The following is a 57,671-nucleotide window of genomic DNA, read 5'->3' on the forward strand; positions in this document are numbered from 1 at the left end:
CAGATTATTGAAAAATTCAGCGCATTAAAAGTGATACCGGTGATTGCGGTAGAGGAGGCGCAGGATATTATTCCGTTAGTGAAAACCTTATCGGAAAACGGTTTACCGGTGGCGGAAATCACTTTTCGCTCGGCGGCGGGTGAGGAAGCCATTCGCTTAACCCGCCAACATTTTCCCGATGTACTGATTGCCGCCGGCACGGTATTGACCCCGGCGCAGGTGGTGGCGGCCAAGAATGCCGGGGCGGATTGTATCGTCACGCCGGGCTTCAACCCGAATATTGTCAAGCTGTGTCAGCAATTAGAGTTGCCGATTACGCCGGGAGTTAATAATCCGACGGCGATTGAAGCGGCGTTGGAACTGGGTATTAATGCCGTTAAATTTTTCCCGGCGGAAGCCAGTGGCGGGGTGAAAATGATAAAAGCGCTGCTCGGTCCTTACGCGAACCTGCAAATCATGCCGACAGGCGGCATCGGCCCGGCAAATATTAAAGACTACCTTGCTATTCCTAATGTAGTGGCTTGCGGCGGTTCTTGGTTTGTAGATAAAGACTTGATTAAAGGGAAAAACTGGGCTGAAATCGGACGTCTGGTGCGGGAAGCGGTTGAACTGGTTCGTTAAACCTATTGCAAAAACAGCGAAAAAACGACCGCACTTTTGGGGCCACCGATGGAATTACCGATGGAATTTAAGTGGGTTACGTTTCAAAATCTCCGGTAAAAGTTAAATAGATCTCAATGAATGTGGCTAGTAAAGTGCGGTCGGTTTTGGCGGAGTTTCTCTCATTTTGGTAAAATAGAAATTGTCCGCTTGACGCGTATTAAAAATGAATCGGCTCTAATGTGATTTTCTGCAGTTCTGTCGGGAATAATAGTCAGAGTGTAATATTGCGACGTTTACCGGACTTTTATGCAACCAATTGTTAGGAGGCGGTATGACTCGACGGGATTATGAAAAAATCGACGGTTCTGCCTATGCCAATATTTATGCGGTCGGCGATTTGCACGGTTGCTACGAATTATTTATGCGCGAACTCGAATCGGTTAAATTCGATACCGCCCGGGATCTGGTTATTTCTGTGGGCGACCTGATTGATCGCGGTCCGCACAGCCTGTCCTGTTTGCGGTTAATTCGTAATTCCTGGTTTAAAGCGGTGAAAGGCAACCATGAATGCATGGCTATTGAGGGTTTGCTGGGGCAAGACGAGCATTATCAACGGCTATGGCTATATAACGCGGGAGACTGGGTTTTATCTTTAAATCCGACCGAACGAGCCGAAGTACTGGATTTACTTAAATTTTGTGCTGGCTTGCCGTTGGTTATCGAACTTAACGATGAGGGGTTTAAAACCGTTATCGCTCATGCTGATTATCCTTATGATCAATACCGTTTTGGTCGGTCTTTGACGCAGGAACAGGCAGTATGGGAGCGCAGACGGATTGAAATGCGTGACGAAACGGAAATCAAGGGCGCGGATGCATTCATATTTGGTCATACTCCGCTGAAACGGGTGATGCAGCTGGGCAATCGCCTGTATATTGATACCGGTGCCGTATTTTTCGGCAATCTGACGTTGCTCAGGTTGAAATAACTATGTGCAAAAACGGCGCTAAAAACGACCGCACTTGTAATTTTTTTCCTTTAAAAGAGCCGAGGGATTCATTTGTGTAAGTTGCCGTAACTTTCTGCTTGATAAGGGAAAATATTTATTACTTAAAACAAAATCGCTACCGTTTTATACAAAATGTTGATTTATAGCCGAAGATCAAAGCTTGATCTCGGCTTTTTTATTTGTTAGGGTAAAAAAGAAGTTCAAAATTCGAACGAAAAAATCAACATATTCAGGAGGTGAATAATGACGACGTCAGTAAAAATCTCTGTGAAAAATCTAACTAAAATCTTCGGGTCTCATCCTAAATCCGCTTTTAAATTATTACAAAACGGTAAAACCAAAGAGCAGATTTTCGCCGAAACCGGCTCGACCGTCGCGGTAAATAACGTATCTTTGGACATTATGGCCGGTGAAATCTTTGTGATTATGGGGTTATCCGGTTCTGGTAAATCCACGCTTATTCGTTTGCTGAACCGTTTGATTGAACCTTCCGCCGGGCATGTTTTTATCGGTGACGACGATATCGCCGAAATGTCGGAGAAAGCATTGCGCGCTGTTCGTCGCAAGCGTATCAGCATGGTATTTCAGTCTTTTGCCCTGATGCCGCATATGACTATTCTGGAAAATGTCGCTTTCGGGCTGGAACTTTCCGGCGTCAATTCAAAAAACCGCCGCCGGATGGCATTGGAAACCCTTGCCCGGGTCGGGTTGGAAGCCTACGCGGATGTTTATCCGGGCGAATTGTCCGGCGGTATGCAACAACGAGTTGGGTTGGCGCGGGCGTTGGCTAATGATCCCGAGATTCTGTTGATGGACGAGGCTTTTTCCGCGCTGGATCCTTTAATCCGAACGGAAATGCAGGACGAGTTGTTGCGTTTACAGGAAAATTCTGAGCGTACCATCGTGTTTATTTCCCATGATCTGGATGAGGCCATGCGTATCGGCAACCGCATCGCGATTATGCAGGACGGTCAGGTGATTCAGGTAGGCAGACCGGACGAAATTCTGCAAAATCCCGCCAATGATTATATCCGTTCCTTTATTCAAGGGGTTAACGTTTCTAACGTACTTTCCGCCAAGGACATCGCCAGTAAGCGTCATTTACTGAATATCGTACAGAAAAGCGAAGACGAAACACCGCACGTCGCTTTCAAATTGCTGGAACAGCATGAGCGGGATTTCGCCGTTGTGCTGGATCGTTACGGTTATTACAAGGGAATGGTATCCGTGGATTCGCTGCAACAGGCGAGAAGCAACCGACAATCGCTTTCGCAGAGTTTTATTGAGATAACCCCTCTCTCGCCGGAACAGTCGATTAGCGATATTATCAATGATGTGGCGACTACCCGCGAACCACTGCCTGTGGTGGATGATAAAGGCCATTATTACGGTGTGGTAACTAAAGTAAAAGTATTACAAACACTTAACAGGGGGACAGAGGCATGACGACAGAAAATATAAGGACAGCGGACCCCTGGGAAGCCACCCTACAGGCGTCGCAGCAGGATAACGCCTATGCCTGGTTGCAGGGCGCGGAGCCGACGCAAGATTTTAATTGGATGTATCCGTTTGATCATACGCTGGTCCCCTTCGGAGATTGGGTTGAAAGCCTGATCAACTGGTTAGTGACTCATTTAAGAAGCTTTTTTCAGTTTATCAGCGCACCCATTGATTATATCCTCAGTCTGTTTCAGACATCGCTTAATGTGTTGCCGCCGACGGTAATGATTATCCTGTTCACATTGCTGGTTTGGCAGTTTACCCATTTCAGACTGGCGCTGGCTACCTTGTTATCGATTACACTTATCGGTGCCGTGGGGGCCTGGAACGAAATGATGATCACGCTTGCCTTAGTGTTGACCTCAGTGTCTTTTTGTCTGCTGATCGGACTGCCGCTCGGTATATGGATGGCACGTTCGACACGCGCCTCGGCCATCGTTAAACCTGTTTTGGACGCCATGCAGACCACGCCGGCCTTTGTTTATTTGGTCCCGATCGTGATGCTGTTCGGCATAGGCAACGTTCCGGGGGTGGTGGTGACCATTATTTTCGCCCTGCCGCCCATTGTCCGGTTAACCATTTTGGGCATTCAGCAGGTTCCCGAAGCGCTGATTGAAGCGGCGCAGGCCTTCGGCGCAAGTAAAAAACAGTTGTTGTATAAGGTTCAGTTGCCGTTGGCCATGCCGTCTATTATGGCGGGGGTTAACCAAACCCTGATGTTGTCTTTGTCCATGGTCGTTATCGCCTCCATGATCGCGGTGGGTGGTTTGGGCCAGATGGTATTGCGCGGCATCGGCCGGTTGGATATGGGGGAAGCCGCGACCGGCGGATTGGGTATCGTGCTGATGGCGATTGTATTGGATCGCTTGACCCAGAAAATTGCGGAAAATATGCATAGTCAGCATAAGGTTCGCTGGTATGAACGCGGTATTACCGGGCTGTTTATCCGCAAAAAATAAGGAGAAACTATGGCTTATCCGATGAAATTAACGATATTGTTTTCTCTTGCCTTATTTGCAAGCAATGCCGTCCGGGCGGACGATAAGGCGATTCAGCCGTTGCAGAGCCCCCTAGCGGAAGAAACCTTCCAGACGTTGATTGTGGTTAAAGCGCTGGAAGAGCTGGGGTATCGGGTTAATCCGCCGAAAGAGGTGGATTACAATGTGGCTTTCACCTCCATTGCCAACGGCGACGCCACTTTTATGGCCGTGCATTGGTTGCCGTTACAGGCGGACAAATACGCCAATGCGGGCGGCGATAGGAAATTATACCGACAGGGGACCTTCGTTGAAGGCGCGGTGCAGGGTTATATGATCGATAAAAAAACCGCTGAAACCTACAATATTACCAACCTGGCTCAGCTGAAAGATCCCAAACTTGCCAAACTGTTCGATTCGGACGGCAACGGCAAAGCCGATTTGATCGGTTGTAGTCCCGGTTGGAGTTGCGAACATACGGTCAGTCAACATATCGACGGTTACGGCTTAAGCCGGACGGTTGAAGTTACTCAGGGCAATTATGCGGCGTTGATTGCTAACACCATTGCACAGTATCAAAACGGTAAATCCATTCTTTATTATACCTGGACACCTTACTGGGTTAGCGGTGTGCTGGTTCCGGGCAAAGATGTAGTGTGGCTGCAGGTGCCGAACCGGCCTGATCCGGGTAAAACCGTCGCCGATACCAATCTTGCGAACGGTAAAAATTACGGTTTTACCGTCAGTTCCATGCATATCGTTGCCAATAAAACCTTTACCGACGCCCACCCGGATGCGGCCAGACTGTTTGCGGTGATGCGGCTTCCGGCCGGTGACATCAGCGCGCAGAATATGGCTATGCGCAACGGACAAAATTCATCGCAGGATATTGAACGCCATGCCGAAGCCTGGATTAAATTTCACCGGGCGCAATTTGACGAATGGATTGAACAGGCAAAATCGGCTAAAAACTGACCGCACTAAGAGCATTGCATTGGCGGTTTTGAATTAAAATAGGAAAAGTTTTTAGAAGATAAAAGCCTCGTTTCTGAGGCTTTTTTGTCGGTTAATCAGGCGGCAAGCAATTCCGGCAAGCGATAAACCGCATAGCAGAAAAGTATAAAAATCATTGCGAGAATTGTTTGTTCAAATCCCTTTAATTTAAATTTGCCGTAGAATTTGCGATGGGAATATAAAAAGAGCAAAATACCCGGCACATACAGCACCACGGATAACAACAAATATTGTAAGCCGGCGGCGTAAACAATCCATAAACCGTAAATTGAAGCCATAAAGCCGGTTAATTTTATATACCAGGCGGAGTTGGTTTGTATGGCTAATTTAAATAAATAGGCACCGATTAAGAAATACGGGATCAGGATCATTGAAGTTGAGATAAGCAATAAGGTGTTATAGCTTTGTTCAAAAACAAATACCAGAATTAAACAGAATTGAACAATAAATCCGGTGAACCATAACGAATTAATCGGCGTACTGTTTTCGTTTAATTTATCCAAAATTTTCGGGAACGCACCCTTTTGGGCTCCTCGGTATGGAATTTCCGCCGAATACATTGTCCAGCTGATATAAGAAGCCAGCACGGAGACAATCAGACAGGCGGTGATAATAACTTTGCCCGTCGGTCCCATCATGGCGTCAAGCAGCGGACCCATTGACGGATTCGGCATCTCGGCGATAGTTTCGCGGGGGATAATACCGAGCGCAAGAATGGTGATGGCAACATATAACGCCAGAGCGATAAGAATACCTAAAACCGTCGCCAGCCCCACGTCAGTCCGTTTTTTTGCATGAGCGGAAAGCACGGAAGCGCCTTCTACCCCGGTGAAGACCCAAAGTGTGATAAGCATGGTGTCTTTAACCTGATCGCCTATATTGTTATTCAGTGCACTTGCTTTTACGTCGGAATTGAAAATATCCGTATCAAAGAACCAAAAACCAAGTAAGATAAAGAGTACTAAAGGAGCAACTTTTACAAAAGTCGCCACCAGATTTACCGAAGCCGCTTCTTTTATCCCGCCGGCAATCAGCGCATGCACTAACCAAACGATAATGGAGGAGCCGATAAACGAAGCAACTGTATTGCCCTGTCCGAAAATAACGGTATTTTCAGAATCGGTGAATACGCCCAAGCCTTCAAAGGCGACGGTTAAATAGCCGACGATCCCGATTGTCGCACAAAGCCAATATCCCCAAGCGGACATAAATCCCATCAAATCGCCGAAACCTTCACGAGCGTAGGTATAGATTCCGCCGTCCAGTTCGGGGCGAAGGCGAGAGATAAAGAAAAAGGATAAACCGAGGAAGATGATTCCGATCCCGGTAATCAGCCAGCCGATAGAAATTGCTTCCGCACCGGCTACGGCGGCCATATTTTGCGGCAGGCTGAAAATACCGGATCCGATCATTGAACTAAGCACTAACGCGGTAAGAGAGAGAAGTCCGATTTTTTTATTTGACATTTATTATTCCATTTATTTTATTGAATTATTTTAAATTTTTTGCCAGAGTTTCAATATATTCCACACCGATACCGCAACAGCCGCCGATAATTGAGGCGCCCTGTGCCGTCCATTTTTTTGCCCAGGCTAAATAAGCGGGCGGATCCAAATCTTTTCGGACTTCGTCTAAACCGTCATTTGCTGTTGCATCTTTAGGTTGAGGGGCAAAGGCATTTGCATAAGCGCCGGTTTGAATGTGCGTGGCGTTTAATGCGGTTAGAGTCGCCGTTGTGACTGCGAGCGCTTCACCGATCACTTCAGGTTGACAGCAGTTGAAAAGAATAGCGTCAACCCCTAAATCGACCATTTTTTCTACCGCACTTTTTACCGTTTCGCCCGAACGCAATTGCGGTTCGCAGGTCAGTTCGTCATCCGTTAAGGTAAAGGAAACCCAAAACGGGCGATCGTCTTTTGGCAACAAGGCTTTAATAGAAACCGGTTCGATGATGGTGCTTTGCGTTTCGCAAAGCCAAATATCCACATAAGGAGAAAGCCCGTCGATGAGCGGTTGAGCAATTTCGGCAAAACGTTCAGGTTGAATTAAATCGGCGCGATAAGAACCGAACATCGGCGGCAGAGAGCCGGCAATTTTAGTGGTTAAAACTCCGGAATTTTTGACCGCACTTTTTGCTAAGCGACCGGCAAGATCCGCAAGCGTTTTGCCGTCGGTATGAAACCGTTGTTCGCCGATATGAAAAGGCACAACGGCATAACTGTCGGTGGTAATCACCTCTGCGCCGTGTGCGATAAAATCTTCGTGTACCGCCTGTACTGCGCTTGGTTCTTCGTAAAGGGCGCAGGCGGACCATTCGGGTTGACGGAAAGGTGCGTTGCGACGCATTAATTCACGGCTCATTCCGCCGTCTAGAATTGTGATTGGCATATGATGTTTCCTTTGATTAGGGTCTGTTTATCTTTTATAAACAGACCCTCTATTTTGTGTAGAAATCAGGGCTTACGGGTGTTTCAAAAAATTTTATATAAAAATACCGCACTTTTATAAAAGTGCGGTATTTTTTTAGCAAATTTTTTAGATCAAAAAATTATAATTTAGATACGAATTAAACATTGAAGCGGAAGTGCATAACATCTCCGTCCTGTACGATGTAGTCTTTTCCTTCCAAACGCCATTTACCCGCATCTTTTGCACCCTGTTCGCCTTTATACTGAATGAAATCATCATAACCGATAACTTCGGCACGGATAAAACCTTTTTCAAAGTCGGTATGAATCACGGCGGCCGCTTTTGGTGCGGTAGCGCCTACGGCAACCGTCCAGGCTCGCACTTCTTTAACACCGGCGGTGAAATAGGTTTGCAGGTTTAATAGTTTGTAACCGGCACGAATAACGCGGTTTAAACCCGGTTCTTCAATTCCCAAATCCTGTAAAAATTCCACTTTTTCTTCATCGTCTAATTCGGCGATTTCAGATTCGATGGCGGCACAAACCGGCACTACAACCGCGCCTTCTTTTTCCGCAATTTCACGCACGCGATCAAGGTACGGATTGTTTTCAAAACCGTCTTCGTTCACGTTTGCGATATACATAGTCGGTTTTAAGGTTAAAAAGTTGTAGCCTTTGATAGCCTGTAATTCTTCTTTATCTAAATCGACGGAACGAATCATGCCGGCATTTTCTAATACAGGAAGCAGTTTTTCCATCACTGAAAGTTCGAATTTAGCCTCTTTATCGCCGCCTTTAGCACGTTTTTGCAAGCGTTGAATGGCACGTTCGCAGCTGTCTAAATCCGCTAAAGCCAATTCCGTATTGATGGTATCGATATCGTCAGCCGGGTTGATTTGACCCGCAACATGAACGATATCATCATTTTCAAAACAACGTACTACATGACCGATAGCATCGGTTTCGCGAATATTCGCCAGAAATTTATTTCCCAGCCCCTCGCCTTTGCTTGCGCCGGCAACCAAACCTGCGATATCCACAAATTCCATTGTGGTCGGTAGTGTGCGTTCCGGTTTGACGATTTCCGCCAATGCGTCTAAACGAGGATCAGGCATAGGTACAACGCCTGTATTCGGTTCGATAGTACAGAACGGATAGTTTGCCGCTTCAATACCTGCTTTTGTTAATGCGTTGAATAAAGTTGACTTACCTACGTTCGGCAAGCCGACAATGCCACATTTAAATCCCATTTTTTGTTCCTATTTTTTATTTGAATTTGATTCGGTATTTTTTTGATTACGCTTTAAAACCGTTTAAACGATTGGTTGCTTTGGTAATGCCGTCTTTTAACAGAATTTCCATACAACTTGCCGCTTCGTCCAAGGCTTTATCGATTGCCGACCGGTCGGTCGGCGAAGGTTTGCTCAATACGTAAGCGGAAACCAGATTTTTATCGCCCGGATGACCGATTCCGATACGCAAACGGTAAAAATTTTTATTATTTGCTAATTGCGCAATGGTATCTTTAAGCCCGTTATGTCCGCCGTGGCCGCCGCCCTGCTTGATTTTCGCCACGCCCGGCGGCAAATCCAGCTCGTCATGAATAACCAGAATTTCTTCCGGTTTAATTCGGTAAAACGTTGCTAACGCACCAACGGCTTTACCGCTTAAATTCATAAACGTGGTCGGAATGAGGAAACGGACTTCTTCACCGCCGATAACGGCTCGAGCGGTTTTTCCAAAGAATTTAGCCTCATCTTTTAAATTAAAATTAAAGCGACGAGCCAGCCTTTCCACCAGCCATTCCCCCGCATTATGACGGGTATCCGCATATTTATCGCCCGGGTTGCCAAGACCCACGATTAATTTGATTTCAGACATTATTATTCCTGCCAGTCAAAAATGGTGTGAAGTATAGCCTAAATTGCCTTTTAATTCTACTTAACCGTTGCGGTATTGACTTTGATAATCGGCAATTGGGGGATTTTTTTAGAAATTCGCGTCAAAGGGCAAGGACCAGTACGCCGGCTAAAATCAGAATGGAACCGGTAATTAATTTAATGCTGATAGGTTCACCCAAAATAACAATGCCCAGAACGATAGCGATGACGACGCTGAGCTTATCGATAGGAGCGACCCAGGATGCCGGCGCCAGTTGCAATGCCCGGTAGTAACAAAGCCAGGAAAGCCCGGTGGCGACGCCCGAAAGAATTAAAAACATAAGCGGACGAGCGGCAATATGTTGCGGTAGCTGCCATTCGTTTCGCATGGAGATAACGCCGGCGGAGACGAATAATACCACAATCGTGCGGATAAAGGTGGCTAAATTGCTATTTATTCCTTCAACGCCGAGTTTGCCCAAAATGGCGGTGAGACCGGCGAAAAATGCCGAACCGAAAGCTAGTGTTAACCAATTCATAGCGGACCTTATTTGAATTTAATGACGGATTTATGTTGAAAACATGGGAAAACTGCGGTGAAAAAACCTTGTTTTTTGTCACCGCGGTTTTCGGCTATAATAGCATAAATTTATTGAGGTAAGCCCATTTATAACGAGGTTTCCATGGCTCAAATTAACATCGAAATTACTTATGCTTTTCCGGAACATTATTATTTAAAAAAATTTACTCTGGATGAAGGCACCACGGTGCAAAGCGCCATTTTACAATCGGGAATTCTACAGCAGTTTACCGACATTGATTTGCGGGAAAATAAAATCGGCATTTTTAGCCGTCCTGTAAAATTGACGGATAGTCTCAACGATGGCGATCGTATTGAAATTTATCGTCCTTTATTAGCGGATCCGAAAGAAATCCGCCGGAAACGTGCGGCGCAACAGGCAAAAGACCAGGAAGAAAAGAAAAAAGCGGAAAAATCAGCGAATAAGGAAAATTAATATGTCACGCAAATTTTGTTTACCCGAGCATATCTCTGCCGAAGATTTTTTACGGGATTACTGGCAAAAGAAACCTTTAATCATCCGTAACGGTTTGCCTGAAATTGTAGGTATGTTTGAGCCTGAAGATATTCTTGAACTTGCACAAAACGAAGATGTGACCGCTCGCTTATTAAAACAGTTTTCGGAAGACAGCTGGACTTTCACGCCAAGCCCGCTTACTGAGCGGGATTTTACCGAATTGCCGGAAAAATGGTCGGTATTGGTTCAGAATATGGAACAATGGTCTGCGGAGTTAGGTCGGTTGTGGAATCTATTCGGTTTTATACCGCAATGGCAGCGGGACGATATTATGGTGTCTTATGCGCCGGCGGGCGGTTCGGTGGGTAAGCATTACGACGAATATGACGTGTTTTTAGTGCAAGGTTACGGACAGCGACGTTGGCAGTTAGGTAAATGGTGCGATCCGAGTACCGAATTTAAACCTAATCAGCCGATTCGTATTTTCGACGATATGGGCGAGCTGGTAGTGGACGAGGTTATGAACCCGGGAGATATTCTGTATATTCCTTCCCGTATGGCGCATTACGGCGTGGCGCAAAGCGATTGCCTGACCTTCTCGTTCGGTTTGCGTTATCCGAATCTTAGCGATTTAATGGAGCGGATTCAGCACGGCTTTTGTTATCAAAACCCGGAAATTGACCTTAACGAATTTAGTATTCCCCTGCGTTTAAATCAATCGGCACAAGCAACCGGCAAATTAAGCGAGACCGAGATTCAGGCAATGAAACGGCAATTGTTAGAGAAACTGACAAGTTCACCACAATTTGACCGTTTGTTCCGGCAAGCGGTTGCCTCTGCGGTTAGTTCACACCGTTATGAAATGCTGGTAAGCGATGAGATTTCCGAGCCTGAAGAAGTGCTTACGGCTCTTGAAAACGGCGCCAAGCTTCTGCAGGATAACAACTGTAAGCTGGTTTATACCTCAAATCCGTTGTGTATTTACGCAAACGGCGAGTGGTTAGACGAATTAAATTCCGTAGAAGCGGAAATATTAAAACGCTTGGCCGACGGCGAAGGCCTTGCTCTTACGGATTTAATGCAGTTGATTCAGCAAACGGATGAGCGGGATTTAGCCATGGATTTATTGCTGGACGGTATTTGTAACTGGCTGGATGACGGCTGGATATTATTAAATTAAGGGTAATACGAATCAGTGATGAACGAAAATATTTATTCCGTTTCGCAGCTTAACTATTCGGTGCGGCAACTGCTTGAAGGGCAGTTAGGTTTGGTATGGCTTACCGGTGAGATTTCGAATTTCAGTCAGCCCGTATCGGGGCATTGGTATCTCACTTTGAAAGATGAAAACGCACAGGTGCGTTGCGCGATGTTTCGCATGAAGAATATGCGTGTCGCCTTTCGTCCGCAAAACGGAATGCAGGTTCTGGTTCGCGCTAATGTCAGTTTATACGAACCACGGGGCGATTATCAGCTTATTATTGAGTCTATGCATCCCGCCGGCGAAGGGTTGTTGCAACAGCAATTTGAGGCGCTGAAAATAAAGCTCGCCGCCGAGGGCTTGTTTGCGCAAAATCTTAAGAAAAATTTACCGCACTTTGCGAAAACCGTCGGTATCGTCACTTCGCCAACGGGTGCAGCCTTGCAGGATATTCTGAATATTTTACAACGCAGGGATCCAAGCCTGAAAATTATTATTTACCCGACTGCAGTGCAGGGGAAAGATGCCGCCAATGAAATCGTGCAAATGATTGAACTGGCGAATTTGCGTAATGAAGCGGACGTATTGATTGTCGGGCGGGGTGGCGGTTCGTTGGAAGATCTTTGGTGTTTTAACGAAGAAACGGTGGCTCGGGCGATTTTTCGTTCAAGTATACCGGTGATTAGTGCGGTAGGCCATGAAACCGACGTGACGATCGCCGATTTTGTGGCGGATGTACGAGCGCCGACTCCATCGGCTGCGGCGGAATTAGTCAGCCGTAACCAACAGGAATTATTCCAGCAATTACAGTATAAACGTCAGCGTTTGGAAATGGCGTTAGATCGCTTATTTAATGAAAAGCAACAACATTTGCAACGTTTTTTATTGCGCTTGCAAAACCGGCATCCGAGCGCCCGGCTGCTTGCGCAACGACAACAGACCGGTCAACTGGAACATCGGTTAAATTCGGCAATTCGGCGATTGTTAGATAAAAATCACTATAAATTGACCACACTTTGCGAACGTTTAGAAAAAAATCCGTTGCCTTATCTGGTGCGGCAGCAAAACTATCACATTGTTCAACTGGCGACAAACCTTGATTTTGCCCTGAAACGGTTAGTAGTCAGCAAACAGACTTCGCTTTCAGCCCTTTGCGGCAAGTTAGACGGATTAAGCCCTCTGAAAGTATTAGCCCGCGGTTATTCCATTGCGGAAACGGAGCAAGGAGAAACCATAAGCAGTGTGAATCAAGTCGAAACCGGGGATAAAATTAAAACCCGGTTGCGCGACGGGGTAATTGTCAGTAAGGTTATTTAAATCTCATCGTCTTTCCAATTAAATTTTCAATTTAAATTCATTCATCAGTGATCGCTAAGGAAAATTGTTCCGTAGTGATCATTTGATCAATTTTAATCCTATCTAAGTCCTACGAAATTAATAAAAGTTCAGTACAAATTTAAGGAATAATGTGACTTAAATCACAAATATGAAATAATGTTTCAAAAAAATATTTTGAATATTATTTTTTATGTAACTAAATTATTTTGTTTTTTGAATTTTTAATTAGATCAATGGGTTATATTTTTGAATAAAATTTAAAATTAAAAATAAAATTTTAGAAATGTGATTTTGATCTCATTTTAAAATATTGTTTTATTTTTATAACTTGTTGAAATATAAAGAATTAATATTTTTTACCTAATTTGACATAGTGTTTCAATTCTTTTAGATTCTGCTTGAAATTTATTTCCACTGTAAATTTTTATTCCTCTGTATTTTTAATTGAAAAACACTAAGGTAGGTTAGTCATGAAAAAGACGATTATCGCATTAATTACTTCTGCATTATTTTTCTCCGGCGGCGCAAGTGCCGTAACCGTATATAGCGCCGAAGGAACTAAAGTTAATTTGGACGGACGCGCATCATTTGAATTAATTAATCGCACGGATAAACGAAGTGATCTTATTGACCGCGGATCCCGTGTGAGAATTCACGCTTATCAAGATATCGGTTCCGGCTTTACGGCGTTGGCTAATGTGGAAATTCGTTTTACGAAAGACGGTGATATCGGTAATCAAATATACACAAAACGTTTATACGGCGGATTCCAACATAAATTAGGTTCTTTAACCTTCGGTAAACAGGCGTTATTGGCGGATAGTATCGGTTATTCAAACTTTACTTATGAATTGGGTAAAATAACTATGATGCCGAAAGATGCGGACAAAGCGGTTCGTTTATTAACCGATTGGTTTTACGGTTTTCGTTTCGGTGCCGATTATGTGTTCGGTACCAGTGAAAAATACGATGATTCCGATAGAGAGCTTGCCAATAAAAATCGCGCTTATGAATTAGCTATGTTCTATAACAACAAATTCGGTGAGTTTAATGTGAAAGGTGCTGTGGCATACAGCCAACAAAAAGCGGGCACGTTGGCAAAAGACGAATATGATAAAAAAGCTATGAGTACTTCGGTTCAACTTGGTTACGGCAAAGGCGCGGTAGGTTTTGACTGGACTAAAGGTAAATCCATTGAAGGCAAAAAAGATTTCAAATTCCGTGTAGGTAATAACAAATTTGAAGAAATTAACTTATTTGAAGTCGGGGCTAAATATGCGGTTACCGATAAAAATAATGTTTATGCGGAATATTTGTGGGGTACCGGTGAAATCCAGGGACAAGATGACGGCAAATTTAAAGGTTGGTTCTTAGGTGCTGATCATCAATTTAACAAACGCGTTGTTACCTATTTAGAAGGCGGTTCCTTTAAAACTAAACGTTCGGGGGACACGCTTGAAAAAGAAAAACGTATTGCTTTAGGTTTACGAGTTTATTTCTAATTTTTAATATCTATAGAATAATAAACCGCACTAAAAAGTGCGGTTTATTTTTGAGAAATTTTATTGCGATATCGTCGCTAATATTTGTTAATAAATATATTATTAAACAGCCGGATTAAATTAACCGAGCTGTTTAATTTTTATGGAGCTAAAATTTCCGGATAATCGTGATAACCGATTTGTTCGGAAATATTTTTACCGGCAACTTGTAATAAATTTACCAACTGCGGTAATTTTTCTTCTTCAAAACGAATCGTCGGTATCGAAATAGAAAGACCGGCAATAATCCGTCCGAATCGATTATAAATCGGTGCGGCTACGCAGCGTAATCCTGGTTCCTGTTCTTCGTTATCTTCCGCATAATGCTGTTTGCGGACTTTTTCTATTTCTTCAATAAGCTGATCAATATTTTCTAATGTTTTGCTGGTGTGTTTTACGAAAGTTAAGTCAGCGAGCAATTCTCTGATTTCTTTGTTGGTTAACCCCGAAAGTAACACTTTGCCTATTGCGGTGCTATAAATCGGATTTCTTCTGCCTATTCTGGAATACATTCTCAGATTGTAACCGGAATCAATTTTATGCAAATAGATAATTTCTGTGCCGTCTAATGTACCTAAGTGTAAGGTTTCATTAGTTTGTCGGGAAATATAAGACATTTCATGATTGGCTAAACCGATAATATCCGCATATTCCAGGGCTTTTGCCCCGACTTCAAAAAGTTTTAAAGTCAGCGTATATTTTTCGGTTTCACCTTCTTGGGAAACGAAACCCAGAGTTTTCATCGTTTGTAAGAAACGGTATGTGGTGCTTTTTGACATCATTAACCGTTGAGCCAGCTCAGTAATGCCAATTTCTTTTTGCTCTGCTAAAGCTTCAATAATGCCGAAAACTTTTAGCACGGAAGATACTGCTTCGGGTTGGTTTTCTTTTTCCATGATGATTTATTACCGTGTTTGCTATTGAATAAAATCTACCATTAAATATAAAGATATGATAGCACAGAAAATATTATTTTTTTAAATTTATTTTATTAAAAATAAAAATGAAATTATGTTTTATATTTATTGCAATGTTTTTTTGTTAAGAGTATGATGGTGTTACTTTAAAGGTAAAGGTGATGTTCTTTAAGTGGTAAACACACTGTTAATACATTTTCTACATAGGAGAATTTACATGAACTTATTTGATTTAACAGGAAAAGTTGCATTAGTAACCGGTTGTAACACGGGTCTTGGTCAGGGAATGGCTTTAGGCTTAGCACAGGCAGGGTGCGATATTGTCGGCGTGAATTTAGTCGAACCTTTAGATACCAAAGAAAAAATCGAAGCCTTAGGCCGTAAATTCGTTAATATCGAAGCGAACCTGATGAAACAGGAAGGCCTTACGGACGTTGTAGAAAAAGCGGTTAGTGTTTTCGGCAAAATTGATATTTTAGTGAATAATGCCGGTATTATCCGTCGTGAAGATGCTATTGATTTTTCCGAACAAAACTGGGACGACGTGATTAATATTAACTTAAAAACGGTATTTTTCCTTTCTCAACTTGTGGCTAAACAATTTATCGCCCAAGGTCACGGCGGTAAAATTATTAATGTTGCGTCAATGCTTTCTTTCCAGGGCGGTATTCGCGTGCCTTCTTACACCGCATCAAAAAGTGCGATTATGGGTATAACCCGCGCAATGGCAAATGAATGGGCAAAATATAACATTAATGTGAATGCCGTCGCTCCGGGCTATATGGCAACGGATAACACCGCGGCATTACGCGCGGATGAAGCTCGCAGTAAAGAAATTTTAGATCGTATTCCCGCCGGTCGTTGGGGGACACCGAATGATTTGGTCGGACCTTGCGTATTCCTGGCTTCTGCAGCAGGTGATTACGTAAACGGTTATACAGTCGCAGTTGACGGCGGTTGGTTAGCACGTTAATCGAACTGAAGAATTTATTATTTAATAAGGAAATCAATATGAAAATTGCATTAATGATGGAAAATAGCCAAGCGGCGAAAAATGCCGTGGTGTTAAAAGAACTTAAAGGCGTTGTGGATCCTAAAGGTTATTCGGTATTTAATGTAGGAATGAGTGATGAAAACGATCACCACTTGACTTATATCCACTTAGGTATTATGGCAAGTATTTTACTTAACTCCAAAGCGGTGGATTTTGTGGTAACCGGCTGCGGTACGGGGCAAGGGGCGATGATGTCGCTTAATTTACACCCGGGTGTGGTATGCGGATATTGTCTTGATCCGGCGGATGCGTTTTTATTCTGCCAAATCAATAACGGTAATGCGCTTGCACTGGCTTTTGCTAAAGGTTTTGGCTGGGGCGCCGAATTAAACGTTCGCTATATGTTTGAAAAAGCCTTTACGGGTGTTCGCGGCGAGGGTTATCCGATTGAGCGTAAAGAACCGCAAGTTCGTAATGCAGGCATTTTGAACGAAGTGAAAAAAGCGGTGGCGAAAGATAACTATTTAGACACTTTACGCGCTATTGACCCTGAATTGGTGAAAACCGCAGTAAGCGGCGAACGTTTTCAGCAATGTTTCTTTGAAAATTGTCAGGATAAAGAAATTGAAGCTTTTGTGCGTGAAGTTTTAGCAAAATAGCAACCTGTATTAGACCTACTTAGTTGTTGAATTAAGTAGGTCTAATCCAATTGAGGCTTGATAATGAAAAAAATAGCGATTTTGGGCGAGTGCATGATTGAGCTGAACGGCGAACCTTTTGGCCGAATGCGTCAAACTTACGGTGGCGATAGCTTAAATACTGCAACTTATTTGGCTCGAGTTAGCCGGCGAGAGCAATTTGAAATCTCTTATGTGTCGGCATTAGGCAAAGATAAGCTGAGTTTGGGTATGTTGGCGCATTGGCGGAATGACGGCATTAACACCGATTGTGTTTTATTAGATGAAAAACATCAGCCGGGATTATACTTAATTCAGCTGGATGAAAAAGGCGAACGAACGTTTCTTTATTGGCGGAACCAATCGGCGGCTCGTTATTTACTGCAACATGAAGGTTATACCGAGGTACTGGCGAGATTGGCAACGGCGGATATGATTTATCTTAGCGGCATTTCGCTTGCAATTTTACCGGAAAATGACCGCACTTTGTTGATTCGGCAGCTCGGAAACCTGAAAAAAGCCGGGGTGAAAATCGCGTTTGACAGCAATTATCGCCCGGCATTGTGGGATAGCTTTCAACAAACACAAGCCTGTTATCAAGCCTTATTGCCCTTGGTCGATTTAGCCTTGGTAACCTTTGACGACGAACAATCCCTTTGGCGGGATGAAAATGTGCAGCAAACGATTTCCCGTTTGGTTCAATTAGGTGTCGGAACCGTTGTTGTGAAATCTGGTGAACATGGCGCCGTTTTTTATCATAACGGAGAAACTCGGCAAGTCGCGACTGAAGTTGTGCAGCGGGTTGTGGATACGACGTCAGCGGGCGATGCCTTCAACGCGGGCTTTTTAAACGGCTATTTACAGCAAAAATCTTTAGTCGATTGCTGCCGGCAAGGCAACAAATTAGCAGGCATTGTTATTCAACACAAAGGCGCTATTATTGATAAAACCGCAACTCAACATTTTATTCGGGAATTTAATTAAGGAATCATTATGGCTTATACAACAGCAGAAATTATTGAAAAACTGGGCGCTTTAAAAGTTGTTCCGGTTATTGCGTTAGATGACGCGGAAGATATTTTACCCTTAGCCGCTACCTTAGCTGAAAACGGTTTGCCGGTTGTGGAAATTACTTTCCGTTCGGCGGCGGCGGAAGAAGCCATTCGTCTATTGCGCCAAACTAACCCGGATATTTTAATCGCAGCAGGTACGGTATTAACGCCGGATCAAGTGGTTAGAGCGAAAAATGCCGGCGCGGACTGCATTGTAACTCCGGGATTTAATCCGAATATCGTGCGTTTATGTCAAGAATTGAATATCCCGATTACACCGGGCGTAAATAACCCGATGGCAATTGAAGGCGCCTTAGAACTGGGCGTTAGTGCAGTAAAATTCTTCCCGGCAGAAGCTTCGGGCGGAGTAAAAATGATTAAGGCGTTATTAGGCCCTTATCAACAATTACAAATTATGCCTACCGGCGGCATCAATGTGAACAATATTCGGGATTATTTAGCGATTCCGAATGTTGTTGCCTGCGGAGGTTCTTGGTTTGTGGAAAAATCATTAATTGCGAACAAACATTGGGATGAAATTGGCCGTTTAGTTCGCGAAGTATTGGCTTTAGTTAGATAGAGGCAGAAAATGTTTGTTTATAATCGTGAAATTCCGTTAGATGATCTTGGCGGCGGCGTGCAACGTAAAATTCTTGCATATAGTGAAAATATTATGTCCGTTGAAGTTCATTTTGAAAAAGGCGCAATAGGTTCACTGCATAGCCATTCGCATGAACAATTGACTTACGTACTATCCGGCAGTTTCGAATTCACAATCGGCGATGAAACAAAAATTGTGAACGCGGGCGACGTGCTTTATAAACAACCGAATGTGATGCACGGTTGCGTTTGTTTGGAAAAAGGCGTATTGCTCGATACATTTACACCAATGAGAAAAGATTTTATTAAATAACCGTATAGACCGTTACTCCTTAACTTCGTTGATTCTCTAGCACTACTTTTATGGTATCTTCTCGAACATAAAAGTTTTGGGACAATAGTTTACTATTGTCCCTTTTTTAGTGAAATAGACTATTCGTCGCTAATCAAGCGCATAAAATTCTGCAAAAACTCACCGCACTTTTACCCGCATTATGATAGAATCGCCGATAATTTTGTGAATCTCCGGGTGTTTTTATTGATGATGAAAAAATGTATTCGTTTTATTTTTCTATTGCTTTTAATGTTCGCAGCTGCCGGATTTTGGGGCTACAATTACATTCAAAAATTGGTCAATGAACCCGTTAATATTAAAGCGGAACAGTTACTTACTCTGGAGCGGGGGACTACCGGTAAAAAACTTTTTACCTTGCTGGAAAAGGAAAATATCATTGCCGATAATATACTTTTTCCTTTGTTATTAAAACTTCAGCCCCAATTTAATAATGTAAAGGCGGGAACTTATTCATTAGAAGGCATAAAAACTCTAGGCGATTTATTAACCTTGCTTAACAGCGGTAAAGAAGCGCAGTTCGCTTTACGTTTTACCGACGGCGAAACCTGGAAGCAGGTGAAAAAATCACTGGAAAACGCACCGCACTTGAAACATGAATTGAAAGATAAAACCGACGTTGAGGTTTTTCATCAATTTAAAGAGATGTTGCCCGAATTTGAGGTGCAAAATGCGTACAAAACCTTAGACGGCTGGATTTATCCCGATACGTATAATTACACGCCGAATTCTACGGATGTGGCTTTAGTCAAACGATCTGTCGAGCGAATGGTGAAAACGCTGGAAAAAGCATGGGCGGAACGTGATGAGGATTTGCCGTTGAATAATCCTTATGAAATGTTGATTCTTGCCTCTATTGTGGAAAAAGAAAGCGGTATTTCCGCCGAACGCGGAAAAATCGCATCGGTGTTTGTTAATCGTCTGAAAGCCAAAATGAAGTTACAAACGGATCCGACGGTAATTTACGGCATGGGTGAAAGTTATCAGGGCAATATTCGTAAAAAAGATTTGGAATCGCCGACACCTTATAATACCTATGTGATTGACGGTTTGCCGCCTACACCGATTGCAAACCCGAGTGAAGATGCGTTAAACGCAGTTGCGCATCCTGAAAGGACGGACTTTTTATATTTTGTCGCCGACGGCTCGGGCGGGCATAAGTTCAGCCGTAGTCTGATTGAACACAACAAAGCGGTGCAGGAATATTTGCTTTGGTTGCGCCGGAATAAAAACAAATAATTCAGGCTAATTCGTTATTCTTTCTTACATTGAACAAAAATATGAACGGAAAATTTATCGTATTGGAAGGTTTGGAAGGCGCGGGCAAAACTACCGCCCGCCAAGCTGTTGTCGAGCAACTTAACGCGCTGGGTATAACGGATTTGCTTTTTACCCGCGAACCCGGCGGTACGCCGCTGGCGGAAAAGCTGCGAAATTTGATTAAGTATGAAACGGAAGAACCGGTTACGGATAAAGCCGAATTGCTGATGTTATATGCGGCGCGGATTCAACTGGTGGAAAATGTGATTAAACCCGCATTAGCCCAAGGGAAATGGGTTATCGGCGATCGCCATGATCTTTCTTCTCAGGCTTATCAGGGGGGCGGGCGCCAAATCGACAGCCATTTGTTAGAGACTCTGAAAAAAACGGTACTAGGCGATTTCGAACCGGATTTTACCCTTTATTTGGATTTATCGCCGACAATAGGGTTGGCACGGGCTCGCGGACGCGGAGAATTGGATCGTATCGAGCAGCAAAATTTGGCTTTTTTTGACCGCACCCGCACACGTTATTTAGAATTGGTAAAAGATAATCCGAAAGCGGTGATCATTAATGCCGAGCAATCTATCGAACGGGTTACGGCGGATATTAAAACTGCGGTAAAAAATTGGGTAAATTCAATTTCGTCATGACAACAATAATTTATCCTTGGCTCCAATCCTATTACGAAAAAATAACCGCTGCGTTTCAGCAGGGGTATGGTCATCATGCTCTGTTGTTTCGTGCGGAGCAGGGGATAGGTGCAGACCAATTGATTCATGCCGTGGCAAACTGGCTGATGTGTCAGCATAGTTCTCCGCGACCTTGCGGAGAATGCCATAGTTGCCGATTGTTTGCCGCCGGCAACCATCCCGATGTGTATCAGCTGGCGCCTGTTGAAAACAAAGATATCGGCGTAGATCAGGTGCGCGAAATTAATGAAAAGGTTAGCCAGCGTGCGCAACAAAACGGTAATAAAGCGGTTTATGTGCAGGGTGCGGAACGTTTAACGGAAAGTGCCGCCAACGCTTTATTAAAAACGCTGGAAGAACCGCGACCAAATACTTATTTTTTATTAAATGCGGATTTATCGTCACCTTTAATGGCGACGATTTATAGTCGCTGCCAAGTGTGGCTGATTAATACGCCGTCGGAACAACAAGCGCTGAATTGGTTGCAACTACATAATTACAGTGAAATTTCCGAAATTCAGACCGCACTTCGCATTAGTTACGGTCGCCCTTTATTGGCATTGCATTGTTTGGAACAGGGGTGGCTGGAAAAACGTCGTGAATTTTTTCGCGCCTTTTGGTTGTTTTATACCCGCCGTTCTCCTCTTGAATTATTGCCGCTGTTTGATAAGGAACTGATTCTGCAACAAGTGAATTGGCTTTTGGCATTTTTATCCGATGCGCTGAAAGATAAATTAAATATAACATCCGGTTGGATTTGCCGGGATTTAATCCGCGGCATCCAACAGTTCAATGAACGACAAACCGTCGCCGGCTTATTAACCGCAACTAAAATTATGCAAAAAGTGCGGTCGGATTTAGTGCAAATTAATGCGGTAAATCAGGAATTAATTTTGCTGGACGGTTTAACCCGCTTAATTACGGAAGTTTTTGAACATTAATACGGGCGTTTTCCCGCATGAAAATAAAATTATAAATCAGGAAAGTAAATATGTTTATTGTTGACAGTCATTGTCATTTAGATTCGTTAGATTATGAAAAATTACACAGCAATGTTGATGAGGTAATTGAAAAAGCGAAAGCAAGAGGGGTGAAACATTTGCTTTCCATCGGTGTTGCTTTAAATCGTTTTCAGGCGATGAGAACGTTGTTGGCACATCGTGACGAGGTTTCTTTTTCTTGCGGCGTTCACCCATTGGATCTTGCCGGTGAAACTTTTGACCGTCAGCGTTTAGAGCGATATGCCAAAGATGAGAAAGTCATCGCAATCGGTGAAATCGGGCTGGATTATTATTATGATCAGGATCGTAAAAACGAGCAGTTAGACGCTTTTGCCCAGCAAATCGAAGTGGCGAATCAGTTAAACAAGCCGGTGATTGTTCATACCCGCGACGCCCGTGAAGATACGATTCGGTTATTACGGGAAAATCACGCGGAAAAGTGCGGCGGCGTTATTCATTGTTTTACGGAAAATCTGGAGTTTGCAAAACAAGCGCTAGATTTAGGGTTTTATATTTCCTGCTCGGGCATTGTGACCTTCAAAAATGCGGAAGAAATCCGTGATGTGGTTCGTTATGTGCCTGCGGATCGGCTGCTGGTGGAAACGGACTCTCCTTATCTTGCGCCGGTTCCTTATCGCGGCAAACAAAATCAACCGGCTTACACACGGGAAGTATGCGAATATGTGGCGGCGTTAAAAGGTGTTTCGGCGGAAGAATTCGCGTTGATTACAACGCAAAATTTTGAGCGTCTGTTTAAAATTAACGTGCTATAATCAACTCAATCTGTTGAAAAGGTGAAATCTATGCGTAAATTCATTAAATATTTTCTGCTAACGGTGGTTTTTGTATTCCATGTTGTTTTATTTGCAGGGATTAACTACGTATTCCCTCATTATGAAACCACCAAAATCACAGGCGTTGAAGTAAAACGTGTGGATAAAGACGGTCCGATAACCAAAGCTAATCCCGCCGACGGTCCGACCCGTGACGTTTATTATATTTATACTCAGCAACCGGACAAACAAAAACCGATGGTTTACCGTAACGAAGATACGCGCTGGGGATTTCCTTTCTATTTCAAATTCGGTTCCGCCGATTTACAGGCTAAAGCCTCGACCTTTGCGCAGGATCAACGGCTGGTAGAAATAAAATATTATGGCTGGCGAATTGTGATGTTTGACGAATTCCGTAATGCCGTATCAATGCGGGAAGTGACGGAAGATTCGGGCTCTCATCCGATTTTAAGTTATATTTTCTATTTTTTAGGCATAATTACTTTATTTTTCTCCATTCAATTAATTCGTGGCTGGTTTGACAGCGAAGCATAAGAATAAGGGCGCTAACGGCCTCCTGCTTTTCATTTAGGCGTCCTTAAATAAAGGTTAAGGCGCGAAGTAGAGTAAAAAAGAAAATTATGGGTTTATTTGAAGCAATATTTATTTTATTTCTGCTAATTGTGATTAGTGCGATTATTTCGTCTTCCGAGATTTCACTTGCGGGTGCAAGAAAGATTAAATTGCAAAGTTTAGCGAATGAAGGCGATACTCGTGCCGAAAAAGTACTGAAATTACAGGAACATCCGGGGCGTTTTATTACCGTGGTGCAAATCGGTCTGAATATGGTGGCGATTTTCGGCGGTATGATCGGTGAAAGTGCGCTGCGCCCTTATATTCAACAAACAATTCACCAATATACCAATGCGCCCTGGGTTGACGGCGCCGCTTCCTGCGCATCGTTTGTGGTGGTTACGGCAGCGTTTATTCTGCTGGCGGATTTAATGCCAAAACGCATTGCCATTACTTATCCGGAACAAGTGGCATTACGTACGGTAGGCGTGATGTCATTCTGTATTGTTATTTTCAAACCTTTGGTATTATTGTTCGATTCCGTGGCTAACGGTTTATTCCGTTTACTAAAAATCTCAACGGTACGACACGACAGCATGACTTCGGAAGATATTGTCGCTGTGGTGGATGCCGGTGCTGAGGCGGGCGTGTTGAAAGCGCAGGAGCATTATCTCATCGAAAATATTTTTGATATGCAGGAACGTACCGTCACCTCAACCATGACCACGAGAGAAAATATCGTCTTTTTGAACCGCACTTTTGACCGGCAGAAAGTCATGGAAACCCTAACTAAAGACAGCCATTCAAAAGTTTTGATTTGCGACAACGGCTTGGATCGTATTTTAGGTTATGTGGAATCGCATACTTTGCTTACGCTTTATTTGCGGGAAGAGCAGGTTTCCCTGACGGATCAACGTATTTTGCGCAAACCCTTGTTTATTCCCGATACTTTATCGCTTTATGAAGTACTTGAGCTTTTTAAATCTTCCGGTGAGGATTTTGCGGTAATCGTTAACGAGTACGCCTTAGTTGTGGGTATTTGTACTTTAAACGATGTCATGAGCATTGTAATGGGCGAGTTGGTATCCAGCGAAGAAGAACAAATCGTCCGCCGTGACGAAGATTCGTGGCTTATTGACGGCGCAACGCCGTTGGAAGACGTAATGCGGGCCTTGAATATTGAAAGTTTTCCCGATTGGGAAAATTATGAAACTATCAGTGGCTTTATGATGTATATGTTACGTAAAATTCCAAAGAAAACGGATTTTGTACTTTACGATAAATATAAATTTGAAATTATAGATACGGAAAATTTCAAAATTGACCAATTGATGGTGTCGATTCGTAAAGATTTGAACGAGCAAAATTAGCCTCTAACTCAAATAATAAATAAAGATAAACAAACCCTAATGATGATGGGAGCGCTTTTAGCGCTCTTGTTATTTCATTCAACAACATAAGGATTTTTCATGCCAGAACCTCGTTTTGTCCATTTGCGTGTACATAGTGATTTTTCCATGATTGACGGAATAGCCAAAGTAAAACCTTTGGTGAAAACCTGTGTGCAGGAAAATATGGTGGCAATGGCACTTACGGATTTTACTAACTTCTGCGGTTTAGTAAAGTTTTACGGTGAGGCGTTAGGTTCCGGTATCAAGCCGATTATGGGTGCCGATGTGTCGGTGAAAAGCGATCTTTGCGGTGACGAGCGTTTTGAATTGACTTTATTGGCGAAAAATAATGCAGGCTATAAAAATATTACCTTATTGCTTTCTAAAGCCTATCAACGCGGTTATGAGGATGTGCCTTATATCGATCAGGATTGGTTGGCGGAATATAACGAAGGAATTATTGTTCTTTCCGGCGGTCGCAAAGGGGATGTAGGCAAAAAATTATTAAAAACCGGTGCCGCCGATGAAGTGGAAAATGCGGTCGGCTTTTATCAAAAATATTTCCCCGATCATTATTATCTAAGCCTCAGCCGCACCGGTCATAACGAAGAAGAAACATATATTAAAGCGGCGCTTAAGTTGGCCGAAAAACATAATTTACCCGTTGTCGCCACTAATGACGTAGTATTTTTAAAATCGGAGGATTTTGAAGCCCATGAAATCAGGGTAGCGATTCACGACGGTTTTACTCTAGATGATCCGAAACGCCCGAAACTTTATAGCGACCGGCAATATTTCCGTTCCGAACAGGAAATGTGTGAGCTTTTTGCCGATATTCCTTCCGCTCTGGAAAATACTTTATTGATTGCACAGCGTTGCAATGTGACCATCCGTTTGGGCGAATATTTCTTGCCTCAGTTCCCAACCGGCGAGTTGAGTACCGAAGATTATTTGATCAAGCGCGCTAAAGACGGCTTGGAAGAGCGTTTAAAGGTACTATTCCCCGATGAAAAAGAACGTGAGGAAAAGCGTCCCGCTTATGACGAGCGTTTAGATACCGAACTGGGCGTGATTAACCAGATGGGATTCCCCGGCTACTTTTTAATCGTAATGGAATTTATTCAGTGGTCGAAGGATAATAATATTCCGGTAGGGCCGGGGCGCGGTTCCGGTGCGGGATCATTAGTCGCTTACGCACTGAAAATTACGGATTTGGATCCTCTTGAATTCGATTTGCTGTTTGAACGTTTTCTAAATCCGGAACGGGTTTCTATGCCCGACTTCGACGTGGACTTCTGTATGGATAACCGCGATAAAGTGATAGAACATGTGGCGGATATGTACGGACGCGGCGCCGTATCGCAAATTATCACCTTTGGTACCATGGCGGCAAAAGCGGTAATTCGAGATGTAGGGCGGGTCTTAGGGCATCCTTACGGCTTTGTGGATCGTATTTCAAAACTGATTCCGCCGGATCCGGGTATGACTTTAGCTAAAGCTTTTGATGCCGAACCTCAACTGCAGCAGATTTACGATAGCGATGAAGAAGTCAAAGCGCTGATTGATATGGCGCGCAAACTGGAGGGGGTCACGCGTAATGCCGGTAAACATGCCGGCGGAGTGGTGATTTCACCGACTTTAATTACCGATTTCTCTCCTCTTTATTGCGATAGTGAAGGTAAACATCCTGTTACCCATTTTGATAAAAATGACGTGGAATATGCAGGGTTGGTCAAATTCGACTTTTTAGGTTTACGTACGCTTACCATCATTAAATGGGCGCTGGATATGATTAACGCCCGTATGGATCGGGAAGGTAAGCCTCATATTGATATTAACCATATTCCGTTGGATGATCCCGAGTCTTTCAATTTATTGCTGAAATCGGAAACTACGGCGGTGTTCCAGTTGGAATCCCGCGGTATGAAAGACCTGATTAAACGTCTTCAGCCGGACTGTTTTGAGGATATTATCGCGTTGGTGGCTTTATTCCGTCCGGGACCGCTTGAATCCGGCATGGTGCGAAATTTTATCGACCGTAAACATGGACGTGAAGAAGTGGCGTACCCTGATGCACAATATCAGCACGAATGTTTGAAACCGATTTTAGAGCCGACCTACGGCGTTATCGTTTATCAAGAACAGGTTATGCAAATCGCTCAGGAACTGGCCGGCTATACGCTGGGCGGGGCGGACTTATTACGCCGTGCCATGGGTAAGAAGAAACCGGAAGAAATGGCAAAACAACGTTCCGTATTCGAAAAGGGCGCTATCGAAAAAGGCATTGACGGCGAACTTGCCATGAAGATTTTCGACTTGGTGGAAAAATTTGCCGGTTACGGTTTTAATAAATCTCACTCGGCGGCTTACGCTTTGGTTTCATATCAAACCCTATGGCTGAAAACCCATTATCCGGCGGAATTTATGGCGGCGGTAATGACTTCCGAAATGGATAACACCGATAAGATTGTCGGGTTATATGACGAATGTTTGCGCATGGGATTAACCGTTACGCCGCCGGATATCAATACCGGCAAACATCATTTCAGCGTAAATGATCACGGTGAAATCGTCTATGGTATCGGTGCGATTAAAGGCGTGGGCGAAGGTCCGATTGAAGCTCTTGTTTCAGCTCGTGAAAAAGGCGGGATTTTTAAAGATTTGTTTGATCTCTGTGCCCGCGTCGACTTGAAAAAAATTAACCGCCGTACCTTTGAAAGTCTGATTATGTCCGGCGCTTTTGATAAATTAGGACCGCACCGCGCCGCCCTTTCCAAAAATCTGGAAGATGCGCTGAAAGCTTCGGATCAGCATGCAAAAGATGAAGCGGCGGGGCAAGCCGATATGTTCGGCGTATTGACAGAAAGCCCGGAAGAGGTGGAAATCGCTTATGCGAATACGCCTCGCTGGTCGGAAAAACAAATTCTTGACGGCGAGCGGGAAACGCTGGGCTTATATTTGAGCAGCCATCCTATCAGCCGTTATTTGAAAGAATTATCCCATTACAGCCCGAATCGGTTGAAAGATTTAGTCCCGAATATTCGCGGGCAGGTCAGTACCGCCAGTGGCTTGGTGGTGGCTTCCCGTTTTGCGGTAACGAAAAAAGGTAACCGACTTGGTATCGCCACTCTTGACGACCGCTCCGGGCGCTTAGATATTACGCTATTTGCCGAAGCGTTAGAAAAATTCGGAGAGAAATTACAAAAAGACAGTGTTGTTGTGGTGTCCGGTCAGGTGAGTTTTGATGATTTCACTCAAGGTTTACGTATGTCGGTACGAGATTTAATGACCTTAGACGAAGCCCGCAGTCGTTATGCCAAGAGTTTAGCCATTAGTCTGAGTCAGCAACAAATTACGCCGCAGTTTCTCAAACGGTTTAAAAGCGTGATTGAACCTTATAGCGGCGGTACTATGCCGATTAATGTGTATTATCAAAGTCCGCAAGGCAGAGCGTTGTTAAAACTGGGCATTCAATGGTATATCAAACCGACGGACGAGCTATTAAGCGAGCTGGTGAATATGTTGGGTGAAAGTGCGGTAGAACTGGAATTTGAATAATGGAAAAAGTGCGGTCAAAAATTTCGTTTTTTTGACCGCACTTTTCTGGTTTATCTAAAGAAAAGGGTAATTAATGAATAAAATATGAAAATTTTATTTGTTATCCGCATAAATTGTTTTTTCAGACGGCTTCCGATGAAACGGTCTGTCGCCTGAAAACTGAAATACTAGTGGTTTTCCGGTATTTTATCTTCAGGCAGGATTAAGTTCAGAATCAGCGCCAATAGCGAACCTACGGTAATCCCCGAACCTAACACTTCTTTGAAAAAGTGCGGTAATTTATCAAGCAATTCCGGACGGGTTGTCACCGCTAAGCCGCATCCGATGGAAATGGCGATAATCAGCCCGTTGCGTTTACTTCGTGGGATATTATCTAACATCTGAATCCCCGCCGCGATAATCATTGCAAACATCATCAACCCGGCGCCGCCTAAAACAGGTAAAGGAATAGACACGATTAACGCCCCGAATACCGGGAATAAACCGGCTAACGCCAGTAGTACGCCGGTTAATGCAACCACATGGCGGCTTGCCACACCGGTTAACGAGATTACACCGATATTTTGTGAAAACGAGGAGAACGGAGTAGTGGACATAATCGCCGCCAATGCGGAGCCTAAACCGTCGCAAAGCACGCCGCCGCGTAAATGTTTGCCGGTGATTTCCGTTTGCGTAGCGTTACCGAGGGCTAAGAAATTACCGCTTGATTCGACAATAGTCACCAAATAAGCGATAGACATACCGATAATACCTGAAATCGGGAAGGCTAATCCGAAGTGCAGCGGTTGCGGTACGGCAAAAGTTTGCGCGTTATTCACGCCGTCAAAACTCACCCACCCTAAACAAAGCGCGACCACATAACCGGTCATCATACCGATGACGATCGCCGCCGCAGAGAAAATACCTTTTCCCCATTGCACAAGGGCAACCACAATCACTAAAACAAATGTCGCCATGAGCAGGTTTTCCGGTGTTGCATAATTTTCATCACCGACCTGACCGCCGGCAAACCAGTCAACGGCGACCGGAATTAAACTCAAACCGATCATCATTACCACAGTACCGGTTACGACAGGCGGGAAAAGTTTACGAATATAGGGCATAAAGAAACTGCCGATAATCATCACCAGAGAACCCACCAGAGAGGCGCCCATAATGCCGGCAACGCCGTATTCGCTAAAACCGATGGCTAAAGCGGCGGCAACAAAGGTAAAACTTGTTCCCATCACGCTTGGTAAACGAATTCCGATAGGTCCGATACCGCGACATTGAATAATTGTCACCACACCGGAAATTAACAACGCGGCGTTAACCAGCGTAATGGTATCTTCCGTCGGCAATTTTAATACGTTACCGATTACCAAAGGCACCGCTATAATACCGCCGAGCGCCGCCAGTAAATGTTGCGCCGCAAGTAACAGACTCAAACCGAAGGGCGGTTTGTCTTCCACCGAATAAAGTAAATTATTGTTCATAGTTAAATCTCATAGAAAAAAGTAGGCGAATTATACTTGAAAATTTTCTTTAAGCAAACGTTTGCGTTTATTTCGTACGTTAGTTAAATTTGAGATTAAAAGTGCGGTCGGATTTGAGCGAATTTTTGTTATAGCGCAGTCTGTCCGATTTTATATATGGGGATTTGGTTTTGTTTTCGGAATGTACAAGTAGGACAAAGATGATGCGGATTGGGTAGCACCGACAAAATATGTTAAGGAAGATTAGTTTTAGGTGTAGTATAAAAAGGCAGATCAATAAAATCGGGAAAAATAACATGGCAAAACAAGATTTAAAACGACATATTTTTGATTATGTGCTTACCCAATACGGTTCGGAAGCGGAATATTTGTGGAAAAGTTATCCTGATTTTGCGGTATTTCGTCATCAGGATAATCGCAAATGGTATGCCATTGTTATGAATGTGGAGAAAGAAAAGTTAGGGCTTGCCGGTAGCGGAAAAATAAATGTGATGAATGTGAAGTGCAGCCCTGAAATGCTGAGTCTGTTTTTAGCGCAAGAGGGTTTTTTACCTGCTTACCACATGAATAAATCGCATTGGCTAACCATTCGTTTAGACGGTTCAGTGGATAAAGAAACCGTTTGTTTTTTACTGAACGGCAGTTTTGATTTGACGGCGACCAAACAAGTGAAAAAGAAATTGGGTATTATGCGCTATTCAGAGTGGATTGTACCTGCCAACCCCAAATATTATGATGTAGAGAATGAGCTGCATGAGGGCAAGGAAATTTTTTGGAAGCAAAGTAATAATGTGGACGTGGACGATATCGTTTATATTTATGTGACAGAACCTACGGCGGCAATTCGTTATAAATGTTTAGTGCTGGAAGTAAATATTCCGTACAAATACCGGCATGAGGAATTACAAATTAAGCGGGTGATGAAAATTCGTTGTTTAAAAGAATATGACAGAAAGTTGTTCACCAGAGATAAAATGGCGCAATTCGGCGTTTCGGCCGTGAGAGGTCCGCGCCATATGCCTTATAGTTTAAAGCGGGAAATTGATAATTTGACAAATGATGAGGTAAGCGTTTAAAAGTGCGGTAGAAATTTTCGGAATTTTATTTTGACTTCTTTTTATTTCGACTTCTAAGGAACAATGTTTATGTCGATTTCGGCAAAATTAAAAGGTTGGCACTATGCTTTTGCCTGTTATGCAATTTGGGGAACATTCCCGATTTATTGGTATCCGTTAAATAGTTCCGCTATGCCTGCGGATCAAATTTTAGCGCAGCGGATTGTATGGTCGGTAGTATTTGCCGTTTTTCTGTTAATTATTTTTAAGCAGGGCAGAGCGGTTTTGAGAGCCTTTACCAAACCTAAAATTCTGGCGATCTTTTTTCTTTCTTCTTTTTTAATTGCGCTTAACTGGTTAGTTTATCTGTGGGCGATTACCAATCATCATGTGCTTGATGCGAGCCTTGGTTATTTTATCAATCCGTTATTTAATGTTTTTTTAGGGCGGTTGGTTTTTAAAGAACGATTAAATAAGCCTCAGCTTCTGGCGCTATGCTTTGCTACCGCCGGTATTCTTTGGCTGGCAATTCCGGCAGGACAGATTCCTTGGGTGGCGTTATTATTAGCCGGTAGTTTCGGATTTTATGCCTTAATCCGTAAATTAGCGCCGATGGAGGCTTTAGCCGGGTTAGCTTTAGAGACTTTATTACTTTCGCCTTTTGCATTAGCTTATTTATTCTTTTGTTATACCCAAAACACGCTGGTTTTTTCCGAATTAAATTCATTGCAATTGGGCGTATTATTAGGCTCCGGAGCAGCAACTACCATTCCATTGCTTTGGTTTGCTATGGGGGCAAGACAAATCTCGATGTCATTACTCGGTATGTTGCAATATATTTCGCCGACTCTCCAGTTTCTTTGCGGATCTCTGCTTTTCGGTGAGGCGCTATCTATTACCCGATTGATCGGATATAGTTTGGTTTGGATTGGCGTTGCGATATTTTTGTTGGCGATGAGAAAGAAAATGCAAAATAAATAGGGGCGCTAATAGCGCCCGTTGTTATCTAATGACTATACAATATCGGTTTTCTCGCCTTTTGCGATATGCAGCTTAACTTTATGCTGTTTGATCATATTTACAATAGAGACCGGCGGGAGATCATCGGTAAATATATCGGAAACATCTTTTAGGTTTAAAAGCTCTACGGCGGCAGAGGTGAAGAATTTAGATCTATCAAGCGCCACGATGACTTTCTTGGAATTTGCTTTCATAGCCTTAACCATTGATACTTCATTGATATCAAAATCCAATAAGGTTCCGTCTTCCGCGATGGCGCCGACGCTGGTAATTAAATAATCAGCTCTGAAATGACTGATAAAAGTAAGTGCGTCAGGGCTGACAATGCCGCTGTTGTGAGATCGAACAATACCGCCTACGGTAATCACTTCCAGGTTTTTGTTTTGATAAAGCGAATTAGCGACTCTTAGACTATTTGTAATAATCCTGATGTTATTTTTATTTTCCAATGCTTTTGCAATATATTCAACCGTGGTGCCGATTGTGATGAAAATTGTTGAACCGTCAGGAATATAGTCGGCGATAGCCTGTGCGATAAGTTTTTTTTCTTCAATGTGAGTGGTTTCTCGTATGGAAAAATCCGTATTAATAAGACTTGGGATTTTCCCTGCTCCACCATGATGACGAGAAACTAACCCCTGTTGGCTGAGCGCTCTGATGTCGCGCCGGATAGTTTGAGTTGTGACGCCTAATTGGCTTGCTAATTCTTCGTTACTTATATATCCGTTGGAGATAACTAATGCAATTAATTTATCATGTCTAGGATTTCCAGTTAAGCCAGTATAATTCATAGATTGTTGCCTTAGTGAGTTTGGATATTTTTAGAAATTACGGATGTTTTTTATATAACTTAATGTGATCGCTTAATTTTAGTATTATACGGGTCAAATCTCCGTAAGCCTTATTATAACAGAAGTATTCTCAATCAATAGCCTATTGTTCCGTTAAAAATAACTTAACTTGCTGTAGATTAGGAATACCTTGTCGGCCACCGGACATTGTACATTTTAATGCCGCCACTGCGGTGGCAAATTCAACAGTTTGCTGCAAAGTATATTTATGTGCTAAAGCATAGGCAAATGCACCATGGAATACATCACCGGCTCCTGTCGTATCGACAACTTTCACTTTAAACGCATCGTAATGTTTTTCCTTATTATCTTCAAGCCAAAAGCAACCTTTGCTTCCTTTGGTTACATAAACATGCCCTTTGCAGAGTTGTTTAGCAATATTGAGCGCTTGGCTGGTTTCGGTTGAATTAGTGAGTTTTGTTAAGCCCGGTTCGGAAAAAACGGCATGATCGACTAAAGAGACTAATTTTGATATATCTTGCGGTGTGATATCCGCATCAAGGATGGTCGGTATATTTAATTGTTTGGCTTTTTTTAGACAGTATTCCGTTCCTTCATGCCATCTTACATCACACAATATTGCATCATACTGAGAAAAATCAATATGTTCCAGCCATTGGGTTTCCGTAAGTAAATCAGGGCTAGGGTAGTTTATAATTAAACGTTCGCCTTGGTTATCAACCAAAATCGCAGATTGAGATGAACGGGCGTTATCGTATATTCTTATAAAATCCGTATTGACTCCATAAGATTTTAATTCGGCAATAATTGTAGCACCCGTCGCATCATCGCCAACCCGCCCGATAAAATCGACATTGGCGCCGAGTTTAGCTATGGCGACTGCAGCAGTTGCCGCCGGTCCTCCGCCGACTTCTTTGTAATCTTTAGCGACAAATTTCCCTCCGGTTGTCGGAATGCTATCTACGTAATAAATTTTATCTTGAACGGCAATTCCGACACAGGCTATTTTTTTCATATAGGCTCCCTTTCTGTTCTGTTAGAAATTATTTTAAATATTACTCTATTTAAATTTTCAAAAAAGTGATCTGTGTCACTTTACTTACTTTATTTTTATAAATATTATATAAAAAGAAAATAAATGAACATTAATGAACTTTTAGTAAGGAGCTATTATGGCAAATATTGCATTTATAGGGCTGGGTCAAATGGGGGCTCCTATGGCCACAAATTTATTAACAAAAGGACATCGGTTAAAGGTATATGATATTAACTCTTCGGCAGTAGACAAGTTGGTGGAAAAAGGTGCGTCAGCTGCCAAGAATCCTGCTGACGCGGCAAAGGATGCGGATTTTGTTATCACGATGCTGCCAAATGGAAAGTTGGTTGAAAATGTCCTTTTTGATGCCGATACCGGCGTTGTAAATTCAATCGGTACTAATGCTTTAATTATTGATATGTCAACGATTCATCCTTTTGAAAGCGATCAAATTCGAACTCGATTACAGTCATTAAATATTGAATTTATGGATGCCCCTGTAGGCCGTACTTCTGATAACGCTATTGCAGGAACCTTGCTTATTTTAGCCGGCGGCACAAGCCAACAGGTAGAAAAAGCCCATGATATTTTACTTTGTATGGGATCCGAAATAGTGAATACCGGTGGTCCGGGTAAAGGAATTAGAGTGAAATTAATTAACAATTTTATGAGTATTTCTTTAAATGCATTATCGGCGGAAGCGGCGACTTTATGCGAAGCACTTGAATTGCCTTTTGATGTCGCAATGCAAGTAATGCAGGGAACACCGGCAAGCAAGGGACATTTTACCACAACCTGGCCAAATAAAGTTTTGAAAGGTGATTTGTCGCCAGCATTTATGATTGATTTAGCACACAAAGATCTTGGTATTGCGTTGGATGTTGCAAATCAGTTACACGTTCCGCTTTCAATGGGGTCGGCATCAAGAGAAATCTATAGCCAGGCCAGAGCTATGGGAAGAGGAAAACAAGATTGGACAGCAATTCTGGAACATATTCGTTTTTGTTCGGGAATGAAAAATAATTCACTTTCGTAGGAGATTTATAATGGAAAAATATACCGTTAAAGATATTGCCAGAGCTTCGGGCGGTTTCTCAATGTTGGCCGTGGATCAACGTGAAGCGATGCGATTAATGTTTGCTGCGGCGGGTATGCCCCATGCGGATAAAGACATTACAGAGTTTAAAGTCAATGCTGCCAAAATTCTTTCCCCTTATGCCTCGGCCGTGCTTGTAGATAATCAATTTTGCTATAAACAAATTGTTGAACAACAGGCAATCTCGCCTAAATCTTCGATGATTGTTGCCGCAGATCAGTTTATTCCCGGCAACGGTATTCCGGTAGATAACGTATGTATCGATAAAGCAATCAATCCTTTTGAGGCCAGAAAAAACGGAGCAAAAGCATTAAAGCTACTAGTGTTATGGCGTCAGGATGAGGATGCCGAACAACGTAAAGCGATGGTCAAAGAATTTAATGAAATCTGTCATTCTGCCGGCCTAGTCAGTATTATCGAGCCCGTTGTTCGCCCGCCAAGAATCGGTGATAAATTTGATCGGGAGCAGGTGATTATTGATGCGGCAAAAGAGCTGGGTGATTCCGGTGCGGATTTATATAAGGGTGAAATGCCTTTATTTGGTAAAGGTGATTCCAAAGCATTATTGGATGCGGCAAAACGTCTTAATGATCAAATCAATATGCCGTGGGTAATTTTATCTTCCGGGGTTGAAGCTAATTTATTTTGTCGCGCTGTCCGTATTGCAATGCAAGCCGGCGCTTCGGGATTCTTAGCCGGTCGGGCGGTATGGTCCTCCGTTATCGGCTTGCCTGATACAAATCTAATGTTACAAGATATTTCAGTTCCTAGATTGCAACATTTAGGCGATATTGTTGATGAATTAATGGCATCAAGATAATGGTTTAATTAAGAAATAGCTATTTATTTTTTTATAGCTATTTCTTACTAAGTTTGGGAGATGAATATATGGAACTTCGCCAACTTGATAATGGGTTTGAACTTATTCAGAATGAACTTGTTGTTTTAGTTCACAGCTATGATAATCCCGCATTTTTTGTCGGTATCGGTAATGAGAAAATAGAAATTTACCGAGGTAATTTTTCTATTGAGGATGCCGTTCAGGAACGTATCCCTCTAAGACATAGCCGTATTGAAGATGATGCCGTTTATTTGTCTTATGATCATAATACTCCGGTATTGCTTTGCCTTCATTTTGAGAAATTGACGGAACGGGATGCTAAGTTAACTATAGATTCTCAACATTCTCAGTTAAACCGTTTTTGGGTGAGAGTGAATGCAAAAGAAAATGACAAAGTGTGGGGTTGCGGCGAACAAATGTCATATTTTAATCTTCGTGGCAGACATTTCCCTTTATGGACGTCAGAACCGGGTGTAGGACGTGATAAAACCACTGAGATTACATTTTTATCAGACAAATATAATAAAGCCGGCGGAGATTATTACCATACTAATTATCCTCAACCCACATTTATTTCTTCGCAACATTACGCTTGTCATGTCAATAGCACGGCTTATTCCGATTTTGACTTCCGCCATTCTAACTATCATGAACTTCATACCTGGGAAATTCCGGAATCCATTGAGTTTTATACGGATACAACGTTCTTAAATATTGTTGAAAAATTAAGCTTGCGTTTTGGCCGTCAGCCTAAATTACCGGAATGGATTTATAACGGTGTCATTCTCGGCTTAAAGGGCGGGGAAGAAAATTCTTTTTCGCGTATGGAAAATGCGGTGAATAGAGGTGTTAAAGTCGCCGGCTTATGGAGTGAAGACTGGGCCGGAATCAGACAGACTTCATTTGGCAAACGTTTGTTTTGGGATTGGAAATGGAGCACTAAGAGATACCCTAATTTAGACAGAAAAATCCGGGAGTTGAAACAGAAAAACATACGTTTTCTTGCTTACATTAGCCCGTATTTATGCGAAGACGGCGAGCTATATCCGATCGCTAAAGAGCTGGGGTTATTTGCATTGAATAAAAAAGGTGAAGTCGCTTTAGTCGATTTTGGCGAATTTAATTGCGGGGTATTGGATTTTACTAATGAAAAAACCCGATCTTGGGTGAAATCGGAAATTATTCAAAAGAATATGTTGGATCTCGGTATTTCAGGCTGGATGGCGGATTTTGGTGAATATTTGCCGACAGAAGACTTATATTTACATAATGGCGTGGATGCGAAATTAATGCACAATGCCTGGCCGTCATTATGGGCGAGTGTGAATGCCGAAGCCGTTGCGGAACGAGGCTTAACGGGTGAAATAATGTTCTTTATGCGTTCGGGCTTTAGTGGCTCTCAAAAATATTGTCCGATGTTATGGGCTGGCGATCAATGCGTTGATTTTTCCCGTCATGACGGTTTAAACACAGTGATTTGCGGCGCGTTATCTTCCGGATTGTTGGGTAATGCATATCATCATAGCGATATTGGCGGATATACGAGTTTGTTTGGTAACAGACGTACTAAAGAAGTGTTTGAACGTTGGGTTGATATGGCTGCATTTACCCCAATGATGAGAACGCACGAAGGTAATCGTCCTGATGAAAATTTTCAATTTGATCAAGATGTTAACACAATTGAACATTTGGCTAGAATGACAAGGATTTATTGTCATTTAACTCCTTATTTAAAATCTCTTGTGGATGAAGCCGGTATGAAAGGCTATCCTGTGCAACGCCCGTTATTTGTCCATTTTGAACATGATTTCAATACCTATGATATTCAGGATCAATATATGTATGGCAATGATTTACTTGTTGCACCGGTACATAAAAAAGACGTAACCGAATGGACAGTTTATTTACCGGCTGGGGAAACTTGGGTGCATCTTTGGAACGCACAAGAAATTCAAGGCGGACAATCTATCACGGTACCCGCACCAATTGGAAAAACGCCGGTTTTTTACCGCAGAAACAGCCAATGGAGAGGATTATTTGAAGAGATAAAAAATATTTCCTGAGTATCTGTTTGTTAAATAGAATGAAAAATAAAATTTGAATTACGTCACATTTGTTGATTTTTTATGTTGTTTTGGTTTTTCATTTTTGTAATTATTTGTTTGTTTGTGATTTATTATTGAATATACGAGGTGATAAAATGAAATGGATTAATACGCTTGCACATAATCGCTGGTTAGAAACAGAAACGGACCGAATTTTTGAATTCGGTCGAAAATCTGTTGTGCCGACCGGGTTCGGATGGATTGGAAACAACGGTAATATTAGAACGGAAATGGGAACTCAGTTATGGATTACCGCCAGAATGTTGCATGTTTATTCTCTGGCCGCATTGATGGGACGTCCCGGTGCTTATAAATTAGTCGAACATGGCATTACATCTTTATTAGACGGCAAGTTGCGAGATAAAACTTACGGCGGCTGGTATGCCAATGTAAATGATGCAGAAGTTATTGATTCCTCAAAACAAGGTTACCAACATTTCTTTGTTTTACTTGGTGCGGCGAGTGCTATGACAACCGGCCACCCAAGAGCAAAAGAGTTATTAGAAGAGGCAATTTCAGTTATTGAAAAATACTTCTGGAGCGAACAAGAACAAATGTGTCTTGAGTCTTGGAATGAGATATTTAGTAAAACGGAAGAATACCGCGGGGGGAATGCAAATATGCATGCGGTTGAGGCGTTTTTGATTGTTTATGATGTGACTAAAGATAAAAAATGGCTTAACCGTGCGGTCAGAATTGCTTCCGTTATTATTCATGACGTTGCACGAAATAATCATTATCGTGTAAACGAACATTTTGATCCGAATTGGAATCCGATTCTTGATTATAACAAAGATAATCCGGCAAGCCATTTCAGAGCCTATGGCGGAACACCGGGACATTGGGTTGAATGGGGTAGATTGATGTTGCACCTCAGAGCAACATTGCAATCCATCGGTGAAGATGTGCCGGAATGGTTATTAGAAGATGCTAAAAATTTATTTTCTGCCGGTGTTAGAGATGCGTGGTCGGTCGATGGTGCGCAAGGGTTTGTTTATACGGTGGATTGGGAAGGAAAACCGGTGGTCCGAGAACGTATTAGATGGGTTATCGTGGAAGCTATGGGAACAGCCTATGCGCTATACACGGCAACCGGTGATGCCGTATATGAAAAATATTATCAAGAATTTTGGGATTATTGCCGTGAATATTTAATGGATTATGAAACAGGTTCCTGGTGGCAGGAATTAGATGTTAATAATAAAGCTTCCAGCAAAGTATGGGATGGCAAACAGGATATTTATCATTTAATGCACTGTCTATTAATCCCAAGATTACCTCTTACTCCGGGGCTTGCACCGGCGCTTGCCCAAGGATTATTAGATAAAAATGCTAAATAACAGGCAAATAAGGGTTCTTTAAATTAAAGAACCCTTTTTATAAAAGGGTGGGAGATTATTATGCAAGTAAATCTAGATATTTTTGGTCAAGTAAATAATCAACAGGTTGATTTAATTACCATACAAAATAGCCGTCAAACCAGTATTCAGATCACTAATTACGGATGTATCGTTACATCAATAAAAACGGAAGATAGAAATCACCATATTGATGATATTGTGCTTGGTTATGAATCTTTAGATAAATATGTTCAAGGGCATCCTTTTTTTGGTGCTATTGCCGGAAGATTTGCAAATCGAATTAACAACGGTAGATTTTCCATTGATGGTAAATTGTATCAATTAGAATGTAATGAAGTTACAACGAATCAACATTTGCATGGCGGAAACAAGGGATTCGATAAATATGTCTGGGCATATGATATTGAAGAAAACACAGACAAAATTATGGTACATTTTCATAGAGTGTCTGTAGATAATGAATCCGGATATCCGGGTAACCTTTTTGTTACGCATTCAATTGGTTTAGATGAAAATAACCAGATTTATTATGACTTTAGGGCAATAACGGATAAACCGACTATCGTTAATTTAGCCAATCACAGTTACTACAATCTATCCGGCTATAACCATTCTTCAATTGTTGATCACGAATTAAAAGTGTTTAGTGATTTTTATACGCCGGTCAATGGTAAATTAATTCCGACCGGTGAAATTCTTTCCGTATCCGGTACGCATTTAGATTTTAGAGAATTTGCCAAAATCGGCGATAATATGAGAAAACATCCCACAGGCGAAATTGATCATAATTTTATTTTAAAAGGTGAGATGTTTAATAAAGATTATAAGTTTGCCGCTGAATTGTATGATCCTAATAGCGGACGTTGCATGACGGTAATAACCACACAACCCGCATTACAAATTTATAATGGGTCCAAATTATCGAATAAATGTTGGATTGGACGGAATGGATTTAGATATGAATCTTTTCAAGGTATATGTTTTGAGACACAGCACTATCCTGATAGCCCTAATTTTGTTCATTTCCCATCTTGTTTGTTAAAACCGAACCATGTTTATGAACAAAAAAACATTCATAAATTAGCGGTTCGGTAACAAAAATTAACGGGATTTCATTATGTTAGATTTTTATATTATTACTATTGCGCTGATAATCGGGCTTGGTAGTTTTACTCAAGGGCTAACCGGATTTGGTTTGGCATTAATATCCGTTCCTTTATTGTCATTAGTTATTGATGTTAAACAGGCCATTCCCGTTGCAGGGATATTTGGCTGGCTAGTCACTTTTCCCATTGTTTTTAAAATGAGAGAACATATTCAATGGAAGATTGGTTTAATTTTATTTGTCGGTTCTTTGCCCGGCTCATATTTAGGCGCGAGCTTATTAAAACAACTTCCTTCAAGCGTTATTTTAAGTGCGATGGGAATTGTGTTGATTTTAGCGAGTATATATTCGTTGATATCTAAGGCTACTTTATTTAAATATCCTTCAAAAATTATTAGTTTAATCGTCGGTTTTTTTTCCGGTGCTCTCGGTGCTACAGTCGGCGAACCCGGTCCTCCGGTAATCGCTTACACCTCAATGCTTCCTTGGACAAATGATCAAACAAAATCTACATTGGTTTTTTTCTTTATGTTGCAAATGATAGGTGCAATACTTGGATTTTGGTCAAAAGGATTGTTAACTAATGAGGTGTTTCTTCATGTTGTTCATTCCATTCCGCTATTTATTGTCGGATTAATTATCGGGTTGAAAGCATATCATCTACTCAATAAATATAATTTTAATTACCATAAAATTATCTATTCATTATTAATTATTATTGGTTTTGTCTTGCTAATTAAAGGCATAAAATAATTTATCGTAATAAAAAAACAACACAATAACTAAATATTGTGTTGTTTTTTGTTTTATTTCGAATTAAAAAAAACATTTTTTGTTTATTTGTGATCTTTTTCACGTTTTTTATTTATAAAAGTTGTTAATATCCAAACCATGCTAGTAATGCATTAGTTATTAGTAGTAAGGGAGGATATATGTCTTTTTTAAAACAGATTGAATTATTACTTTCTAAAATCAACACGCCTATTGCTAATGCCGGGCGGCTGATTGGCGGCGCTTTACTTGCCGTAATGACCGCTATTGTATTAGTACAGGTATTTTGTCGATATTTATTTCAGAGTCCGTTGAGTTGGACAGATGAATTGTCTTGCTACCTGATGATTTACATGACATATCTTTGTATGCCGCTAATTTATCTGGAAGATAAAAATATAGCAATGACGTTTCTCACGGAAAAAATCCAAGGCACAAGAATAAGCCATTTATTATTATTTTTTGTTCATATCCTAGCGCTCATCCTGTTTATTGTATGGATTTATTTTGGATGGCAATTTTTCTTAAAAGGAAATGTGATGGCAAATAGTTTGCCAATTAAGATGTACTATGTGTACATCGCTCCTCCATTATTCTTTTCTATTACCTGCTTATCAATTCTTCAAAAGATTGTCAGCGAGTTAAATAAGTTTGTTAATTATCAACCTGAATAGATAGAGAGGTTTATATGGTTTCACCTATCTTTATTTTATATTTCTTAATTTTATTGTTAATTGGTGTTCCTGTTTTATTTTCATTAGGATTATCCCCGATTATTGCACTCTTTCAGGATGATAAAATCTTATTTATCAATATGCTGTATCAAAGATTATATTCCGGGTTAGACAGTTTCTTATTATTGGCATTGCCATTTTTTATGTTAGCCGGTGAACTAATGGTTAACGGTGGTATCACAAATCGAATAGTTACTTTTTCTCAAACAATGGTGCGGCATTTAAAAGGCGGATTAGGTCATGTTGTGATTCTTGCCGCAACAATGTTTGGTGCGTTAACCGGATCTGCCGTAGCCGCAACTTCAGCTATCGGTAATATGCTTATTCCTGAAATGGAACGTTATAAATATGATAAAACTTATGCTGCCGCATTAACGGCAGCCGCAACGGTATTGGGTACGATTATCCCGCCAAGTGGTATTATGCTGATCTATGCTTTTGTAATGAATACTTCTGTTGCAGCTATGTTTATGGGCGGTGTTGTTCCGGGCATTATTCTTTGCATCGGATTAATGGTTATAAATAATTTACAAATTAGAAAATATCCTGCTGTGCAACAGTTTGAAAGGGCATCCCAAGCGGAACGTTGTGCCGGTTTTAAAATGGCAATCTTACCTTTATTAACGCCAATTATTATTTTAGGCGGGATTTACGGTGGTATTTTTACTCCGACGGAAGCGGCGGCGGTAGCGGTATTCTATGCGTTGATTTTATCTGTTTGGATTATGAAACATTTAAAATTTAAAGATATTTTACCTATGTTTGCCCGAGTAGGTGTAAACGCGGCAGCAATTCTTATCATTGTTGCGGCGGCAAGCGGGTTTGCTTCCGCGGTAAGTTTGTCCGGTGTCGCTAAACAAGTAACAACATTTCTGTATTCCATCAGTGATAATAAATACGTACTTTTTTTTATCGTTAATATTTTCTTATTTATTATTGGAATGTTTTTAGATGCAGGTCCCGCAATCTTAATTTTTGCCCCGATTTTAGCGCCGATTATGACGAATGTCGGTATTGACCCGGTTCATTTTGGTGTTGTTATGGTCTCTAACTTATCAATAGGCTTAGCGACACCGCCGATGGGGTTAGTTTTATTTGTTGCATCGGGTGTGTCGGGAGTGCCGCTACAAAAAATTTCTAAAGCAATTCTTCCGTTCTTATTTATTGAAATGTTGATCATATTGCTTATGTCGTTTTTCCCGCAAATTGTCATTGGATTACCACAGGTTTTAGGTCTAATGTAATTATTAATATTATCTAGTTTATTAAAAACTGTTATGAGGATATTTACTATGAAAGTTAAAAAAATGCTTGTACTTAGTGCGCTTATTGCCGGTTTTACTTCAACCTATGCCGCAGCGGAATATAAATTTACCGTTCCGATTGTGACAAATACGGACAGCTATAATTATCAGTCATTATTAGTTTTTAAAAATATTGCGGAGTCTCATTCTAATGGAGAAATTACGGTTGATATTTATCCCAGCGGGCAATTATGCGGTAATGCAAAGGAATGTCTAGCCGGTGTTCAAGCGGGAATGTTTGATTATTTCCAAACAACCATTCCCGAATTGGCTTATTACTGGAAACCTATGGCAGGTTTTGACCTTCCTTATTTGTTACCGGATGACAGAACCGCAGAATGTGTATATGACGACAAAGATTTCTTATCCGGCGTTCGTACTAATGTGTTAAAGACAACAAACAATTTAAGATTAATGATGGTTTCCAATTCAGGCGGTTGGCGGAATATTGCCACGACTAAGAAACCGGTGCATGCACCTACAGATGTCAAAGGGCTAAAACTAAGAACCGTTCCCGCTCAAATTCAACAGGAATTGGTAAAAGCGCTTGGTGGCGCACCGACACCAATTGCTTGGCCCGAAGTTTATACCGCATTATCAACCGGTATGGTAGATGGTACTAAAAACGGTATTGTAGATATTGTTCAAATGAAGTTTCATGAAAGCTTAAAACATATCACCCTTGACGGTCATGCTTATATGGGTGGTGCATGGGTAATGAATAATGATAAATTTAATTCTTTACCGGATCATTTGAAAAAAGTAGTCATTGATGCCGTAGTCGCTCAAAACCAGTATTTGAGAGCGTATCCGAAATGGAAAGAATTTGATGCTTATGAAGAATTCAAAAAAGCGGGAGGTACAATATATAGTCCTAATGCTCAAGAGAAAGAAACTTTCAAAAATGCCTCTAAAGTTGTGATAGATAATTATGTGGCGAATGCGGATGACGAGAGTAAAGATTGGTTAAATAAATTTGAGTCTCAAATCAAAGCTTGTGAAGCAAAAATTGAACAAGAAGATAAAGCGGCGTTACAGTAATTAATATAAATGAAAAAGTGCGGTAAAAATTTTCGAATTTTTGACCGCACTTTTAGTTTATTGGTTATCTGGAGACAACTTCTTTAGTAAATGCTTCCATTTCTGCTTTTCTCCATGGGGTAGAGAAGAACAGGGTATCTCTTTTACCGGATTCGCTATCCAGAGGTCGGACGCCGAATTCCTGACTTAATTTTTGTTGTACTTCAGGTGAAGTAAGCCAATGAATAAATACTAATGATGCAGCGGGATTAGGTGCATTTTTGGCAATGGTCGCAACATTACCGCCCCCCGGCATACCGAATTGAGGTACATAGAATTTTAAACGGGTTGTGATAGCGCCTTGTTTTTGTAAACTGAACAAGTGATCCTGCCAGGCCGAAACAAGAACTAACTCACCGTCATTTAAACGGGTCAGGCTATCGGCGTTAGAGGCGGTACGAATCATGACATTTTTACGGGCATTAAACCATTCCCAGGTTTTTTTCCAGTTGGCTACTTGTGCCGCATCTACCGTAGGTGTCATATAATCATATTCACCGTTTACATAAACCAATGCGCGCTGGATAAAGGCATTTCCCGAACTGCCGCCGTTAGGGTCGGAATAGCCGAATTTTTTAGGATTTTGTTGGATATAATTTTCTACGTCTTGCCAGCTTTGAGGGAGTTGATCTTCTGTAATCCGTAGCGGATCATATGCAAAACCGGTTTGATTTCCCCAGTAACCGACGGCGGTTTCACCTAAATCCACACCTTGTAAGAAATGATTTAATTTACCGAAATTCGGTAACTGTTTGATGTTTGCCAATACGCCGTTATTTGTCACATTGCTAACCCGATCCGCACTGAGTACAACAACGTCCATTTTCCCTTTTTCTAAATTTTTTTCAGCAATAAGTTTATTGATATTGCCGTCTAAAGTACCTTCAGGCACTTTTACCTGAATACCGTATTGTTTTTCAAATTCTTTTACGAATATGCGGAATTGGGGTTGTAAATACCATACGCTGACGGTCAGTTTGCCCTCTTTCTTAGCTTGAGCTTCAATATCAGGCCAAGATTTATCGGTTAAATTTTCCGCCTGCGCAAAGTTTGCTACGGCGAGCGCCGTAATGGTGAGGGATAAGGCTTTTCGTAATATGTTTCGCATAGATTACTCCTTGCTTGTGTTAATTATGCTTTTCCTGTGGATTGAGATAAATAATTACCTTTTAATAATTTTTCGATAATCATCATTAATATAATGTTCGGTACCAATAAAATAATAGAGACTACGGCTGCATTCGGTCTGATGAACGAATAACCTAAGAACGAATATAAAATTGTCGGCACGGTAATAAAGTCAGGCGAACCGATAACAAAAGAGATAGCGAATTCTTCAATACTTTTCACCAGACAAAAGATGATTGAGGCGAGGAAGCTCGGTTTTAACATCGGCATATAAACGTCTTTAAAAACGGTGAATTTTGACGCGCCTAAATCTCGGGAGGCCTCTATCAGATCCTGTGGTACGGAGGAGAAACCGGCGGACAGAATACGAATGGCATAAGGCAAGGTTAATACGACATGCCCGATGACAATACCAACGAACGGGTTACTGATATTTAAATCCAATAGCATTCGGCTGAAAAATAATGCGATGATCATACCGGGAATAACCAATGGAATTAGGGTGAGTAATTCGGCAATTTTTTTCCCTCTGAATTCCATTCGCCCGAAAGCGTAAGCCGTAGGAATAGATAGGCTAATAGTAATCAAGGATACCGTCGGTGCTATGGTATAACTATTAAACATGGCTTCCGGCAAGGAAGTGTTTTCCCATACCATTTGCCAGCGTTCCAACGAGAGTGACGGCGGGAGAATATCCGGATAACTCCAAGGCTGTTTAGGATCAACCAAAGACCATAACCCAGCCATTAAAAACGGTAAAACCAGCCAAATAAAATTCACTAAAACAAAGAAAGTAAGAGAAATCCGGGCAATTATTTTGCTGTTTTTGGTTGTAATTTTAGCTGAACTCATTTTATGTCTCCCCGTTTAACCGCTAACGGTTTGATTATGATTGATACTAATATTGTGAAAAAAGCGGATGTTAACATAATCATCATCGCCATTACGGCACTTTGATTCCATTCTTCAAATTCATAAGCGGACATTTGCATTAAGCGCGCTAAAGAATAAGTACTGCGGGGACCTGCAATACTGTAAAAGGCAAAATCGCCTAATGCGCCGATAAAAATTAATATGAAGGAAACCTGCACCGCAGTTAAAGTCAGCGGAAAAATAACATAACGGAAACGTTGCCAGGAGGTTGAACCTAAATTAGCTGCGGCATCCAATAGATCCGTTTTCAGTGAGTTGACCGCTCCGCCAATTAAAATCAAAGCAAAAGGAATATTTTTCCACATTTGCAGAATAACGACCCCCCAACCGAATTCGTCATTTTGTAATGTTTTGGGTTCATGCCAAATACCTAAAAATACCATGGTTTCATTTAAGATACCGTGGTAAGAAATCATATTGACAAAAAGAAACGCGGCGACTAATCCGGGGACTAACATTGGAGCGCGCAGGATAGTAATGATAGTGACTTTTGCCGGTAATTCGTTGCGTAACCACATAGCTATCGGGTAAGAAACAATAATAGAAAGAATTGCGCCTAATAATGAGACTTTAACCGAATAAATATAGGAGCTCTGAAAGACCGAATTAGTTAGCACATCATGCCAATATTGCAAGGTGAAACGGCTGTCTTCACCGCTTATATTATATAAACCGAGGCTTTGAGTGACGACAATGTAAAAGGTCGACCCCATAAGAAACAGAATCGTACCTAAACCGCTGCATAATAATAACCATGCTTTTAAATCTTTTTTTATCCCTTTCATTTTACAGACTCCAAAAATTTAATTGCATCACGCGGAACGCAGAACGACAGTTGATAATTTTCTGTTAATTGAGGGAATTTTGTTAATTGTAAGCGCAGTTTTTGTTCTTTATCATCCTTGCGTATGAGCGCTTGAATTTCTGTAATATTACCCATGAAAGCGGTATGAGTAACATCAACCGTCAACATATTTTCTTTATTTTCCGAAGCCGACACGATTTCAATATCTTCAGGGCGGAAGCAAATATAAATATGATCAGACTGAGGTTTTATTTCCGAATAAACAGTGAAATTACCATAAATGGAATTTACCTCATAAAGGTTGTTTTCCATTTCTTTTACATGCGCCTCGGTAATATTGGCAATGCCAATAAAATCGGCGACAAAACGGTTAATCGGATGATGATAAATTTCTTGCGGCGAACCGATTTGCTCAATTTTTCCTTTATTCAGTACGATGATTTTATCCGACATTGATAAGGCTTCGGCCTGATCATGGGTCACATAAATACTGGTCAGATTATATTGTTTGGAAAGTTGTTTAATCTCAAATCTTACGCTTTCACGTAATTTTGCGTCTAAATTCGAAAGCGGTTCATCAAATAAAATAACATCGGGGCGGGTTACCATTGCCCGGGCTAACGCCACCCGTTGTTGCTGACCGCCGGACAATTCATTCGGTAATTTAAGACGATGGATTTCTAAATCCATTTGTTTGATCGCTAAATCAAGCCGTTGTTTTTGTTCATTAATATCAATTTTACGTTGCTTCAGACCATAACAAATATTGTGCGAAACGTTTAAGTGCGGGAAAAGAGCGTAGGATTGAAAACACATTGCTGTATTACGCTTTTCCGGCGGGATTTCATTGACATTTTTACCGCCGATTAGAATTTCACCTTCGTCCGCAATATGAAACCCCGCAATCAGTTTGAGTAAAGATGTTTTCCCGCAACCGCTTGGACCCAACAAGGTAACAAATTCGCCTTCTTCAGCCGTAAAGCTGATATTATTTGCAGCATAAAAATCACCAAATTTTTTAGTAATATTCTTTATTTCTAGTTTTGCCATGTCCGTTTGCTCCATACATCTTTTACTCTATTTTAAGTAAGGATTACGCTCGGAACCGGAAAAAGTCAATATACAAGGGAAGGGTAAGTTTAAAACTGTGATTTTTCTCACAAAGTTGAGGAAGGTGAGGTTAAAATTTAGACAGAAATAATCTATATAATATAATTTAATTTATGCTGAGAAACAGGGACTAAAAAACCCGGAAAAACCGGGTTTTTGCATATAAGTCCTTAAAACGGAATATCATCATCAAAGTTATCCATTGCGGGTTCCGCTGCCGGCGCCGGACGGGTTGCAGGTTGTTGACGAGCTGCACTCGCTTGAGGTCTTGAGAATGATTGGTTTGGCTGTGGTGCGGCGAAGCCCGCATCGGCAGTTTGACCGCGACCGCCTAACATTTGCAGTACGTCGCCTTGAATTTCCGTAGTGTAACGATCCTGACCGTTCTGATCCTGCCATTTCCGGGTACGTAAACGACCTTCCACATAAACCTGCGAACCTTTACGTAAATATTCGCCGGCCACTTCCGCCTGACGACGATAAAATACGATACGGTGCCATTCCGTTACTTCGCGACGTTCGCCGGTGTTTTTATCCGTCCAGCTTTCACTGGTTGCAACACTGATATTGGCAACCGCTTCACCATTGGGCATGGTGCGAATTTCCGGATCATTACCTAAGTGTCCGACGATAATGACTTTATTAATTCCTGCCATAATTTCCTCTATGTTTTATTTTAAAAATTTGTCTTATTTTGCCCGAAAACCGAGAAAAAATCTATAAAATTTAACTGGATATTTTCACAGTTTATAAAATATGCGATAATGCTCGCAATTTTGAAAAATTTTGGCTTAAATTTAGGATGTTATGGACGTTATAGATATTCGTGGGGCGAGAACACATAATCTTAAAAATATCAATTTAATTATTCCTCGCGATAAATTAATTGTAATCACAGGACTTTCCGGTTCGGGTAAATCCTCTCTTGCTTTTGATACTCTTTACGCAGAAGGGCAGCGCCGTTACGTGGAATCGCTTTCCGCTTATGCCCGCCAATTTTTATCCTTAATGGAAAAACCGGACGTGGATCATATTGAGGGCTTGTCGCCTGCAATTTCTATTGAACAGAAATCCACTTCCCATAATCCTCGTTCAACAGTAGGAACCATCACTGAAATTCATGATTATCTGCGTTTGTTGTTTGCCCGGGTGGGTGAGCCGCGTTGCCCGACGCATAATGTGGCGTTAACTGCGCAGACTATTTCCCAAATGGTGGATAAAGTGCTGACATTACCGGAAGGCCGTAAAATGATGTTGCTTGCGCCGGTGGTAAAAGCCCGTAAAGGGGAACATGTCAAAATTCTGGAACACATTGCCGCACAAGGTTATATTCGAGCCCGCATTGACGGCGAGATTTGTGATTTATCCGATCCGCCGAAATTGGAATTACAGAAAAAGCATACTATCGAAGTGGTGGTGGATCGTTTTAAAGTACGCGCCGATTTGGCGACGCGTCTGGCGGAATCTTTTGAAACCGCACTCGAACTTTCCGGCGGTACGGCGGTTGTCGCCGATATGGAAGATGCAAAAGCCGAAGAATTAGTGTTTTCCGCCAATTTTGCTTGCCCCCACTGCGGATATTCCGTGCCGGAACTCGAACCTCGTTTATTTTCTTTCAATAATCCTGCCGGCGCTTGTCCGACTTGTGACGGTTTAGGCGTGCAACAATATTTTGATGAAAAACGGGTAGTTCAAAATCCTGCGGTTTCTCTTGCCGGAGGTGCGGTAAAAGGTTGGGATCGCCGTAATTTCTATTATTATCAAATGCTGACCTCCCTTGCCGAACATTATCATTTTGATATTGAGGCGCCTTATGAGGAATTACCAAAAAATATTCAACAGGTCATCATGAACGGTTCCGGCAAAGAGGAAATCGAATTTAAATATATGAATGATCGTGGTGACGTTGTCGTTCGTCGTCATCCGTTTGAAGGTATTCTAAATAATATGGCTCGTCGTTATAAAGAGACGGAGTCAATGTCGGTGCGTGAAGAACTAGCAAAAAACATTAGTAACCGCCCTTGTTCCGACTGTGGCGGTTCCCGTCTGCGCCCTGAAGCCCGGCATGTGTATATCGGGCAAACAAATTTGCCGGATATTTCTGAAATGAGTATCGGCGAAGCCTATTCGTTTTTTGAAAAACTAGCATTAGCGGGGCAAAAAGCACAGATTGCAGAGAAAATTTTAAAGGAAATTAAAGAACGGTTATCCTTCTTGGTGAACGTGGGATTGAATTACCTTTCCCTTTCCCGTTCGGCGGAAACCTTATCCGGCGGTGAGGCACAACGTATTCGCCTTGCCAGCCAAATCGGCGCCGGGCTGGTGGGCGTAATGTACGTGCTGGACGAACCCTCTATCGGGTTGCATCAGCGCGATAATGAACGGTTACTTAATACATTGATTCATTTAAGAAATTTAGGTAATACGGTTATCGTCGTGGAACATGATGAAGATGCAATCCGACTGGCGGATCATATTATTGATATCGGACCGGGTGCGGGCGTTCACGGCGGAAATGTGATTGCTGAAGGAACGGCGGAACAGATTATGCAAAATCCGAATTCTATTACCGGTAAATTTTTATCCGGTGAGGAAGAGATCGAAATTCCGCAAAAACGTACCGCAGTTGATAAAAAGAAATTTCTGCATTTAAACGGCGCTGCGGGCAACAACCTTAAAAATGTGAATTTAGCCCTTCCGGTCGGTTTGTTTACCTGTATTACCGGGGTGTCGGGTTCGGGAAAATCGACCCTGATCAACGATACTTTATTCCCGATTGCGCAAAATGTGTTAAATCGTGCCGATAATATTGAATATGCACCTTATAAATCCATTGAAGGGTTAGAGTTTTTCGATAAAGTCATTAATATTGACCAAAGCCCGATCGGGCGGACACCTCGTTCGAATCCGGCGACTTACACCGGGCTATTCACGCCGATTCGCGAATTATTTGCCGGCGTACCGGAGTCGCGTGCCCGCGGTTATAACCCCGGACGATTTAGCTTTAATGTACGTGGCGGGCGTTGCGAGGCCTGCCAGGGTGACGGTGTGTTAAAAGTTGAAATGCATTTCTTGCCTGATGTTTATGTGCCTTGTGATCAATGTAAAGGCAAGCGTTATAATCGTGAAACGCTGGAAATCCGTTACAAAGGTAAAACCATTCATCAGGTGCTGGATATGACGGTGGAAGAGGCGCGGGAATTTTTTGATGTTGTTCCGATGATTGCCCGTAAACTACAAACGTTGATTGATGTGGGTTTGTCCTATATTCGTTTAGGGCAGTCTTCAACAACCCTTTCCGGCGGCGAAGCGCAACGTGTCAAGCTGGCGACGGAATTATCGAAACGGGATACGGGGAAAACCCTTTATATTCTTGACGAGCCGACAACCGGTTTACATTTTGCCGATATTAAACAGTTGCTTGAAGTATTGCATCGTTTACGAAATCAAGGCAATACCATTGTGGTTATCGAGCATAATCTTGATGTTATTAAAACCGCCGACTGGATTGTGGATTTAGGGCCTGAAGGCGGTAGTGGCGGCGGTGAAATTATCGCAACCGGTACGCCGGAAGAAGTGGCTCAAAATCCGCTTTCCCATACGGGACGATTCTTAAAACCGATTTTAGCGAAAAAATAAAATTTTTGACCGCACTTTTCAATTTATAATTAAAAGTGCGGTCTTTTTTATTCTATTTTTTTATTTTGATGTAGCTCACAAAAATCAAAATTAATCGTATTAGTTAATCCATTCAGCAATTTTTATCCCCTCGCTTATATTGCCCTCTTTATTTCTTTTAATTATACTTTCCCTCATTATAGGTAACTATAAGTAGTTAATTTTTATATCTTTTTAAAGAGGTGGGATAAGGAAATGTCGAAACGCAAAAAAATTTCAATATGGGCTGCGGCTGTTTTACTGGTGATTGGTGCTTTATTGTTATTGGGCGGTCAATATGTCATGAAGGCGACCAGTTCTACGGAATTTTGCGTAAGCTGCCATTCAATGGAATATCCTGCCGAAGAATGGAAAACATCCGGTCATTTTTCCAATACAAAAGGAATAAGAGCGGAATGCGCAGATTGTCATATTCCTCATGACGGCATTGATTACGTCAAAGCTAAAGTTATTGCGTTAAAAGATGTATGGTTCACTTTGACCAATAAAATCCCTGACCGGGCTGCGTTCGAAGAACAGCGCGGAGAACTGGCTCAACGGGTTTGGGATGAAATGAAAGCGAATGATTCCGCTACCTGCCGTTCTTGTCATAATGAAGATGCCATGATTGTTTCGGAACAATCGGATTCCGCGCAAAAAATGCATAAACTCGCAAAAGAAACCAATCAAACCTGTATTGATTGTCATAAAGGACTGGTTCATTTTATGCCGGAGACACATGCGGTTGCTTCCGTTCAGGAAAATGTACCGGCACAAGCGGCGCAAATTGTCGATAATCAGCCTTTGTATGCTTCCAATGTTTCAACGGCAACGCTGATTGACGGCGGTGAGGCGCGTTTATTGCCTTATGCCGAATTGGCAAACTGGAAAGAAGAAGACAATAACTTTATCGGTACTATTGAAGGTTGGCAACAAACGGGAGCCGAAAGCTTAATTTATAAGGAGTTAGGTAAGCGTATTAATGTTGCAGTATTAAATGAGGAAGCTAAAACTCATGTAAATGTAGTTAACACCGTCCATGATGAAGTGACCGATTCGGATTGGAAACAAGTGAACATTAACGTTAGCGTACCGAAAAGTGCGGTTACTTCTAACTTAGAATCTTTAAATCAATACGGCCATAATTTAAACCAAACTCATTGCAGCGGTTGCCATGCGGCGATTGGAGCGGATCATTACACGGCCAACCAATGGATTGGGGTAGTCAATTCAATGAAAGATCGTACGTCCATGACGGCGAATGAAGTAAGAGCGCTTACTATCTACTTGCAACGTCATGCAAAAGATATGCACTAACTTTTATGACCTAACAGGGGAATAAATATGAAAAAAGTAAATAACAGTCGTCGTAACTTTTTAAAAAGTTCATCCTTGGGATTTGCCGGTGCTTCTATGGCAACCGCAACTACCGGCGGTATAACAGGTTTATTGTCAGTTACCGCTAATGCGGCGGAAACAAACTCAAAAACAGTAGTTACCGCAGCCCATTGGGGGCCTTTAGGTGTGGTGGTTGAAAATGGCAAAGTAGTGAAATCAGGACCGGCTATTGCGGCACCGATTGAAAACGAATTACAGTCTGTGGTTGCAGATCAACTTTACAGTGAAGCCCGGGTTAAATATCCGATGGTTCGTAAAGGTTATCTTGACGGCAACCAAGATCGTAGTTTGCGCGGTCATGATACGTGGGTTCGTATTTCGTGGGAGCAGGCGTTTGATCTTGTTGCAAAAGAAATGAAACGTGTGCGGGAAACTTACGGCGCTTCAGGTATTTTTGCCGGATCCTACGGTTGGTATAGTTCGGGTGCTTTGCATGCCGCCCGTACTTTATTGCACCGCTATATGAATATTACCGGCGGTTTTGTCGGCACAAAAGGCGATTATTCAACCGGAGCAGCTCAAGTGATTATGCCGCACGTATTGGGTACCATTGAAGTTTACGAACAACAAACCAGCTGGGAAGTGATTCTTGAAAGTTCCGATACGATTGTTTTATGGGGCGCCAATCCGTTAGCGACGATGCGTATTGCCTGGACTTCAACGGATCAGAAAGGTCTTGAATATTTTAAAAAATTCAAAGAAACGGGTAAACGTATTATTTGTATCGACCCGGTTCGCAGCGAAAGTTGCGAATATTTAGGTGCTGAATGGATCCCTATAAACACGGGAACGGATGTGCCGTTAATGTTAGGTATCGCTCATACTTTAGTTAACGAGAATAAACATGATAAAGAATTCTTGAAAAACTATACTACCGGCTATGATAAATTCGAAGAATATTTGTTAGGTAAAATTGATAATCAACTTAAAACTGCGGAATGGGCGGAAAAAATTTGCGGTGTGCCGGCACAAACTATCAAACAATTAGCTGCGGATTTTTCTGCAAAACGAACAATGTTAATGGGCGGTTGGGGTATGCAACGTCAACGCCACGGCGAACAATCCCACTGGATGATGGTGACACTGGCTTCAATGCTTGGTCAAATCGGCTTACCGGGCGGCGGATTCGGGTTGAGTTATCATTACTCAAACGGCGGTGTGCCAACTGCAAGAGGCGGTATTTTAGGTTCTATTACGGCAAATCCTTCAACCCAGGCCGGCGCGAAAACCTGGTTGGACGACGTATCTAAATTCTCTTTCCCGTTAGCCCGTATTTCCGATGCGTTATTAAACCCGGGTAAAACCATTCAATATAACGGCACGGAAGTTACCTATCCGGATATTAAATTAATTTATTGGGCGGGCGGTAATCCGTTTGTTCATCATCAGGATACCAACACCATGGTAAAAGCCTGGCAAAAACCGGAAACTATTATTGTTAATGAAGTGAATTGGACACCGACGGCGCGTATGGCGGATATCGTTCTTCCGGCAACGACCAGCTATGAACGCAATGACTTAACTATGTCCGGCGATTATTCAATGATGAATATTTTTCCGATGAAACAAGTGGTGGAACCGCAATTCGAAGCAAAAAGCGACTATGATATTTTTGCCGAACTTGCCAAACGTGCGGGCGTTGAAGAACAGTTCACCGAAGGCAAAACTGAAATGCAATGGTTGAAAGGTTTCTATGAAACGGCGTTTAATGCCGCCCGGGCAAATCGAGTATTAATGCCTAAATTCGATGATTTCTGGAATGAAAACAAACCTATTACCTTTAATTCGACGGATAGTGCGAAAAAATGGGTGCGTTATGCCGAATTCCGCGAAGATCCGCTGTTAAATCCGTTGGGAACGCCTTCCGGTAAAATTGAAATTTATTCAAACACGATTGCGAAGATGAATTACGACGACTGCAAAGGCTATCCGAGTTGGATGGAACCGGAAGAATTTGCCGGCAATGTAACTGCAGAAGAACCTTTAGCGTTGGTAACGCCTCATCCTTATTATCGTTTACATAGCCAGCTTGCCCATACCTCATTACGGGAAAAATATGCGGTGAAAGATCGCGAACCCGTACTGATTCATAAGGATGATGCGGCGGCTCGCGGTATTGCAAACGGCGATATTGTCCGGGTATTTAATAAACGCGGTCAGGTTTTAACCGGTGCGGTGGTGACTGACGGGGTGATTAAAGGCACTGTAGCAATTCATGAAGGCGCTTGGTATGATCCGCTGGATCTCGGACAAACAGAGCGACCTTTATGCAAAAACGGTTGTGCCAACGTGTTAACTCGAGATGAGGGAACATCAAAACTGGCACAAGGCAATTCGCCGAATACCTGTATTGTGCAAGTTGAAAAATATACGGGAGAAGTGCCCGAAGTCACCGTATTTAAGCAACCAAAAATCGCTTAAAATTGACCGCACTTTTTATCTCGGTCTGATTTGATTTAATGAATGACATAAAATCCCAGTCTAATATTTTGATAGATTGGGATTTTTCTTTTAATTATTCCGCTTTATTTGAAATTTCTGTAAAATTCACTGTAAAAAAAACGGATTTTTTGATACATTTAGCACAATTTTTTGCAAACTCCATATAGAGTTTTAACCATTTTTAATTTATTAACGGAATTCGTATGTTATTTAAAAAAATTCGTGGTTTATTTTCCAACGACTTATCTATCGATTTAGGTACGGCAAACACCTTAATTTATGTGAAAGGTCAGGGTATTGTACTTGATGAACCTTCAGTGGTGGCAATTCGTAAGGATCGCGTAGGCTCATTAAAAAGTATCATTGCGGTGGGTAAAGATGCCAAAATGATGCTTGGTCGTACTTCGAACAACATTGATGCAATTCGCCCGATGAAAGACGGCGTAATTGCCGATTTTTTCGTAACCGAAAAAATGTTGCAGCATTTTATCAAACAAGTGCATAGCGGCAATTTCTTGCGTCCTAGCCCTCGCGTCTTAATTTGTGTGCCTGCAGGCGCAACTCAGGTTGAACGCCGCGCGATTAAAGAATCGGCAATCGGTGCGGGTGCTCGCGAAGTATATTTAATTGAAGAGCCGATGGCTGCGGCAATCGGTGCGAAATTACCTGTTTCAACCCCAACGGGTTCGATGGTTATTGACATCGGCGGCGGTACCACTGAAATTGCGGTAATTGCTTTAAACGGTGTGGCTTATTCTTCATCAGTCCGTATCGGTGGTGACCGTTTTGATGAAGCGATTATAGCTTATGTTCGCCGTACTTTCGGTTCTATTATCGGCGAAGCGACAGCAGAACATATCAAACAAGAAATCGGTACCGCTTATATTCAGGATGAAAGCGAAGTGAAAGAACTTGAAGTTTATGGCAGTAATCTGGCCGAAGGGGCGCCTCGTGCGTTTCGTTTAACTTCTCATGATGTGTTGGAAGCTATTCAGCAACCGCTTGACGGCATTGTTACGGCAATGCGAACTGCGCTTGAAGAATGTAAACCTGAACATGCGGCGGATATTTATGAACGCGGTATGGTTCTTACCGGCGGCGGCGCATTATTACGCAATATTGATGTATTGCTTTCTAAAGAATCGGGCGTACCGGTAGTGGTTGCCGAAGACCCGCTAACTTGTGTTGCTCGCGGTGGCGGCGAAGCCTTGGAAATGATCGATAAACATGGTGGCGATATCTTTAGTGAAGATTAATCTTAATTAATAACCTCATGATAATTAAGTAAAAAAAGTGCGGTAATTTTCACCGCACTTTTGATTTAGTAATTGGTATAAATAGTAACGATATGAAAACAATTTTCACCAAAGCGCCTTCGCTTGGGTTACGTCTTGTTCTTGCCGTGATGTTGTCTGTCGGCATGATCCTGTTTGACGGGCAGACTAATATAATGATCCAAACCCGTAATTTTATTGATACGGCAGTAGGCGGCTTATACTATTTGGCAAATACACCGCGAACAGTGCTGGATAATGTATCGGATAATCTGGTTGATACCAATAAATTGCAAATCGAAAATAAAGTTCTTAAACAACAACTCCGTGAGAAAAACGCCGATCTTCTTTTGTTGGATCAATTAAAAGTTGAAAACCAGCGTTTACGCCTCCTATTAAATTCTCCTTTACGTACTGATGAATATAAAAAAATAGCCGAAATTCTAACCGCAGAAACGGACGTTTACCGCCAACAAGTAGTTATTAACCAAGGTCGGAATGACGGCGCTTATGTGGGACAACCCGTTATTGATGAAAAAGGTGTAATCGGGCAGATTATTTCTGTGGGAGAAGCCGCCAGTCGAGTATTACTGCTGAGCGATGTTACTCATTCCATTCCCGTGCAGGTGCTGCGTAATGATGTGCGTGTGATTGCGAGCGGTACGGGCAGAACCGATGAATTAACGCTGGATAATGTGCCGCGTTCTGTGGATATTGTGAAAGGGGATTTATTGGTGACCTCCGGTTTAGGCGGACGATTCCCTGAAGGTTATCCGGTTGC

At 42.0% G+C, this 57,671-nt stretch carries 51 protein-coding genes (2 of these 51 running past the window's edge); 37 read left to right on the forward strand and 14 right to left on the reverse strand.

From position 1 onward, the window contains the following. The 5 genes from A4G13_RS00600 to proX form a co-directional block, all read left to right on the forward strand. On the forward strand, window positions 1-621 hold the 3' portion of the coding sequence (locus tag A4G13_RS00600; RefSeq protein ID WP_090654264.1) for a bifunctional 4-hydroxy-2-oxoglutarate aldolase/2-dehydro-3-deoxy-phosphogluconate aldolase. 18 nt of this gene lie to the left of the window's left edge; only the last 621 of its 639 coding nucleotides appear in the window; the start codon falls outside the window, past its left edge; its stop codon occupies window positions 619-621. A gap of 313 nt (window positions 622-934) precedes the next feature. Further along, window positions 935-1,591, forward strand: coding sequence for a metallophosphoesterase (locus A4G13_RS00605; protein ID WP_090654266.1), 657 nt, complete (start codon window positions 935-937; stop codon window positions 1,589-1,591). A 264-nt stretch (window positions 1,592-1,855) separates the two neighbouring features. Continuing rightward, the gene (gene proV, locus A4G13_RS00610) at window positions 1,856-3,058 is read left to right on the forward strand and encodes a glycine betaine/L-proline ABC transporter ATP-binding protein ProV (protein ID WP_090654267.1); all 1,203 of its coding nucleotides are present in this window, start codon (window positions 1,856-1,858) and stop codon (window positions 3,056-3,058) included. Next, a complete protein-coding gene (gene proW, locus A4G13_RS00615) occupies window positions 3,055-4,071 on the forward strand; it encodes a glycine betaine/L-proline ABC transporter permease ProW (protein ID WP_090654269.1) in 1,017 nt (338 codons plus the stop codon). The genes proV and proW overlap by 4 nt, the downstream gene beginning before the upstream one ends. A gap of 9 nt (window positions 4,072-4,080) precedes the next feature. Next, the gene (proX, locus tag A4G13_RS00620) at window positions 4,081-5,064 is read left to right on the forward strand and encodes a glycine betaine/L-proline ABC transporter substrate-binding protein ProX (protein WP_207945319.1); all 984 of its coding nucleotides are present in this window, start codon (window positions 4,081-4,083) and stop codon (window positions 5,062-5,064) included. 95 nt (window positions 5,065-5,159) lie between these two features. Here the strand turns inward: proX and A4G13_RS00625 are convergent, their stop codons facing one another. The 5 genes from A4G13_RS00625 to A4G13_RS00645 all read right to left on the reverse strand — a co-directional run bounded on the left by A4G13_RS00625 (window position 5,160) and on the right by A4G13_RS00645 (window position 9,930). After that, on the reverse strand, window positions 5,160-6,569 hold the full coding sequence (locus A4G13_RS00625) for a basic amino acid/polyamine antiporter (RefSeq protein WP_090654271.1): 1,410 nt from the start codon (window positions 6,567-6,569) through the stop codon (window positions 5,160-5,162). A 25-nt stretch (window positions 6,570-6,594) separates the two neighbouring features. Then, window positions 6,595-7,491, reverse strand: a complete 897-nt coding sequence (locus A4G13_RS00630; RefSeq protein ID WP_090654273.1) for a homocysteine S-methyltransferase family protein — start codon at window positions 7,489-7,491, stop codon at window positions 6,595-6,597. A gap of 178 nt (window positions 7,492-7,669) precedes the next feature. Beyond that, on the reverse strand, window positions 7,670-8,761 hold the full coding sequence (gene ychF, locus A4G13_RS00635) for a redox-regulated ATPase YchF (RefSeq protein WP_090654275.1): 1,092 nt from the start codon (window positions 8,759-8,761) through the stop codon (window positions 7,670-7,672). 46 nt (window positions 8,762-8,807) lie between these two features. Beyond that, window positions 8,808-9,392: an aminoacyl-tRNA hydrolase gene (pth, locus tag A4G13_RS00640; protein WP_090654277.1), complete on the reverse strand. Its 585-nt coding sequence runs from the start codon at window positions 9,390-9,392 to the stop codon at window positions 8,808-8,810. Between the two features lie 121 nt (window positions 9,393-9,513). Next, the gene (locus tag A4G13_RS00645) at window positions 9,514-9,930 is read right to left on the reverse strand and encodes an EamA family transporter (protein ID WP_090654278.1); all 417 of its coding nucleotides are present in this window, start codon (window positions 9,928-9,930) and stop codon (window positions 9,514-9,516) included. A gap of 144 nt (window positions 9,931-10,074) precedes the next feature. Between A4G13_RS00645 and A4G13_RS00650 the strand changes: the two genes are divergently transcribed. From A4G13_RS00650 to A4G13_RS00665, 4 genes are all read left to right on the forward strand, one after another. Continuing rightward, window positions 10,075-10,407: an RnfH family protein gene (locus A4G13_RS00650; RefSeq protein WP_011199737.1), complete on the forward strand. Its 333-nt coding sequence runs from the start codon at window positions 10,075-10,077 to the stop codon at window positions 10,405-10,407. A gap of 1 nt (window position 10,408) precedes the next feature. Then, window positions 10,409-11,608 (forward strand): ribosomal protein uL16 3-hydroxylase, encoded by a 1,200-nt coding sequence (locus A4G13_RS00655; protein WP_090654280.1) that lies wholly within the window; start codon window positions 10,409-10,411, stop codon window positions 11,606-11,608. Window positions 11,609-11,626: 18 nt separating this feature from the next. Then, window positions 11,627-12,946 carry an exodeoxyribonuclease VII large subunit gene (gene xseA / locus A4G13_RS00660; RefSeq protein WP_090654282.1) on the forward strand — a complete coding sequence of 440 codons (1,320 nt, stop codon included), beginning with the start codon at window positions 11,627-11,629 and terminating at the stop codon, window positions 12,944-12,946. Window positions 12,947-13,437: 491 nt separating this feature from the next. Then, the gene (locus A4G13_RS00665; protein ID WP_011199740.1) at window positions 13,438-14,469 is read left to right on the forward strand and encodes a porin; all 1,032 of its coding nucleotides are present in this window, start codon (window positions 13,438-13,440) and stop codon (window positions 14,467-14,469) included. Between the two features lie 140 nt (window positions 14,470-14,609). Here the strand turns inward: A4G13_RS00665 and kdgR are convergent, their stop codons facing one another. After that, window positions 14,610-15,404: a DNA-binding transcriptional regulator KdgR gene (gene kdgR, locus A4G13_RS00670; protein WP_011199741.1), complete on the reverse strand. Its 795-nt coding sequence runs from the start codon at window positions 15,402-15,404 to the stop codon at window positions 14,610-14,612. A 238-nt stretch (window positions 15,405-15,642) separates the two neighbouring features. On the opposite strand from kdgR, the gene kduD reads away from it, so the two are divergent. From kduD to dnaE, 12 genes are all read left to right on the forward strand, one after another. Next, the gene (gene kduD / locus A4G13_RS00675) at window positions 15,643-16,398 is read left to right on the forward strand and encodes a 2-dehydro-3-deoxy-D-gluconate 5-dehydrogenase KduD (protein ID WP_256327879.1); all 756 of its coding nucleotides are present in this window, start codon (window positions 15,643-15,645) and stop codon (window positions 16,396-16,398) included. Between the two features lie 38 nt (window positions 16,399-16,436). After that, entirely contained in the window at window positions 16,437-17,078 is a 642-nt protein-coding gene (locus tag A4G13_RS00680) for an RpiB/LacA/LacB family sugar-phosphate isomerase (protein ID WP_041639560.1), read from the forward strand. Between the two features lie 63 nt (window positions 17,079-17,141). Then, a complete protein-coding gene (locus tag A4G13_RS00685) occupies window positions 17,142-18,080 on the forward strand; it encodes a sugar kinase (protein ID WP_090654285.1) in 939 nt (312 codons plus the stop codon). A 9-nt stretch (window positions 18,081-18,089) separates the two neighbouring features. Then, window positions 18,090-18,728: a bifunctional 4-hydroxy-2-oxoglutarate aldolase/2-dehydro-3-deoxy-phosphogluconate aldolase gene (locus A4G13_RS00690; protein WP_090654287.1), complete on the forward strand. Its 639-nt coding sequence runs from the start codon at window positions 18,090-18,092 to the stop codon at window positions 18,726-18,728. Between the two features lie 9 nt (window positions 18,729-18,737). Beyond that, window positions 18,738-19,061 (forward strand): cupin domain-containing protein, encoded by a 324-nt coding sequence (locus tag A4G13_RS00695; protein ID WP_090654289.1) that lies wholly within the window; start codon window positions 18,738-18,740, stop codon window positions 19,059-19,061. A 231-nt stretch (window positions 19,062-19,292) separates the two neighbouring features. After that, window positions 19,293-20,339 (forward strand): endolytic transglycosylase MltG, encoded by a 1,047-nt coding sequence (mltG, locus tag A4G13_RS00700; RefSeq protein WP_090654452.1) that lies wholly within the window; start codon window positions 19,293-19,295, stop codon window positions 20,337-20,339. 41 nt (window positions 20,340-20,380) lie between these two features. Then, window positions 20,381-21,013 (forward strand): dTMP kinase, encoded by a 633-nt coding sequence (gene tmk, locus A4G13_RS00705; protein WP_090654290.1) that lies wholly within the window; start codon window positions 20,381-20,383, stop codon window positions 21,011-21,013. Further along, window positions 21,010-21,993, forward strand: coding sequence for a DNA polymerase III subunit delta' (locus A4G13_RS00710; RefSeq protein ID WP_090654292.1), 984 nt, complete (start codon window positions 21,010-21,012; stop codon window positions 21,991-21,993). The genes tmk and A4G13_RS00710 overlap by 4 nt, the downstream gene beginning before the upstream one ends. A 50-nt stretch (window positions 21,994-22,043) precedes the next feature. Further along, window positions 22,044-22,826 (forward strand): TatD family hydrolase, encoded by a 783-nt coding sequence (locus tag A4G13_RS00715; protein ID WP_090654294.1) that lies wholly within the window; start codon window positions 22,044-22,046, stop codon window positions 22,824-22,826. Between the two features lie 30 nt (window positions 22,827-22,856). Then, on the forward strand, window positions 22,857-23,381 hold the full coding sequence (locus A4G13_RS00720; RefSeq protein ID WP_041639564.1) for a DUF1523 family protein: 525 nt from the start codon (window positions 22,857-22,859) through the stop codon (window positions 23,379-23,381). Window positions 23,382-23,467: 86 nt separating this feature from the next. Next, window positions 23,468-24,769 (forward strand): polyamine export protein PaeA, encoded by a 1,302-nt coding sequence (gene paeA / locus A4G13_RS00725; protein ID WP_011199752.1) that lies wholly within the window; start codon window positions 23,468-23,470, stop codon window positions 24,767-24,769. A 99-nt stretch (window positions 24,770-24,868) separates the two neighbouring features. Then, window positions 24,869-28,348 carry a DNA polymerase III subunit alpha gene (dnaE, locus tag A4G13_RS00730; RefSeq protein ID WP_090654296.1) on the forward strand — a complete coding sequence of 1,160 codons (3,480 nt, stop codon included), beginning with the start codon at window positions 24,869-24,871 and terminating at the stop codon, window positions 28,346-28,348. Window positions 28,349-28,515: 167 nt separating this feature from the next. Here dnaE and A4G13_RS00735 read toward each other — a convergent pair whose 3' ends face one another. Next, on the reverse strand, window positions 28,516-29,823 hold the full coding sequence (locus tag A4G13_RS00735) for a nucleobase:cation symporter-2 family protein (RefSeq protein WP_090654299.1): 1,308 nt from the start codon (window positions 29,821-29,823) through the stop codon (window positions 28,516-28,518). Window positions 29,824-30,119: 296 nt separating this feature from the next. On the opposite strand from A4G13_RS00735, the gene A4G13_RS00740 reads away from it, so the two are divergent. Next, window positions 30,120-30,899, forward strand: a complete 780-nt coding sequence (locus A4G13_RS00740) for an MmcQ/YjbR family DNA-binding protein (RefSeq protein ID WP_041639566.1) — start codon at window positions 30,120-30,122, stop codon at window positions 30,897-30,899. Window positions 30,900-30,968: 69 nt separating this feature from the next. Further along, window positions 30,969-31,859 carry an EamA family transporter RarD gene (rarD, locus tag A4G13_RS00745; RefSeq protein ID WP_090654300.1) on the forward strand — a complete coding sequence of 297 codons (891 nt, stop codon included), beginning with the start codon at window positions 30,969-30,971 and terminating at the stop codon, window positions 31,857-31,859. Window positions 31,860-31,891: 32 nt separating this feature from the next. Here rarD and A4G13_RS00750 read toward each other — a convergent pair whose 3' ends face one another. Both A4G13_RS00750 and A4G13_RS00755 read right to left on the reverse strand, forming a co-directional pair. Then, complete coding sequence (locus tag A4G13_RS00750) at window positions 31,892-32,689, reverse strand: DeoR/GlpR family DNA-binding transcription regulator (protein ID WP_090654302.1); 798 nt, start codon at window positions 32,687-32,689, stop codon at window positions 31,892-31,894. Window positions 32,690-32,831: 142 nt separating this feature from the next. Beyond that, window positions 32,832-33,725: a sugar kinase gene (locus A4G13_RS00755; RefSeq protein WP_090654303.1), complete on the reverse strand. Its 894-nt coding sequence runs from the start codon at window positions 33,723-33,725 to the stop codon at window positions 32,832-32,834. A gap of 157 nt (window positions 33,726-33,882) precedes the next feature. Here A4G13_RS00755 and yihU point away from each other — a divergent pair, with 157 nt between their 5' ends. From yihU to A4G13_RS00800, 9 genes are all read left to right on the forward strand, one after another. Beyond that, a complete protein-coding gene (gene yihU / locus A4G13_RS00760) occupies window positions 33,883-34,782 on the forward strand; it encodes a sulfolactaldehyde 3-reductase (RefSeq protein WP_090654305.1) in 900 nt (299 codons plus the stop codon). A gap of 10 nt (window positions 34,783-34,792) precedes the next feature. Beyond that, window positions 34,793-35,662: an aldolase gene (locus tag A4G13_RS00765; protein WP_090654307.1), complete on the forward strand. Its 870-nt coding sequence runs from the start codon at window positions 34,793-34,795 to the stop codon at window positions 35,660-35,662. A 68-nt stretch (window positions 35,663-35,730) separates the two neighbouring features. Next, window positions 35,731-37,746 (forward strand): alpha-glucosidase, encoded by a 2,016-nt coding sequence (locus tag A4G13_RS00770; protein ID WP_090654309.1) that lies wholly within the window; start codon window positions 35,731-35,733, stop codon window positions 37,744-37,746. Between the two features lie 137 nt (window positions 37,747-37,883). After that, complete coding sequence (locus A4G13_RS00775) at window positions 37,884-39,128, forward strand: AGE family epimerase/isomerase (RefSeq protein ID WP_090654311.1); 1,245 nt, start codon at window positions 37,884-37,886, stop codon at window positions 39,126-39,128. A gap of 60 nt (window positions 39,129-39,188) precedes the next feature. Further along, a complete protein-coding gene (locus A4G13_RS00780) occupies window positions 39,189-40,244 on the forward strand; it encodes an aldose epimerase family protein (protein WP_090654313.1) in 1,056 nt (351 codons plus the stop codon). A 22-nt stretch (window positions 40,245-40,266) separates the two neighbouring features. Continuing rightward, window positions 40,267-41,007 carry a sulfite exporter TauE/SafE family protein gene (locus tag A4G13_RS00785; protein WP_090654315.1) on the forward strand — a complete coding sequence of 247 codons (741 nt, stop codon included), beginning with the start codon at window positions 40,267-40,269 and terminating at the stop codon, window positions 41,005-41,007. Between the two features lie 179 nt (window positions 41,008-41,186). Further along, a complete protein-coding gene (locus A4G13_RS00790) occupies window positions 41,187-41,699 on the forward strand; it encodes a TRAP transporter small permease (RefSeq protein WP_090654317.1) in 513 nt (170 codons plus the stop codon). Between the two features lie 14 nt (window positions 41,700-41,713). Continuing rightward, window positions 41,714-43,003: a TRAP transporter large permease gene (locus tag A4G13_RS00795; RefSeq protein ID WP_090654320.1), complete on the forward strand. Its 1,290-nt coding sequence runs from the start codon at window positions 41,714-41,716 to the stop codon at window positions 43,001-43,003. 48 nt (window positions 43,004-43,051) lie between these two features. Then, window positions 43,052-44,104, forward strand: a complete 1,053-nt coding sequence (locus A4G13_RS00800; RefSeq protein ID WP_090654323.1) for a TRAP transporter substrate-binding protein — start codon at window positions 43,052-43,054, stop codon at window positions 44,102-44,104. A 64-nt stretch (window positions 44,105-44,168) separates the two neighbouring features. Here the strand turns inward: A4G13_RS00800 and A4G13_RS00805 are convergent, their stop codons facing one another. The 5 genes from A4G13_RS00805 to A4G13_RS00825 all read right to left on the reverse strand — a co-directional run bounded on the left by A4G13_RS00805 (window position 44,169) and on the right by A4G13_RS00825 (window position 48,775). Continuing rightward, window positions 44,169-45,251: an extracellular solute-binding protein gene (locus A4G13_RS00805; RefSeq protein WP_090654325.1), complete on the reverse strand. Its 1,083-nt coding sequence runs from the start codon at window positions 45,249-45,251 to the stop codon at window positions 44,169-44,171. Window positions 45,252-45,274: 23 nt separating this feature from the next. Then, window positions 45,275-46,123, reverse strand: a complete 849-nt coding sequence (locus A4G13_RS00810) for an ABC transporter permease (RefSeq protein ID WP_011199760.1) — start codon at window positions 46,121-46,123, stop codon at window positions 45,275-45,277. Next, the gene (locus tag A4G13_RS00815) at window positions 46,120-46,989 is read right to left on the reverse strand and encodes an ABC transporter permease (protein WP_011199761.1); all 870 of its coding nucleotides are present in this window, start codon (window positions 46,987-46,989) and stop codon (window positions 46,120-46,122) included. The genes A4G13_RS00810 and A4G13_RS00815 overlap by 4 nt, the downstream gene beginning before the upstream one ends. Next, window positions 46,986-48,059, reverse strand: coding sequence for an ABC transporter ATP-binding protein (locus A4G13_RS00820; RefSeq protein WP_090654328.1), 1,074 nt, complete (start codon window positions 48,057-48,059; stop codon window positions 46,986-46,988). Before A4G13_RS00820 ends, A4G13_RS00815 begins: the two co-directional genes overlap by 4 nt. A gap of 230 nt (window positions 48,060-48,289) precedes the next feature. After that, window positions 48,290-48,775 carry a single-stranded DNA-binding protein gene (locus A4G13_RS00825; RefSeq protein WP_011199764.1) on the reverse strand — a complete coding sequence of 162 codons (486 nt, stop codon included), beginning with the start codon at window positions 48,773-48,775 and terminating at the stop codon, window positions 48,290-48,292. Window positions 48,776-48,926: 151 nt separating this feature from the next. On the opposite strand from A4G13_RS00825, the gene uvrA reads away from it, so the two are divergent. From uvrA to mreC, 5 genes are all read left to right on the forward strand, one after another. Next, a complete protein-coding gene (uvrA, locus tag A4G13_RS00830) occupies window positions 48,927-51,758 on the forward strand; it encodes an excinuclease ABC subunit UvrA (protein ID WP_090654330.1) in 2,832 nt (943 codons plus the stop codon). A gap of 234 nt (window positions 51,759-51,992) precedes the next feature. Next, window positions 51,993-53,093, forward strand: coding sequence for a NapC/NirT family cytochrome c (locus tag A4G13_RS00835; RefSeq protein ID WP_090654332.1), 1,101 nt, complete (start codon window positions 51,993-51,995; stop codon window positions 53,091-53,093). Window positions 53,094-53,120: 27 nt separating this feature from the next. Continuing rightward, entirely contained in the window at window positions 53,121-55,595 is a 2,475-nt protein-coding gene (gene torA, locus A4G13_RS00840) for a trimethylamine-N-oxide reductase TorA (protein ID WP_090654334.1), read from the forward strand. 224 nt (window positions 55,596-55,819) lie between these two features. Next, window positions 55,820-56,872 (forward strand): rod shape-determining protein, encoded by a 1,053-nt coding sequence (locus tag A4G13_RS00845; RefSeq protein WP_011199769.1) that lies wholly within the window; start codon window positions 55,820-55,822, stop codon window positions 56,870-56,872. A gap of 92 nt (window positions 56,873-56,964) precedes the next feature. Continuing rightward, window positions 56,965-57,671 carry the 5' portion of a rod shape-determining protein MreC gene (gene mreC / locus A4G13_RS00850; RefSeq protein ID WP_090654336.1) on the forward strand. It continues 355 nt past the right edge of the window, so only the first 707 of its 1,062 coding nucleotides appear in the window; it begins with the start codon at window positions 56,965-56,967; its stop codon lies beyond the right edge, outside the window.

The sequence above is a fragment of the Basfia succiniciproducens genome, from assembly GCF_011455875.1.
Taxonomy (GTDB): domain Bacteria; phylum Pseudomonadota; class Gammaproteobacteria; order Enterobacterales; family Pasteurellaceae; genus Basfia; species Basfia succiniciproducens.

What these genes read in the sequence shown, in the direction of transcription:
- A4G13_RS00605 (WP_090654266.1), top strand. Translation starts at nt 935, where the DNA reads ATGACTCGACGGGATTATGAAAAAATCGACGGTTCTGCCTATGCCAAT.
- proV (WP_090654267.1), top strand. Translation starts at nt 1,856, where the DNA reads ATGACGACGTCAGTAAAAATCTCTGTGAAAAATCTAACTAAAATCTTC.
- proW (WP_090654269.1), top strand. Translation starts at nt 3,055, where the DNA reads ATGACGACAGAAAATATAAGGACAGCGGACCCCTGGGAAGCCACCCTA.
- proX (WP_207945319.1), top strand. Translation starts at nt 4,081, where the DNA reads ATGGCTTATCCGATGAAATTAACGATATTGTTTTCTCTTGCCTTATTT.
- A4G13_RS00625 (WP_090654271.1), bottom strand. Translation starts at nt 6,569, where the DNA reads ATGTCAAATAAAAAAATCGGACTTCTCTCTCTTACCGCGTTAGTGCTT.
- A4G13_RS00630 (WP_090654273.1), bottom strand. Translation starts at nt 7,491, where the DNA reads ATGCCAATCACAATTCTAGACGGCGGAATGAGCCGTGAATTAATGCGT.
- ychF (WP_090654275.1), bottom strand. Translation starts at nt 8,761, where the DNA reads ATGGGATTTAAATGTGGCATTGTCGGCTTGCCGAACGTAGGTAAGTCA.
- pth (WP_090654277.1), bottom strand. Translation starts at nt 9,392, where the DNA reads ATGTCTGAAATCAAATTAATCGTGGGTCTTGGCAACCCGGGCGATAAA.
- A4G13_RS00645 (WP_090654278.1), bottom strand. Translation starts at nt 9,930, where the DNA reads ATGAATTGGTTAACACTAGCTTTCGGTTCGGCATTTTTCGCCGGTCTC.
- A4G13_RS00650 (WP_011199737.1), top strand. Translation starts at nt 10,075, where the DNA reads ATGGCTCAAATTAACATCGAAATTACTTATGCTTTTCCGGAACATTAT.
- A4G13_RS00655 (WP_090654280.1), top strand. Translation starts at nt 10,409, where the DNA reads ATGTCACGCAAATTTTGTTTACCCGAGCATATCTCTGCCGAAGATTTT.
- xseA (WP_090654282.1), top strand. Translation starts at nt 11,627, where the DNA reads ATGAACGAAAATATTTATTCCGTTTCGCAGCTTAACTATTCGGTGCGG.
- A4G13_RS00665 (WP_011199740.1), top strand. Translation starts at nt 13,438, where the DNA reads ATGAAAAAGACGATTATCGCATTAATTACTTCTGCATTATTTTTCTCC.
- kdgR (WP_011199741.1), bottom strand. Translation starts at nt 15,404, where the DNA reads ATGGAAAAAGAAAACCAACCCGAAGCAGTATCTTCCGTGCTAAAAGTT.
- kduD (WP_256327879.1), top strand. Translation starts at nt 15,643, where the DNA reads ATGAACTTATTTGATTTAACAGGAAAAGTTGCATTAGTAACCGGTTGT.
- A4G13_RS00680 (WP_041639560.1), top strand. Translation starts at nt 16,437, where the DNA reads ATGAAAATTGCATTAATGATGGAAAATAGCCAAGCGGCGAAAAATGCC.
- A4G13_RS00685 (WP_090654285.1), top strand. Translation starts at nt 17,142, where the DNA reads ATGAAAAAAATAGCGATTTTGGGCGAGTGCATGATTGAGCTGAACGGC.
- A4G13_RS00690 (WP_090654287.1), top strand. Translation starts at nt 18,090, where the DNA reads ATGGCTTATACAACAGCAGAAATTATTGAAAAACTGGGCGCTTTAAAA.
- A4G13_RS00695 (WP_090654289.1), top strand. Translation starts at nt 18,738, where the DNA reads ATGTTTGTTTATAATCGTGAAATTCCGTTAGATGATCTTGGCGGCGGC.
- mltG (WP_090654452.1), top strand. Translation starts at nt 19,293, where the DNA reads ATGAAAAAATGTATTCGTTTTATTTTTCTATTGCTTTTAATGTTCGCA.
- tmk (WP_090654290.1), top strand. Translation starts at nt 20,381, where the DNA reads ATGAACGGAAAATTTATCGTATTGGAAGGTTTGGAAGGCGCGGGCAAA.
- A4G13_RS00710 (WP_090654292.1), top strand. Translation starts at nt 21,010, where the DNA reads ATGACAACAATAATTTATCCTTGGCTCCAATCCTATTACGAAAAAATA.
- A4G13_RS00715 (WP_090654294.1), top strand. Translation starts at nt 22,044, where the DNA reads ATGTTTATTGTTGACAGTCATTGTCATTTAGATTCGTTAGATTATGAA.
- A4G13_RS00720 (WP_041639564.1), top strand. Translation starts at nt 22,857, where the DNA reads ATGCGTAAATTCATTAAATATTTTCTGCTAACGGTGGTTTTTGTATTC.
- paeA (WP_011199752.1), top strand. Translation starts at nt 23,468, where the DNA reads ATGGGTTTATTTGAAGCAATATTTATTTTATTTCTGCTAATTGTGATT.
- dnaE (WP_090654296.1), top strand. Translation starts at nt 24,869, where the DNA reads ATGCCAGAACCTCGTTTTGTCCATTTGCGTGTACATAGTGATTTTTCC.
- A4G13_RS00735 (WP_090654299.1), bottom strand. Translation starts at nt 29,823, where the DNA reads ATGAACAATAATTTACTTTATTCGGTGGAAGACAAACCGCCCTTCGGT.
- A4G13_RS00740 (WP_041639566.1), top strand. Translation starts at nt 30,120, where the DNA reads ATGGCAAAACAAGATTTAAAACGACATATTTTTGATTATGTGCTTACC.
- rarD (WP_090654300.1), top strand. Translation starts at nt 30,969, where the DNA reads ATGTCGATTTCGGCAAAATTAAAAGGTTGGCACTATGCTTTTGCCTGT.
- A4G13_RS00750 (WP_090654302.1), bottom strand. Translation starts at nt 32,689, where the DNA reads ATGAATTATACTGGCTTAACTGGAAATCCTAGACATGATAAATTAATT.
- A4G13_RS00755 (WP_090654303.1), bottom strand. Translation starts at nt 33,725, where the DNA reads ATGAAAAAAATAGCCTGTGTCGGAATTGCCGTTCAAGATAAAATTTAT.
- yihU (WP_090654305.1), top strand. Translation starts at nt 33,883, where the DNA reads ATGGCAAATATTGCATTTATAGGGCTGGGTCAAATGGGGGCTCCTATG.
- A4G13_RS00765 (WP_090654307.1), top strand. Translation starts at nt 34,793, where the DNA reads ATGGAAAAATATACCGTTAAAGATATTGCCAGAGCTTCGGGCGGTTTC.
- A4G13_RS00770 (WP_090654309.1), top strand. Translation starts at nt 35,731, where the DNA reads ATGGAACTTCGCCAACTTGATAATGGGTTTGAACTTATTCAGAATGAA.
- A4G13_RS00775 (WP_090654311.1), top strand. Translation starts at nt 37,884, where the DNA reads ATGAAATGGATTAATACGCTTGCACATAATCGCTGGTTAGAAACAGAA.
- A4G13_RS00780 (WP_090654313.1), top strand. Translation starts at nt 39,189, where the DNA reads ATGCAAGTAAATCTAGATATTTTTGGTCAAGTAAATAATCAACAGGTT.
- A4G13_RS00785 (WP_090654315.1), top strand. Translation starts at nt 40,267, where the DNA reads ATGTTAGATTTTTATATTATTACTATTGCGCTGATAATCGGGCTTGGT.
- A4G13_RS00790 (WP_090654317.1), top strand. Translation starts at nt 41,187, where the DNA reads ATGTCTTTTTTAAAACAGATTGAATTATTACTTTCTAAAATCAACACG.
- A4G13_RS00795 (WP_090654320.1), top strand. Translation starts at nt 41,714, where the DNA reads ATGGTTTCACCTATCTTTATTTTATATTTCTTAATTTTATTGTTAATT.
- A4G13_RS00800 (WP_090654323.1), top strand. Translation starts at nt 43,052, where the DNA reads ATGAAAGTTAAAAAAATGCTTGTACTTAGTGCGCTTATTGCCGGTTTT.
- A4G13_RS00805 (WP_090654325.1), bottom strand. Translation starts at nt 45,251, where the DNA reads ATGCGAAACATATTACGAAAAGCCTTATCCCTCACCATTACGGCGCTC.
- A4G13_RS00810 (WP_011199760.1), bottom strand. Translation starts at nt 46,123, where the DNA reads ATGAGTTCAGCTAAAATTACAACCAAAAACAGCAAAATAATTGCCCGG.
- A4G13_RS00815 (WP_011199761.1), bottom strand. Translation starts at nt 46,989, where the DNA reads ATGAAAGGGATAAAAAAAGATTTAAAAGCATGGTTATTATTATGCAGC.
- A4G13_RS00820 (WP_090654328.1), bottom strand. Translation starts at nt 48,059, where the DNA reads ATGGCAAAACTAGAAATAAAGAATATTACTAAAAAATTTGGTGATTTT.
- A4G13_RS00825 (WP_011199764.1), bottom strand. Translation starts at nt 48,775, where the DNA reads ATGGCAGGAATTAATAAAGTCATTATCGTCGGACACTTAGGTAATGAT.
- uvrA (WP_090654330.1), top strand. Translation starts at nt 48,927, where the DNA reads ATGGACGTTATAGATATTCGTGGGGCGAGAACACATAATCTTAAAAAT.
- A4G13_RS00835 (WP_090654332.1), top strand. Translation starts at nt 51,993, where the DNA reads ATGTCGAAACGCAAAAAAATTTCAATATGGGCTGCGGCTGTTTTACTG.
- torA (WP_090654334.1), top strand. Translation starts at nt 53,121, where the DNA reads ATGAAAAAAGTAAATAACAGTCGTCGTAACTTTTTAAAAAGTTCATCC.
- A4G13_RS00845 (WP_011199769.1), top strand. Translation starts at nt 55,820, where the DNA reads ATGTTATTTAAAAAAATTCGTGGTTTATTTTCCAACGACTTATCTATC.